This is a genomic window from Paraburkholderia sp. NPDC080076 (assembly GCF_050281145.1).
Taxonomy (GTDB): domain Bacteria; phylum Pseudomonadota; class Gammaproteobacteria; order Burkholderiales; family Burkholderiaceae; genus Paraburkholderia.
Genome location: NZ_JBNNWQ010000005.1, coordinates 57,348 through 114,672 on the forward strand (window position 1 = coordinate 57,348; position 57,325 = coordinate 114,672).

The following is a 57,325-nucleotide window of genomic DNA, read 5'->3' on the forward strand; positions in this document are numbered from 1 at the left end:
GCCGCGCGCGCATGCTATCCGGCGGCAATCAGCAGAAGCTCGCGCTCGCCAAATTCCTGCAACCCGACCCGAACGTAATCGTGCTCGACGAGCCGACGCGCGGCGTCGATGTCGGCGCGAAACGCGACATCTATTTTCTGATTCATCGTCTCGCCGCGCAGGGCCGCGCGGTGATCGTCATTTCATCCGAACTGATCGAGCTGATCGGCCTGTGCCACCGCGTCGCCGTGATGCGCGCGGGACGCCTGCAAGCCACGCTCACGCTCGAACATCTGACCGAAGAGGAGTTGATCGCCCATGCGACCGGCACCCACTGAAGCCGTGCAATCCGGCCGCGCGTTGCGCTTCGCGCATCGACTGTATGCGCTCGGGCCGCTCGTTGGACTCGTCGCGCTGTGCGTGATCGGCACGCTGCTCAACCGCGATTTCGCCACTGTCGACAACATGATGAACGTGCTCACGCGTACGTCGTTCATCGGGATCATCGCAGTCGGCATGACCTTCGTGATCATTTCGGGCGGCATCGATCTGTCGGTCGGCTCGATGGCGGCGCTGATCGCGGGCAGCATGATCTGGCTGATGAACGGACTCGCGGCGGGCGTCGGCGGACACTCGTTTCCGCCGCTGATGATTCTCACGCTCGGCATCGTGGGTGCGCTGGTGCTCGGCGGCCTGTTCGGCTGTGCGCACGGCTTGCTGATCACCAAAGGGCGCATCGAGCCATTCATCGTCACGCTCGGCACGCTGGGCATCTTTCGCGCGGTGCTCACCTGGCTCGCCGACGGCGGCGCGCTGACGCTCGATAACTCGTTATCCGATCTGTACGGCCCGGTGTATTACGCGAGCCTGTTCGGCGTGCCGGTGCCGATCTGGGTGTTCCTCGTGATGGCGGCGGGCGGCGCGCTGATTCTCAACCGCACCGCGTTCGGCCGTCACGTGCAGGCGATTGGTTCGAATGAACAGGTCGCGCGTTATGCGGCGATTCGCGTCGATACCGTGAAGATCGTCACGTACGTGCTGCTCGGCATCTGCGTGGGCGTCGCCACCGTGTTGTACGTGCCGCGGCTCGGCTCTGCCACGCCGACGACCGGTTTGCTGTGGGAACTCGAGGCGATCGCCTCGGTGGTGGTCGGCGGCACCGCGCTCAAGGGCGGCGAAGGCCGCGTGATCGGCACGGTGATCGGCGCGATTCTGCTTTCGGTGATCGCGAACATTCTGAATCTGACCAGCATCATCAGCGTGTATCTGAACGCGGCGGTGCAGGGTGTGGTGATTATCTTCGTCGCGTTCGTACAACGTGGACGGCGGTAGCGGTGGCGCTTCAAATTGCGCTTCAAATTTGCAATCACGGTGAGTTGAAAATCGGGGCGCATGAACGCCTCACAAAAGGAGACACAACCATGAAGCAGGTCATTCGAGCGGTCGGCGCCGGCATGCTGGCGTTGGGGATACTGGGCACGGCGAATATTGCGCGTGCCGATGAAAAGGTCATATTGGGCGTTGCGATTCCGACAGCCGATCACGGCTTCACGGGCGGCATCGTCTGGTGGGCGAACAAGGCCAAGACTGATCTGGAGAAGGCGCATCCCGATCTGAAAGTGATCGTCAAGACCGCGGCCGGCGCGCCCGAACAGGCGAACCAGTTGCAGGATCTCGTGACGGTCAACAAGATCAATGCGCTCGTGATCTTCCCGTTCGAATCGGCCTCGCTCACTCAGCCGGTTGCGCAGGTGAAAAAGAAGGGCGTGTACGTGACGGTGGTGGATCGCGGCCTGACCGACACCAGCGCGCAGGATGCGTACGTGGCCGGTGACAACACCGCGTTCGGCAAGATTCCCGCCGAGTATCTGGCGAAAGCGCTCGACGGCAAGGGCGACATCGTTGCACTGCGAGGCATTCCGACGACGCTCGACAACGAACGCTGGACCGCGTTTACCGGCGTGCTGAAGGCGTATCCGAACATCAAGATCCTCGACGCCAAGTACGCGAACTGGAATCGTGACGACGCCTTCAAGGTCATGCAGGATTACCTGACGCGCTTCAAGCATATCGACGCCGTCTGGGCCGCGGACGACGACATGGCCGTCGGCGTGATCAAGGCGATCGAGCAGGCCAAGCGCACCGACATCAAGATCGTGTTCGGCGGCGCGGGGTCGAAGGGCATGGTGAAGAATGTGATGGACGGCGCACCGATGATCAAGGCCGACGTGTCGTACTCGCCTAAGTTCATCTACGACGCCATCAAGCTCACCGCCGAAGCGCGTCTGAAGGGCGAGAAGCTGCCGGCCACCACGATCATTCCGTCGGTGCTGATCACGAAGGAAAACGCGCAGCAGTTCTATTTCCCGGACTCGCCGTTCTGACCTGAGCATCCGGGGCGCGCCATCCGGCCTGAGCCGGACTTTCTGCGGCAGCGGCACGGCGAGCGCGCTCTCGTTCGAGGAACCGTACGATGAAAACCATCAAAGGGCCGGCGATCTTTCTCGCCCAGTTCATGGGCGACGAGGTGCCGTTCGACAACCTCGCGCATCTTGCCGAGTGGGCTGCGGGTCTTGGCTTCAAGGGGATTCAGGTGCCGTGCGACAGCCGCCTGATCGATCTCGAACAGGCGGCTGCGAGTCAGACGTATTGCGACGAGTTGCGCGAGGTCGCGGACGACGCGGGCGTGACGATCACCGAACTCTCGACGCATCTGCAAGGGCAACTCGTCGCCGTGCATCCGGCCTATGACACCTTGTTCGACGGCTTTGCCGCGCCGCATGTGCGAGGCGATCCGGCCGCGCGCACGCAGTGGGCGATCGACCAGATGAAGCTGGCGGCGAAGGCCTCGCAGCGTCTGGGGTTGAGCACGCACGTGTCGTTTTCCGGCGCGTTGGCGTGGCCGTATCTCTATCCGTGGCCGCAGCGTCCGGCAGGTTTGGTCGAGGCTGCGTTCGATGAACTCGCGCGCCGCTGGACGCCCATTCTCGATGCGTTCGACGCCGCCGGCGTCGACGTGTGCTATGAACTGCATCCCGGTGAAGACCTGCACGACGGCGTGACCTTCGAGCGTTTTCTCGACGCGGTGAAGCAGCATGCGCGCGCCAACATCCTGTACGACCCGAGTCATTTCGTTTTGCAGCAGCTCGACTACCTTGCGTTCATCGACATCTATCACGAGCGCATCAAGGCGTTCCATGTGAAGGACGCGGAGTTTCGTCCGACCGGCAAGCAAGGCGTGTACGGCGGCTACAGCGGCTGGGTCGAACGCGCGGGGCGCTTCAGATCGCTCGGCGATGGGCAGATCGATTTCGGCGCGATCTTCTCGAAGATGGCGCAGTACGATTTCCCCGGCTGGGCGGTGCTCGAATGGGAGTGCGCGCTGAAGCATCCACACGATGGCGCACGCGAAGGCGCGGAGTTCATTCGCCGGCACATCATCCGTGTGGCCGAGCATGCATTCGATGATTTCGCCGGCAGCGGCGTCGACGCCGCGCAGTTAAAGCGCGTGCTCGGCATCTGACGGCGAGCAATCGCAAAGGAGGGAGGGTGATGCCACAACGAAGGCTCAGGCTGGGCATGGTCGGCGGCGGACAGGGCGCGTTCATCGGCGCGGTGCATCGGATGGCGGCACGACTCGACGACCGTTTCGAACTGGTTGCGGGCGCATTGTCGTCCGATCCGCAGCGCGCGCAAGCGAGTGCCGATGAGGCCGGGATTGCGCGCAGATATTCGGACTGGCGCGAGATGGCGCGCGCGGAGGCCGCGCGCGACGACGGCATCGACGCGGTGGCGATCGTCACGCCGAATCATCTGCACGCGCCGGTCGCGACGGCGTTTCTCGAAGCCGGTATTCACATTGTGTGCGACAAGCCGCTGGCGATCTCGCTGGCGGAAGGCGAGGCGCTGGCGAAGCTGGCTCGCGAGAAGAACAGGTTGTTTGCATTGACGCATACGTACTCCGGCTATCCGCTGGTGCGTCATGCCCGCGAGTTGATCGAAAGCGGCGAGTTGGGCGAGATACGCGTCGTGCAGGTCGAATACGCGCAGGACTGGCTGGCGGAGCCGATCGAAACGAGCGGCACGAACAAGCAGGCAGGCTGGCGCACGGATCCCGCGTTAGCGGGTCCGGCAGGATGTCTCGGGGATATCGGCACGCATGCCTATCATCTTGCCGCGTTCGTCACAGGTATGACGCCGCATGCGCTTTCGGCGGAAGTGCATACGTTCGTACCCGGGCGGCGCATCGACGATCATGTGCAGGCGATGCTGCGTTATCCGAATGGCGCGCGCGGCATGCTATGGGCGAGCCAGGTGGCGAGCGGCGCGGAAAACGCCTTGCGTTTGCGGGTGTATGGGACGAAAGCCAGTCTGACCTTCGATCAGGAGCATCCCAATGAATTGTGGTTCACACCATTGGGTGGTTCGGCTGTGCGCCTGACACGAGGGCGCGTGACGAGCGCGATTGCGGCCCATGCGACGCGCGTGCCGTCGGGACATCCTGAAGGCTATCTGGAAGCGTTTGCCCAGTTATACAAAGACGCGGCGTTGCAGATCGAAGCATTGAATGAAGGTCGCGCGTTGCCCGCCGAAAGCCTGTTGCTCACGACGGTGGAGGACGGTGTGGCGGGGCTGCGGTTTATCGACGCCATGCTCGCGAGCAGCGCGGCGGATGGGCAGTGGCGCGAGATAGCGCGTAGCGCTTGAGGCGGCTGTATGTCGTGGCGGGAAGAGTGGGATTCGCCGCGTCGCTCAACCGCCCTTGCTCTTCTTGAGTTGCTCTTCGAACGCGATATCGAGCTTGCTCGCTTTGCGTGGCTTCGGCGGCCCGAAAGCGTCGACGAATTTGACGAAGTCGTCGAGCGGCAGCGGATCGGAGACCTTCTTGTCCGTGCCGCTCGATTTGTCGACCAGGTAGAACAGGCCGCCGGACAGGCTGATCGCGGCGAACTGCGGATTGCCGCTGCGGGTTTTCAACCGCTCGACAGCGTGGATGGCTCGGGTGGTGCGCATGATGGGAGAAACGGCTAATTGAAGCTATCCACTTTAACAGTAATACTCCGCGCCGCCGGTCTGTCGGCGATTGCGGAGCCGTGCCGCCTGATTCAGGCCTGCAACTGTTGCGCCGCTTGAACCGATTCCGGCGAGGGATGTCCCCTGTGCGGAATCGAGAGCTTGTACGATTTTTCGTGCATTCATGGAAGACCCGGGTGACGCATACAGCCTTCACACTCGTGTCCCAGACCACCCAGAAAAGCCAGGCCCCACTTCCATCTCGCGTGATGGTGCGGGGCCCAAGTTGAGTGCATTGCCCCGCACAGCGGCTTTCCTGGCACAAACCCTGATTCCTGGGAAACCCTATGAAACAAGGTGCTCCGTCCAATCCCCGTTGCCCCAATGGGTAGCACGGCGCGCCCTAAGTTTTATGGGTGAATCGCGGAGAGTCAGACCATGACCAAACGCCAGGACTCATCGAGGAGCGCCGGCAACTTTTCCCAGATGCTTCTCGACTAGTCACGGCCAGATCTCTTTCTCCACCCGCTCCTTGACTTCGCCCAGGGTGCTGAGTTCTCGCACTGCATCTGTCCCGAGCAAACCCGTGTCCGCAAGCAGCCGAAGTCTTGCGGAGCGCCATTCGGCCGTGCACCGGATGCGCTCCTGATGCGCATCCGCGAGCGCCGTCTGCGCATTGAGCAGCTCGACGATGTCGGCCACGCCGTGCTCATAGCGATTGCGCGACGATGACAGCGCAGCTTCCGCCGTACGAACGAGCCCGGCAGATGAATCAAGATTAGCCAGCGAAGACAGCGCGTCGGCGTGCGCCTTCACAACCTCTCGAAGCACCTGTTGTTCCGTCTCCTGTATTTTCACCTCGCTCTGGTCAGCTTCCGCTTGAGCCTGCCGGATCTTGTATGTGCGCGTGAATCCTTCAAACAGCGGGATCGTCACTGTTATGCCGATGGTGGTCGTATTCGAGCGTACCGGCTGCAGCCCCTGGTTCGGATAGCCGTTCTGATACCAGTTGACACCGAAGTCGACCGTTGGCAGACCCTGCGCTCTGACGCCGGAGACTTTTTCCTCCGCGGCGTTCCATTCGTTGTGGGCCGCAGCAATGGCCGGATGATGCCACTTTGCAAATTGCAGCCAATGACTCAGGTCCTGAATTGCTTCATCCGGTAGCGGCGTGCTGTCGGGTGGAAGAACGACCGTCGTTCCAGGTGTCACACCCATCGCGTACACCAGTGCAGCCTGCGCTTTCCGGACATCGCCCGTTGCCCGATGTTCGGCGAGTTCAGCCCTGGCTAGCGCCGTACTTGCCTGCAGCGTATCGTTTCGTCCTGTCGCACCTGTACGCTCGCGCCGCTGCGCCGTTACGAGGGTCATCCCGGCGTATTGCCGGTCGAAGCCGCGCGCTGCGAGTGCCGCCTGGGCGGTCTGTACGTCAAACCAGGCCCCGATGATGTCCGCCAGTGCCGTCTGCGTCGCGGCGTCGTAGCTCGACAGCGCGGCAGCAAGAAGGTCATTTGCAGCAACACGATTTGCTGCCCGCTCCCCAAAGTCGAACAGGCGCAAGTTGAACGCCGCATACGTGGTATGACCATGGTTTGCGGAGTCCGAAGACGGCAGCCCGGGGTAGCCGGTACGATTGCGCAACTGACTGACTGAGCCGGTAAGCGTTGGCAGGTACGCCGAGCGTGCCTCACCAAGCGCTGCTGCGCGCTGCCTGATGCCGGCCCACGCGCCCTGGACCTGCGGGTTGTGACACAGGCCGACGCCTACTGCCGTTGTCAATGACAGGGGCTGGGCGAAGTCAGCCTCGACCGGGCAAGCAACGGGCGATGCGTCACCGCGAAGCGTGGTTCCAGCGTCCAGCGCCGGAGGTCGCGTCAGTAGCGGATCGTTCAGCAAATCGGGTACGCCGAGCGCCATACTCCATTGAGACATAATGAGGAAGTTGATGATCACCCAGGCCTTTACGACGGCGCGAATGGCTGCGTGCACTTTAACGTTCATGCAGACTCTCCTGTGTCGTCTGCAGCAGGGGAGCGAGAACGTATTCGATCACGCGACGCGTACCGGTGCGGATGTCAACCGTGGTGGACATGCCCGGGGTCAGCCGCACCGGTTGACCGTCGACCATCAGCGAAGGCCGCTCAAGCCTGACCTTCACCGAGTAGAGCAGGCCTTTCTTTTGATCCTCGATCGCGTCACGCGACACGTGACTGACGACGGCGGGGACAGTGCCGTACTTCGTGTACTCGAACGCGTCGATCTTCACGGCGGCGGACTGTCCTTCACGCACGAAACCCACATCGCGGTTGGCAATGAATGCCTCGATCTCGACTGTCGGTAGTTGCGGCACGATCTGCATCAAGGGCTGCGCGGCGGGCACCGCGGCACCGACCGTGTGTACGGCCAGTTGTTGCACGGTGCCGTCGACCGGTGCCGTCAGTTTCAGCAGCGCACCATGGGCGCTCGCCTTGCGGGCATCCTCCGCCGCCCCGATCATCACCCGGCTGGCTTCCTCCAGTTGCTCCTCTGCTTTTGCACGCGAACTCGCCGTGAGTGCTGCACGCTGGTTTCTGGCGTCAGTCAGTTGACCCTGGATTTCAATGCGTGCCTGCTGTTTTTCCAGATACGCGTTGCGCGCCACGTCCTGCGTTTGCGCAAGGGTGGCGTAGCTCGCCTCGATGCGTTCTGCAACTGGCAGACTCGTCGCGTAGTGTGCAACCTCTCCGTCCAGGCGTGTTCGCTGCGCCAGGTAGTCGCGCCACTGGTCCTGCAACTGGCTGTCCGCGTCGATCCAACGCGCGCGACTAACGTCCGTCAGCGCCTCCATCACGGGGCGGCGGTTTGTATCGAGTGCACGAAGGAGCGCACGGCAGCGTGTCGCTCTGGCAAACGCTGCCTGCCGTTCATCTTCGGCCTTGTCGTAGTCGCTGTCGGTCTGGCGCGTATCGAGTTCGATCAGGGTTTCGCCGGCCCTGACCGGCTGGCCTTCCTCTACGTGCAATGCGCGTACGCGGCCAACCTCAACCGACGAAATCGTCTTCGTATAGCCAGTCGCGATAATCTTGCCCTGACCGTTGACGATGATGTCGATATGTCCGAAAAACGCCCACAGCACTAGCACACCGACGAGCCCCATCAGGATGCGCGCGACCCAGCGCCCAGCAGGCGAGACTGGTTTAGCCTGCAGCGATAGCGCGGCGGGCAGGAACGCTGCCTCGTCTGCCTTGAAAGCGGGAATCGAGAGTTCCTTGCGGTGCCGCCAGTAGTGACGCCATGTCCCAATGTAGCGCCTTGCCAGTTCCCGCCAGGCCTCCCAGCGATGCCGGGCGCTCATGCCGCCCTCCCGGCAAAGCCTTGCTGCAGCGCGTGCAGATGCGCATAGATGCCATCGTGCTTTCGCACAAGTTCGTCGTGCGTGCCCGCTTCGGCGATCTGGCCGCGCTCCATCACGACGATGCGGTTCGCTTCCCGCACGGCTGAGAGACGGTGCGCAATGATGAGCACCGTACGGCCGCGACAGATTGCGCGCATGTTCTCCTGGATGATCTTCTCGGACTCGTAGTCCAGCGCGCTGGTCGCTTCGTCGAAGATCAGGATGCGCGGATTGCTGATGAGCGCGCGCGCGATCGCGATACGCTGGCGCTGACCACCGGAGAGTCCCGCACCATGTTCGCCGACCATCGTGTCATAGCCTTCGGGCAGTTCACAGATGAAGTCGTGTGCGCCCGCAAGACGCGCCGCTTCGATGATCGCCTCGATCGGCAGCGTCGGATTCACGAGCGCGATATTCTCCCGCACGGAACGGTTGAAGAGCACATTCTCCTGCAGCACGACGCCGGTCTGCTGCCGAAGTGAAGTCGTGTCGATGATGGCGATGTCCTGTCCGTCGACCAGCACACGGCCCCGGTCCGGCACGTATAGCCGCTGCACCAGCTTTGTGAGGGTGCTTTTGCCCGAACCGGAGCGCCCAACGATACCGATGACTTCTCCAGCCGTCACGGTGAGTGATACACCACGCAATACATCTGACGCGTCGGGGCGATAGCGGAAAGACACCTGATCGAAGGTGATGGATCCCGCGAGCCTTGGCAACCGCGTTTTCTGGCCCGCCACTTCGACGCGGGCGTTGAGGATGTCGCCGAGTCGTCCCATCGAAATACCGACCTGCTGGAAGTCATTCCACAACTGCGCGAGCCGCAGGATCGGGTTAGACACCTGGCCCGCCAGCATGTTGAACGCCACGAGCTGACCCACACTCAATTTGCCGTCGATGACGAGCTTCGCGCCCAGCCACATGATCACCGCCGTGACGAGCTTGCTGATCAGTGTGACGCCGCCACTGGCAATCGTCGAGGCGTTGGTCACCGAAAGACCGGCACTGACGTATGCGGCCAGTTGCTGGTCCCATTTGCGCGTCCAGTTCGGCTCGACGGCCAGAGCCTTGACTGTGTCGATGCCGCTGATCGTTTCCACCAGAAACGACTGGTTTTCCGCGCCCCGGTTGAACTTCTCGTCAAGGCGCGCCCGAATCACTGGCGTGAAAATGAGAGACAGCAGCACATAGAGCGGTATCGAGGCAACAACGATCAGCGTGAGCCACGTGCTGTAGTACAGCATGACGGCCAGAAAGACGAACGAGAACAGCAGGTCCAGTACCAGCGTCATCGCATTGCCGGTCAGAAAGGAGCGGATGTTCTCCAGTTCACGCACGCGTGCGACTGAGTCGCCCACGCGTCGTGCGCCAAAATAGGCTAGCGGCAGTCCGAGCAAGTGACGGAACAGGCGGGCCCCAAGTTCCACATCGATTTTGCTGCTGGTGTGCGCGAAGACCCAGGTACGGATACCGTTCAGCACCACTTCAAAAAGCGTCGCGCAGACGAGGCCCACGGCAATCACGTTCAGGGTTTTCATCGCGTGATTGACGAGGACCTTGTCCATTACCACCTGGAAGAACATCGGCGTAACGAGCCCAATGATCTGCAGCACGAGCGAGACGATCAGGATTTCGCCAAGCAGTGCGCGATACTTGACGATGGCGGGAATGAACCACGAGAAGTCGAATTTCGCGAGCCCACCGGCAAAGCTTGCCTTGCTGGTGAAGAAGATCAGTTCGCCTGTCCATGTCGCGAGCAAATCCGCCAGCGACAATACGGCGGGTGGCCTGTCCGCATGCTGGATTAACACCTGGCCCGCTTCGTCCCTCTGTTTGCCGTACTGGCCAACGATGAAATAGCGGCCGCTTTCCCGCTCCTGCGCGATCGCAGGAAGGGGCGCTTTTGCCAGTCGCTGCGGATCCTGTCGCGACGCACCGGCGGTTAGCCCCAGTGAGCGTGCGGCTAACAGTATTCGAGAGGTATCAAAAGCGTCGTGCCCAAAGGCATGACGCAACTGCAATTCGTCGATCGACACACCATGCAGTGCCGAAATCGTTTTCAAAGCCCAAAGTCCGGAATCCGGATTTACATTCATACCTGTTCTTCTGTTCCACCTGAACTCTTGAAAAGGACTCCCGGCGACGTTGTGCCAGGAATCTCCCATACTGGACCGAAGCTTTAACTTCCAGCAGGTCGTGCGGGATTGCCGGTATCACTTACATGAGTGATAGACCTTGTTATATTTCCTCACCCATGGCGGTACCTTGCCGTCCCGATGGAAGAAGTGAATGTCTGAGTTGAACGACCCGACCACGAGATCATGCGACTTAGCCAGAACGGCCAACGCACGCGTCGAAAAGAACGAGATATGTCCGTTGCGTGGCACGCAATACCACCAGTCCGAGATGTTTTCTGAAGTCTTCGTGCCGATCGTTGCAGTGCTCAGCAGGATCGCGCCATCGTCACGGATGAACTTCAACAGTTCTGCCATTAGTGCCTGCGGTTGCGGGTGGTGCTCGAACACCTCGAAGGCCACCACTGTCTGGTATTTCTGCACGAGGTCAGGGACCTTGCGTGCGTCGCATGCATACGGGTCGTATGAATCAATCTGCGTAAAGCCCCGGGATCGCAACTCTTTCTCAAGCAACCCAAGACCGGAACCAAAATCCAGCATGGGGACTTGCGCGATCTCGGGGAAATTTTCGCCGATCAGTTGCGCATGTTCCTTCGGGCGCTCCCCCAGATACGCAGGATCATGACGCGCGTAGTCCTCGTTGTAGATATGGTTGGCAAAGTCCCGCGTACTCCACTGGTCCATGGCCCGGGTAAAAATGAATCCGCATTCATCGCAACGGTAGTAGTAAATCGGCACACCGACATACGGGTCAATTTTCTTGTCAGCAGCCTGATCGGCACCGCAGCGCGAAAAATCGACGAGCCCGCACAAGCGGCTCATCCCGTTGCAACATTTACATGTCGTCTCGGGAGAAACAACGCGCATACTTTCCATCATTGTCCTTCAAGGCAGTCGGCCAGGTTGCGGATCGTACCCAGCAGGGCATGAGCCAGAACACGATGCTGGCACCCGTTGCCGCATACGGTCTGTATCCCTGAAGAGGCCTTGTCAATCCACTCACTGGCCTTTTTTATCGCGTGAATTTGTGTCTGTTGATGAAGTCGCCCGAGCCGCTCTCGCGGCCGGGCGACCTGCGTGGTCAATGCCAGTTCGCGGCGAGAATGGGTTGCAGCGCCGTCTGCTCGGCCGGCGTATAGCTCGTGGACCCGGCCGCCGGCGGCGAGAAGCTGGCCATTGCCTGGACCAGAGACTCGACGCTGCCGGCTGCCAGTTTCTTGCCATCCCCTGCCACAATCGTCCCGGGCCGGTCTGGTATCGCGGCATACCAGTTCTTCAGACTCACGGTCTCGCTGCTACCGACGACAGAGATTTGCAGATCCTGGCCGGTGTGCTGGAACCAGAAGTGATCAGAGGCCACGTCAGCGCCGAACTTGAGGGTATCGGACGACGAGTCGATCTCGATGGTGTAATTGCCATGTCCAACCGTGACGGTTGAAGACCCGCCGGACACAGTCACCGTATCGGCGCCATCACCAAGCTGGAGAGTCGAATAGCTGCCGGCGACGGTAATCTGGTTGATGCCCTTGCCGACGGAGATGTTGTCGTACATTCCGCTCGTGCTGATCACATTGTTGCCATTGCCAACTCCCAGCGTGTCATAACCCGCGTTGTCCGCAACGTTGTTGGCGCCATTGCCAATCGTGATCCCATTGTGCCCCCCTCCATTTGAGATCACAGTATTGTTGCCATCCCCAAGGGTGAGACTACCTTGGGCGCCCGGCACAGCAACCCAGTTGGCGCCGTCACCCAGTTTTGCGGAATTGTGCAAGCCGGCCTGTATCAGGACGTGATCTTCGTTTGCCCCCGTCACCGAGGAAGACATGCCAGGTTCGAATATCGCAATCTGACCAGCAGGCGCAGTGATGCCTTTATTTGAACTGGGCGTTAAAACGCTTTGCTGCAGATGGACATTCATCGTCGTGCTCGACGAAAGCCCACCCATGTCCGTGGCAATAATGCTGATGTTTATCGCCGTCGGGGTCTGGCCGGGTGGCGTCCCGCTGAAAGTCTGCGACACCGGATCAAACGTCAGCCATGCCGGCAGCGCACTGCCATCGGCCATCTTCGCGGAATAGGTCAGGGTGTCGCCCGGAACGGACTCGGAAAACAGCCCCTGCGGCAGCGCGTACTGCCACGGCTGCCCGAGCGCCGCCATCTGGTACTGCGTTGGAGGCGCGACCGGGACAGCATACGTCGGGGTAACGGTGACGTTCAGCGGCGCGCTGGCGCAAAGCCCTCCCTGTTCGGTGGCGGTGATCCGCAACTGCAGGTTGCCCGTGGTCTGGTCGGTTGGCGTGCCGCTGAAGGTACGCTTGACGGGATCGAAGTGCAGCCACGACGGCAGCGGACTGCCGTCGGCTTGCGATGCGCTGTAGCTGAGCGTATCGCCGGCCGCGGTTTCGGTGAAGAGCGCCGTCGGAACCGTCCACGACCATGCTGAACCGGCTGCGATGTTGGGCGATGCGAGGGTCTGGGCCACGGCAGGGATATTCGCTGCGACACCCGTGCCAATGCTCATCATGGCGCTCGCGCTCACGCCACCCATGTCGGTCGCCGTGATTTTCACGCTCAGGGCACCTGCCGCACCGGCCGGTGGCGTGCCGTTGAACTTCCCGGTTGACGTGTCGAACGTCAGCCACGCTGGCAGCGCGCTGCCGTCCGCGAGCGTTGCATTCAGAGTGATGACGTCGCCTGTGACCGACTCACTGAACAGGTTCGCCGGCAGCGTGTAGTTGAACGGCATGCCGTCAATGGCATTCTGGCTTGACAGCGTCTGCATCACGGAGATAGTGGATGCTTCCGAGGCGATCGTCGAAACGGTACTGGCCGTCATCACCTCATCGGCCATCTGGATCTTGCCCACGCCCATCCCGTTGAACTGGTCCTGCACGATCACCTGTGTGGCGTTGGCTTGCCCGGCATACAGCGTCACCAGCAGATCCTTGCCTTGTTGTGAGAACGAGACCGCGCTCGACGGCACGCCCTGTAGCAGCAGCGTATCGTGCTGTCCAGCGCTTGTCACAATGGTGTCGACTGCGCCAGTGGCCTGGACCACGTAGGTGTTGTTGCCACCGCCGCCAATCAGCGTGTCGTTGCCCGTGCCAGCGTTCAGCGTATCGTTACCGGCACCACCGATGAGCGTGTCGTTGCCCGTGTTGCCCGTCAACGTATCGCCGTTATTGTTCGCGACGGCGATCAGGTCGGCGTTGCCGGTCAGCGTCAGGATATTGATGTCATCGGGCAGTGCCTCGTCAATCGAAGCCTGCATGCTCTTCACGCCCTTACCGTCGATCGTGACCGTCAGTCCCTGATTCGAGCCGACAATCGTCGTTGGATCGACCCCTGCTGGATTGACCACGAGCGGCGCGGATGTCGAGGGCGTCGTCGGAGCAACCGGCGTATTGATCGTACCCGCTGACGCGGGCGCAAAGATGAAGTCCGAAGCACTCAGCTGCGAAGGGTCCAGCGCATCGAGATACAATAACTGCGCACCGAGAGACTTGCTGCCCAGGTTCGTGCCATGCACCAACGACACGCCATTAATCGTGACGCTGTTGTACTGCGTGGTGTTCAGATCGGCGAAGCTCGTGATACCCAGCTGGCTTACATCGATCTTGTCGACGCCATGACGGAAGCCCTGCAGTGCATTCTTGTAGTCGGTGGCGCCGGCCTGTTTCGAGATCACAAAGATATCCGAGCTGGCGGCATCGTGCTTGTAGACCGTGCCATTCAAAGACGCGGTCTGGCCGTTGTAGATCGCGCCGCCGTAGCCGCCGCTCATCGTGATGACATCGGTGCCGACCGGCGCGAGTGTGCCTGACTGACCGCTCGTGACATATGCGGACGGCGCGACGATCGTATTCTGGAAGACGAACTGTGCCGCCGTCAGGCTCGCGACCGTCTGGTTCTGCAGCACAACCGTCTGACCGTTGCCGAACCCAACCACAACGTTGCTGCCCTGCTGGGTGAATGTCAGGTCCGTGAACTGCTTGCCCGTAAAGCCGACGAGATCAATCTGCTCACCGCGCGCGGCGTTGAAGTTGACGAGGGTATCGAGCCCGTTATCGCGTCGGTGTACGACAAAGAGATCCTTGCCGGTGCCACCGACCAGCGTGTTGTTGCCTCGCCCGCCATCGAGCATCGCATCGGCATTGCTGGCCGTCAGTGTGTCATCGCCATCCCCACCGATGAGGTTCTGGATCTGGTTCGGATTGCGGACCGTCAGTGCTGTGCCACCGATGCTCGCCACGCCTGTGAGCAGATTGATCGATGTGTCGCCTGATACGGCCGCCGCATCGATGGTGTTGCGCCCGCCCGTGCCGTTGATCGTCGGATCGAGGATGGCCGCATTCGCATTCGCGACAACCGCCGCCTTGTATTCGTCGGTGTAAAAGTACGTATGATCCACCGTCGTCGGGCTGCCGTAGAGCCGCAGCGACCAGTTGTTGAGCGTCACGGGCAGACCCGTCGCGGCATCGGTCACCTGAAGCGTCCAGTTGCCCGCCGAGGTTTCGCCCCAGTCATGGGTGGACATGAACGTGTACTGGAATTCGCCCGACATCGTGCTGCCAACGTCGGATGTGCCCGCTCCCGGTGAGCCGGCTGGAATCTTGCCTTCGCGGTTGAGCAGCACGCTTTGCGTGCCGCCGGGCGCGATCAGCGTCACCACGAAGTCGCCAAGGCGCCCGACCAGCGCATCCAGATCGATCTCGACATGCTCGATGTTCAGGCCGGACTGCATCGCGATCGTGCTGGTAATCGTGCCGCCGCCCTGGGCGGTTTTGCCAACGTTACCGCTCGCGGCCGAAAACACTTTCTCGTTCGCGCCCGTGCCCTGCGTCATCCAGCTTTCCGCGAGACGCACCGCGGCACGCGCATCCACCTCGCCGAATCCGTAGTCGTTGCTGATGTGCATGCCGCCGCCGTTCCAGTTGTTCGCGCCGTTGGTGCTCCACTGGGTGTTGGGGTCATTCACCTTGCGTGCGGTTAGTGCCAGAATTTCCTGCACGTCGCGGTAGCCGAGATTCGGATTCGCCTGCAGCATCAGTGCGACGATCCCCGAGACGATCGGCGTCGCGAAACTCGTGCCCTGCATATTGCTGTACGCGCTGCCGAAGGTCGAGCCCTGGTCGGTCATGACCATCTGGCTGGTGCTTTCGATGTTGCTGCCGGGCGCGGAGACCAGCAGACTGGCGCCCGGATTCGAAAACGGGGCCGAGCCGATCTGCAGCGTCGACAGGTCGCTCTGCGCGTTGATCGCGCCCACCTCGATCGAAAAGCGGTTGCTGTTGGTCAGTGACCCTTCGGCGTTACCACCGGCGGCCCGCTGGTTGCCGCCCGCCTCGACGAGGATGGTGCCCAGTCCGCCGCGGCCGTTGTCCGCCGCATACTGGGCATTGGTCATGAGCGCGCTGCCAGTGTCGACCCCACCCTTCTGGAAATTGATGTTCGTGACAGCGAAGTCATTACTGAAGCCCCAGCTGTTGTTGGCGATGTCGTAGCTCGCCATGTGGCCAAGGCCACTCAGATCGCTACCGTTGTTGGCCAGGTAGTAGCCGGCGAGCGTCGCATCGTAGGCTACGCCGACACCACCGATGCCATTGCTGGCGCCGACCATCACCCCCGCGACCATCGTCGCGTGGTCCGAGCTTTGCGTGGGCAGCGTGCCGTTGACGAGTTGCGTGGCGAGCCACGCCTGATCGACGTTGGGCGCGAGATCAGGATGCGTGTAGTCGAAAATCTCCGGTCCCACCGCGAACTGTCCGCCCGGCTCGAACTGTCCGATGCGGACTCCCTTGCCGGTGTAGTCCTTCCAGACAGGCAAAATGTCGGCGTCGCTCAGGTACCACTCCTGTGACAACAACGGGTCCTTCGGCAGGTCCGGCGTCATCAGCGACACGACCGCCTGCATGATCGCCGTCGCGCCCGTGTTCAGGTCCTGCACGGTTGCACTGGTGTTGCCGGCTGCGTCGGCGACCGTGTATTTGAATGTCATGACGCCGGTATAGCCGGGCGTTGGTGTGAACAGCACGTCGCCCGAGGTGGTCAGGCTGACCGTGCCGCCCTGTGCACCGCTTACCGAAACGATGTGGAGCGCGCCGATACTATTGAGGCGTTGGTCGTTGGCAAGAATCTGCGTGGCAGAAATCAGGTGCGCCTGCGTGTGATCGAACGCCTTGCCGCTGCTGTCCAGATAGAGACTGTCGGCGACGGGCATCGGATTGGCCTGCGAGAGGATAACGCCTGTGATGTCCGAGAAGTTCAGTTTCTGGATGTTTGTCAGGAAGACTGTGCCATCACGATTGGGCACTTTGTCAGCGACGTAGTAGCCGCCGTTGGCTGCGACGATGCGGTATTCGGCATAGCTTCCATGGAACTGCGCGATGTTGGTTCCAGCGCCGCCATCGATCACGGCATTGCCGCCGCCCACCTTGATGACGTCATTGCCCGCGCCACCAAAAATATGGTCGGCGCCGCCGCCAGCGCTGACGATCGAGCCAGCCGCCGATGCATAGATTGTGTCGCCGTTGGGGCCGGCGGTGATTTCGGCCATGCCGCTGCCACCGATGATCAGGTTGTAGCCCGAGCCTCCAACGATCACGTCAGTGCCGCCGCCGCCAATCAGGGTGTCATTGCCCGTGCCGCCCTTGATGTAGACGCCCGTGCGTCCACCGCTCATGATCACGTCGTCCCCGCCACCGCCTTCGGCGATGGTCACACCGGCCTGGGCCATGTTGATCGTCATGCCCTGACTGCCGGTAACGATAACGGTATCGACGCCGCCATTGCCATGGATGTTCGCGGGATTATCGCTCGCCGACACAACGAAGACGTCGTTTCCGGCGCCGCCGACGTACGTATTGCTGCCCGAGCCTCCCACGAGCCAGCTGCCGCCTGCCGCAGCCACCAGCGTATCGTTGCCTGAACCTGCGTAGACGTTGTTGACACCCAGCTTGCCGGCGTCGAGGGTCAGGTTCTGGTTGCTCGTATCGGCGTACGTTTTGACCTGCGTTCCGCTGGACGTGGTCGTTGCAGTCATGCCATTTGCCGAATTCGTGAAGGTGCTGCCCGCAGGATTGGACACGAAGTTGACGTCCTCCATCGCCTGCGTCTGGCCGTTCCTCACGAAGCTGCCCACGGCCGTGACGATGTTGCCGTTGTTGACCTGGCGGGTACCGGTCGCGTTCAGGTTGAGGCTGGTGATGCCTAGCTGTGCCAGCGTGAGCATCTGGCCGGTGCCGGACCCGGTGCTGTTGACCCAGACACGCAGCTGGCTGAAGATCGGGTCTTTCGTATCAATGACGCCGTCGTGATTGCTGTCGAAGGACGCGAGCGCAGCGATGCCGGTCGCAAATGGCGCCGTACCGGGGCCGCCGTTCTTGCCCGCCGTACCACCAAAGTACGGGCTGAAGATCTGGCTCATGCTCGTGACCTGGCCATTTGCGTCCGGTACGACAAGCATGCCCGTGCCTGCAGCCGCCCAGCCGGTCTGGTGCAGTGTGCCCGAATTATCGACGTTGAACAGCACGCCGGAGTTCTGGTATGAACTGGTTGCGATGCCCTGGCCAAGGTCGAGCAGCAACGGGTCGATGTAGACGTTGCTTGCTTGCGCTGTCGACGCCGAGCCGATGGCGGCGATCGCGTTCACGCCGCTGAGCGTGGACGAACCGAGATTCGCCAGAATCTGGTTGGCTGCTGTGTTCGGATTAGCCTGGACTTCGCCCGGTCGCACGCCACCACTGGCCAGACCCGCCTCGGTCACCGAGATGAAGTCCGTTTTGTTGAGCGTGCCGTTGTTGAACGCGATCGACGAGGTTGGGCTGTTGGTGATGTAGCCGGAGTTGGTGTTGTTGGTCGCGGTGTTTTCGCCCTGGGTCTGGGTCTGCGGCTGAGGGTTCGGGTTGATCGTGATGGTTGGCGACTGGCTGTTGTTGGCAGCAGGCAGATTAATTAGCGTACCAATAGCAAGCGTGCCGGTAGAGGGCAGCGTCGGATTCAGGCCTATCAGCGTCGACATGCTAACGCCGGTGGCCGCCGCAACGATGCTCAGATTGTCGTAAACGCTGTCAATCCTGAACGAATTGGGCCCCTGCATATTCGCCGTTAGCCAGTCTCCCGCTGTGGTGATTCCAGCGGTTATGGTCGTCGAAAAAACTGATGAGACATTCCCCTTGGTCACGCTAACTTGTAGGGTGATCAAGGCTCCTTGACTACCAAGCAAAGTCAGTTTGCCTTGGCCATCGAAGTATGCAGAGAATGTTTGCCCTGAGGACGAAGCATCTGCTTGAATTACCGCGGCCAGAGAATTGCGCTGACCCTGATACGGGTCACCACCGGGGCCAGCAAGCGTAGGAAAGGGGTAGACCACAGACGCGAGATCCTGTGCACCCAGGAATGTGGACGGGTCATACGTCGATTCAGACATCGATGACGTGAATGATCCTACAGTTACATTAAATCGGCGAGCATAATTAGCCCCGCCGGCGATCGAGTTCATGTTTCGAGAGTTATTATCCCATACCCCCAAAGAGCTCAACGGGCTGCGGATCTGCGCAGTGATCTCGTACACGCTTCCGAAAAACTGCGCCGGCAGTTCACCCTGCCCCGAGATTTCAGCAACAAGGCCCAAATGAAATGAAGCGGCATCTTGGAACATAGGAACAGACGAGCCGGCGTAAGTAATGCTCCCATCTGCGTTTACGTATGTTCGTTGTAAGTTCTGTGACCCAGCTCCGACAAACGCCGCAGCCATCATGGCAGCTGGCGCCAATACATCGCTTTCAGCAGCATTCAGATCTTTGCAAAAATCGACGGCGGAACCGATGGAATAGTTAATCGGAACGACGAGATAATTGTTTGGATTGGCGTTCGGGATCTCGTTTCCCTGGGCGTCATAATAGTGATTGTCGCGAGAGTTGACAGAGTTCGGTGTGGCATTGGGATTTATTACATAATTCCTGTCGACACCGGTTAAAAATTTAGCCGGGACCAACGTATTATCGCTAGCTTTGACGTAGAAGATATTTGTATTCGACGGCATTTTTCTTATTTACTCGAATTAAGGGTGAACATATACAATTGTTTAAAAAATAATATTCAGCGTGCCGCACGATGAGAGGTGTTCAACTAGCAATCCTTGTTGAGGGCTAGATAAACTCCTTCGGTGACTCTAGCTACCCGTCGAAATACACATTCATCCACCGCGCCGTCGGCATTGAACAACTTCCTGATCTCAACCGGCCACTCTTTCAAGGGTAACGTCATTTCATTGTCTCGATCAAAAATTATCAAATCATGCTGACTAAATCCAGACAGAACAGAATACTGATAGCAAACAAATGGACGGTCTAATGAAATCCATTTGTGCGGACAGAAGGAGGGATGCTCACCGAAAAATTCGGCCTTTGAACGCATTCCCACTTCATGAATTTCGCCTCTGAAAACAATTAAGCAGGCCATCAGAACAAACCACAATGCATATAACCATATCGAGATAAAGTCAGCTTGACGGATGCAGATGAATATGCCGCAAACACTTGCGCATATGCATATAATCACAAAAAATCCGTAAGGAATTGCGTAGAAGTCGTCGATTGACAAGCCATTAAACGCCAGCAACTCTGACCACGCCTCGAACGCAAGCTGAATCGCAACCCACACCATAAAAAGGCGGAAACCCGTGTTAGACGTTGTCGCATATCTTTTCATCTGCCGGAAACGCTTTTGATGGGTAAATTGAATCGAGGAAAATCTTGATGACATGTTTTATTACAAAAATCAATTTCAGCATCACATCAATTCTAGTAATTTTTTACTAGCCACCCGCATCACCATAGGCAGATATTGGATTTCGGTAACGTCAAAGATTTTGACCCTTCTGTCTTTGGTGATTGTGATGTTGTTTCCTTGATGATAAGAGAATCACGCAATAAACATTATAAGCGAACGAACTTCCGCAATTCCTCTTTAAACAGTAGAGGAATCACGTCATCGTTTGCACGCGATCACCGAAGAAATCAAACCTGTCGTCAATAAGAGTATTGAGATTGCTACTGTTATTGCGAGCGCTTGGCTTCTGCCGATTACCACCCATCCACTTTCTCGCTTTCCAAAAATTCTAAAGAAAAGGTTGATGGCATAAATTATAGAGAAAGCAGATAGGGTCGCTGGAAGAAGTGCAATCAAAACCGCCTCTATCGCTGATGAATTATGAAAAATCTCCAGCACTCTATCGCAGCCGGAAAGAGAGCTGGCAATGCGAATCGCAATTGCAACAAAAACTAATAAAGTAAATAAAATCCGGTCGCGCATCTTTAACTTAATCAATGTGAAAATAACAAATTGTGATCGGCCTCAGACAGCCGGTTTTACGCATTGATCATCATAGTTACGGGAAGCATATAAATAGGAAATTTAGATTTTTAAAAATATTTGCGTGGGGCTAGGCGATTTTTGTAAATATTTTTCATATCGCTGAATATTCTGTGTTCGATCGTATCAAATTAGGATGACTATATGTGCAAAAATATGTCAAGAAGCATCACTTCAAGCATCACTTCATTGAATCGCATTGATCTGGAAAGACCGAAAGGATTTTTTGAATTTCTATAATTGACTTCTTTCGAAGATGTGGCTAACATCCGCCGCTCCGATCACTCTCTCGGTGAATAGACGGACATTTGAATGGTCAGCGTTCCTACGGGACGACGAGGTTCGTCCCGTCGAGGCCAAGCGCCCGGCATTGCTTATCAAGGTCCTGCCACTCTGCCGCAAGGCGTTCATCCTTTTTGATCAAGGGATAGAAATGTCCTGTCGCGTCAATACCGTTGCGACCATCGCGATAGGTCGGCCATATCCATGCGGCGCCGGAAACGTATCGCAAATAGGCACGATTGCTGTACGCGTCCACCACTGGCTCGACATACGTGCAACGCACCTTCATTCCTTCACGTATGAGTTGCTCGCCAAGTTTTCCATCCATGGCTTCATCAGGGAGCCAAATCGCCTTGGACCTTAAATCTTGTCCGGGCACCACGCCGGTTAAATAGAACGTGCCCAAGATGATCTTCGCGTCGCTCGACCCTTCCGCGATTGCTCTTTCGAACAGATCGCGTATCTGAAGCGGGTCACTCGTATCGGTGATCCACCCCTGCGCGTTTCCGAGCGCATAGAGGTAGTCGCCCATGGGATCGCCGCGAGACTGCATATCGCGCATCCCGGCCACTTGCTGGTCCCACAATTTCTTTCCACGATTGCCGACAGCATGCTGGTCTGCGACGTTCGCAACATGCATCGCCGTTACGACAGGGATGGCCGCCAGTTGGCATCCCGAAATTGGCATGAGCAGTAGCGATGAAATGGCAACGCAGACCGGGTTCCAAAAACGTCCCATCTTTACTATCATTTTCTCTTCATATACCAGTAACTGGACGCAGGCGCGCACGATAGCGACTATCGCCTGTTCAAGTCGCGCATGGATATCGGCCGCTCTCGCGGCTACGAAATCTATTGGCCAATAGACAAACGACTCCTGCCGAATGAGTTGGGTTGAATACGTCCAGAGGTTGACAGATCCGCGCACATTGATCCCGATAAGAAACGAATGAGTGCAGATGCCTATCAGATAGGCTTGTCGAATTGTTAAGCGCTTTCCGGTTTGCATTGGCCGAGCTCTGCGCGCGACATCACTGCTGCCAAGTGTATCCACGCTTCAGGGCAAGGCGTTACTCATTCTTGGAGATTGCGGTTTCTTGCGAACGCGGAATTTACTCTAATCGCACACTGGCGTGTGCAAAGATCAGTCAAGGTTTGACCTTCGAACAGACTCAGAGTGTATTCGGACTTTTCTCATTGAAATATGTGGCATTCTTAAATTCCCGTTAAGAGTTGTAGTCGCGAGTAACGGAAATGCTGATACCCGTGATCGTGCCTTGCACCGGCGTATCGATCCCGTCGAACGATCCGTACCGGCTGGCCGATCCTCACCCGGCCGATCTCACCGACCGGCACTGGCGCTGCCAGTTCGAGCGTGCGCAGATCGACCGCGTCGAGATTCCCGCGGGCGATCTCTTAATAAAATGAAGCCCTTTTTCGACCGGTACGCGATTGTCGTCGAGCGTCTGTTTGGCGATGTCGAGCAGGCCGGCCGTCGCCGCAAGCTAACTGCGGCTTTGCTCGGCGCTGGCCATATTGTCGCGCGCGTCGATGGCCGGTCTTGATCGGATCGCCTTCGCGCACGATCACGTCGAGCGCCGAACTGGCCACTTTCGATTTGACCGCGGCTTGCGTTCCGGCGCGTAGCGCCCCGGTCAGCTGCAGCGTTTCAAAGAGGCTGCGCGGGCTGACGGTGGCGAGATCGTCGGGAGCGAATTCGACGACGGAAGAGAGACGGTGTTCGTGACCAAAGCAGTCGCGCTGCGTTTCCTCATCGCCTGGGCAATCGCGACGGCGAGGATCACGACGACAACTTCAGCAGCGATGATGCATTCTCTGGTTTTTTGGCATGCGCGGTCTTACGGACTTCACGGACTGGCGAGACGCGGTGGCTGCTTTGAAAAATCCAGGCACCGCGTGCTCGCACTAAATCGGCAAATCATTTTCAGCTAGCGTTCACTGCAAGCCGCCGTCAACACGGGATGCGGAGTTGGAACGTGATGCACCGCCCAAGCGACGTGACCGCATAGCGGAGCATGCGGGTCGCCTTACTGGCTCAAATAAACGAACTTGCCGTTCTTGATAGTGCCCATCACGCTCGCGCGCTGATCCAGCCCCACGTGATCCTTCGGGCTCGTGTTGACCACGCCGTTCGGCACGACCAACTCATGCGCATGCTCCAGTTCGTCACGCAGCGCGACGCGGAAGGCCGGCGTGCCCGGCTGCGCCGTCTTCAGCGCGCGCGCCACGGCGTCCTGCAAGCGCGGGTACACGCCGGCTGCATCGCCCGCGAACTGCGTCACGCTGCCCGCGCCGTACTTCGCTTCATATTCGTTCGTAAAGGCGAGCGCCGCCTTCTTCGCCGGATGATCGGCCGGCAGCGTGCGCGCCACCACGACCGGCTGGGTCGGGAACAGCGTGCCTTCCACGTCCTTGCCGCCCAGCTTGATGAACTCCGGCGTGGCGATACCGTGCGTCTGGTAGATCGGGCCTTTGAAGCCGCGCTCGATCAGCGTGCGCTGCGGCAGCACGGTCGGCGTGCCGGCGCCGGCGATCAGGATCGCGTCGGGCTTGGCGGCCATCAGCTTCAGAATCTGGCCGGTGACGCTCGCGTCGGTGCGGTTATACCGCTCGGTGGCGACCAGTTGAATATGGCGCAGCGCCGCGAACTTGCTGAATTCGTTGAGCCAGCTTTCGCCGTAGCCGTCCGCGAAACCGATGAAGCCCACCGTCTTCACGTTGTGGTTCGACATGTAGCGCGTCATCACGTCGGCCATTGCGCTGTCGGTCTGCGCCATTTTGTAGGCCCACACCTTCTTGCCTTCCTGCGGCTCGACCACGCTGGCCGAGCCAATCAGCGTGATCATCGGCGTCTGGCTCTCGGCGACCGGATCGAGCGCGGCCATTGCGGCCGGCGTGATGTTCGGGCCGACGATCACGTCCACGTGGTCTTCGTTGATCAGCTTGCGGATGTTGCGCACGGCGGCGCCGGGGTCGGAGGCGTCGTCGAGGAAGATGTAGTCGGCTTTCTGGCCGGCGATCGTGGCGGGCCACATCAGCATCGCGTTCTTGCTGGTGATGCCGATCACGGCCGCGGGGCCGGTGCTCGACAGATCGATGCCGACCTTGATATCGGCTTGTGCAGCGGTGGCGAGCAGGAGCGCGCCAAAACCAAAAGCGGCGAGGCCGCTGAATTTTTTCTTATACGACGTCATCGAGAGGTCTCCGTAGCAAGAAGCGATGGTGATATCAAAGTTCGTAGGTTTCGTGTTCGCCCTTGAGCGCCTGTTCGATCAGCTTGCGGTTCATGCTCGGCGACAGCAGTTCGACGAGCGTATACACATAGCTGCGCAAATAGGCGCCCTGTTTCAGCGCGACCCGTGTCACGTTGCTGCCGAACAGGTGGCCGACCGGCATGGCGCGCAAATGGCGGTCGCGCTCGGCGTTGAACGCGATATCCGCCATGATGCCGACGCCCAGGCCCAATTCCACATAGGTCTTGATCACGTCGGCGTCGATCGCCTCCAGCACGATGTCCGGATGCAGCCCGCGCAGGCGGAACGCCTCGTTGATCTTGGTGCGGCCGGCGAACGCGTTGTCGTAAGTGATCAGCGGATACTGGGTCAGATCATCCAGCGACAAAAGTTTGCGGTCGAGCAGCGGATGATCCGGTTGCATCACCGCGACGTGGTGCCACTGGAAGCACGGCAGCGAAACCAGTTCCTTATAGTTGGAGATCGCCTCGGTGGCGATGCAGAGGTCGGCCTGATCGTGCAGCACCATTTCGGCGACCTGGGTCGGGCTGCCTTGCAGAATCGAAAGGTGAACCTTCGGAAAGCGCTTTTTGAATTCGGCGATGGCCGCCGGCAGCGAGTAGCGCGCCTGCGTGTGGGTGGCGGCGATCACCAGATTGCCCTGATCCTGCGCCGCGTAATCTTTACCGACCCGCTTCAGGCTCTCCACCTCCTGCAGAATCTTCTCGACCGACTGCAGAATGATGCGTCCCGGCTCGGTCAGCGAGCGCACGCGCTTGCCATGTCGTGTGAAGATTTCCACGCCCAGCTCGTCTTCCAGCTCGATGATCGCCTTGGAAACGCCCGGCTGGCTTGTAAACAGGGCTTTGGCCGCTTCCGTCAGGTTGAAGTTCTGCCGCACAGCCTCGCGGACGAAGCGGAATTGGTGCAGGTTCATATATAACCTCTCCGCATATCAAAAGAATTTTTTAGTCGTTTGAAATATAAGGCGAGTTTATTACGATCTGTCCATCTTTTTCAATATGGATATCTGTATTTGTCATAAGCAAATGAGCGATGGGTCTAAACGTTCATAAGCGGATGGTGACAAAGGGAGGTATCCAAGGCGCGGCGAAACCGGGTGGCCGGCCCCCGGATCGCCGTGTATCACTGCAAAAAAATTGGGGTCCCCGAATGTACCAATACGATCAGTACGACCAGACCATCGTCGATGAACGGGTCGCGCAGTATGCCGATCAGGTTCGCCGCCGCTTGTCGGGCGAATTGAGCGAAGAGGAGTTTCGTCCGCTGCGCCTGCAGAACGGCCTGTACTACCAGCGCCACGCGTACATGCACCGCATTGCGATTCCGTACGGCAACCTGCGTAGCGACCAGATGCGCGTGCTCGCACAGATCGCGCGTGAACACGACCGCGGCTACGGCCATTTCTCGACGCGCTCGAACATCCAGTACAACTGGATCAAGCTCGAAGAAACGCCGGAAATTCTGCGCAAGCTCGCGGCAGTGCAGATGCACGGCATTCAGACCTCGGGCAACTGTATCCGCAACATCACGGCCGACCAGTTCGCCGGCGTGGCGCCGGATGAAGTGGTCGATCCGCGTCCGTGGGCTGAAATCCTGCGTCAATGGTCGACGTTCCACCCGGAATTCGCGTGGCTGCCGCGCAAGTTCAAGATCGCTGTGTCGGGTTCGAAGGAAGACCGCGCGGCGGTGCAGATTCACGACATGGGCGTGTATCTGAGGAAGAACGAGCAGGGCGAGCTGGTGGCCGACATTCTGGCCGGCGGCGGCATGGGCCGTACGCCGATCATCGGTGCGATCATCCGCAAAGATTTGCCTTGGCAACATCTGCTGACGTACTGCGAAGCCGTGCTGCGCGTGTACAACCGCTACGGCCGCCGCGACAACATGTACAAGGCGCGCATCAAGATTCTCGTGAAGGCGTTGAGCCCGGAGAAATTCTCGGCGCAAGTCGAAGAAGAATGGCAACACTTGAAGGACGGTCCTTCGACGCTCACGCAAGCCGAAGTTGATCGCGTGTCGCAGTACTTCCAGCCGCCGGTGTACGAAAAGCTCGCCGACACGGACGCTTCGTTCGAAAAGCATCTGCTGGAAAACCGTGCGTTCGCCCGTTGGGTCGAGCGCAACGTGCGTCCGCATAAGGTGTCGGGCTATTCGTCGGTCACCTTGTCTTTGAAGCCGACCACGATCGCTCCCGGCGACGCGACGGATGCGCAGATGGAAGCGGTCGCCGATTGGGCCGACGAGTACTCGCTCGGCGAAATCCGCGTATCGCACGAACAGAACCTGATCCTCGCGAACGTGAAGAAGCGCGACCTGTTCGCGCTGTGGGAAAAGGCCAAGGCGCAAGGTTTCGCGACGCCGAATATCGGCTTGCTGACCGACATCATCGCGTGCCCGGGCGGCGACTTCTGCTCGCTCGCGAATGCGAAGTCGATTCCGATCGCGCTGGCCATTCAGGAACGCTTCAACGATCTGGACTACGTGTACGACCTCGGCGACGTATCGCTGAACATCTCGGGCTGTATCAACGCGTGCGGTCACCACCACGTCGGCAACATCGGCATTCTGGGCGTCGATAAGGACGGCTCGGAGTGGTATCAGGTGACGCTCGGCGGCGAGCAGGGCACGGGTGCCACCGGCGCGCATCTCGGCCGCGTGATCGGCCCGTCGTTCTCGGCGGAAGAAATGCCGGACGTGATGAGCAAGGTGATCGATACGTTCGTGGAAAACCGCCACGAAGGCGAGCGTTTCATCGAAACGTACAACCGCATCGGCATCACCCCGTTCAAGGAACGTGTGTACGCCTCGCGTCAACCGGCTCACGCGTAACCGCGAAAAGGATACTGAACAGATGGCTTCTATCATCAAGAATCGCGCGATCGTCAACGATGACTGGACGGTCGTGCGCCCGGCGGAAGATGGCTCGCTGCCCGCGGTGAACGAATTGCCCGCAGGCAAGGTGCTGGTGCCGCTCGCGTTGTGGCAGGCTTCCCGCGACGCATTGATCGCTTCGCGCGGTGCCGCTGAAATCGGCGTGTGGCTCGCGGCGGATAGCGAACCCGCGGATATCGTCGCCGACTTCGACAAGATCGCGCTGATCGGCGTGGACTTCCCGGTGTTCCGCGACGGCCGCGGCTATAGCATCGGCCGCCTGCTGCGCGAGCGTTATGGCTACAAGGGCGAACTGCGCGCGATCGGCGACGTGCTGCGCGATCAACTCGCGTTCATGTTCCGTTGCGGTTTCGACGCATACGCGTTGCGCGCCGACAAAGACTTCGACGACGCGCTCAAAGCCTTCGACGAATTCAGCTTCAACTATCAGGGCGCGGTGAACTCGTCGCCGCTGTTCCGCCGCCGTGAAGCGGGCGAACTGGCCAAGGCATCGGCATGAGCGAAGTTCAAGCCCTCACGCCGGAACTTGCTGCGAAGGTCGAGCGCCTCGATGCGCTGCTCGATTCGATCGCCGCGCGCCACGAGAATGTGAAGCTCGCCAGCAGCCTCGCGGCGGAAGACATGCTGCTCACGCATGCGATCCTCTCACGTGGCGTGAAGATCGGCATCTTCTCGCTGAACACCGGCCGTTTGCATGCGGAAACGCTGGGCATGCTCGATCGCGTGAAAGAACGTTACGGCTATGACATCGAACAGTTTCATCCGCAAGCTGCCGCGGTCGACGAATACATCGGCTCGCATGGTCTGAACGCGTTCTATGAAAGCGTCGATCTGCGCAAGCGCTGCTGCGAAATCCGCAAGGTCGAACCGTTGAACCGCGCGCTGTCGGATGTCAGCGCATGGGTCACGGGCCAGCGTCGCGAGCAGTCGGTGACGCGTGCCGAATTGCATGCGGAAGAGCATGACGCCGCGCGCAATATCGCCAAGTTCAATCCGCTGACCGACTGGACCGAGGCCGAAGTGTGGGCTTACCTGAAAGCGTTCGACGTGCCGGTCAATCCGCTGCATGCGCGCGGCTATCCGAGCATCGGCTGCGAGCCTTGTACGCGCGCCGTGCGTCCCGGTGAAGATAGCCGGGCAGGGCGCTGGTGGTGGGAGTCGCGCGATACGAAGGAATGCGGACTGCACATCACGACGATTACGCCGATCGCGGTGGACCGCGGCGCAAACGCCCAGGCCTGAAGGTTGAGTGAGCGGGCCTTGGTTTTTAGCCCGAACGCCGCACATACCGATTTGAATACCTCCGCGACGCGAGCAATCGCTTGCGACGCGAACCAACGAAGGACCCAAACATGAGCACCACGCTCGATTCCACTGTGAACGCACCGCTCGCCAACACGGCAAACCGTATGGATCACCTCGACTGGCTCGAAGCCGAGTCGATTCACATCCTGCGCGAACTGGTCGCCGAATGCAGCAAGCCCGCGCTGCTGTTTTCGGGCGGCAAGGATTCGGTCGTGGTGCTGCACCTCGCGCTGAAGGCCTTCGGTATCGGCGCGAATCGCAAGACCGTGCTGCCGTTCCCGCTCGTGCATATCGACACGGGCCACAACTACGAAGAAGTGATCGACTTCCGCGATCGTCGTGCGGAAGAGATCGGTGCTGAACTGGTGGTCGGTCATGTGGAAGATTCGATCAAGCGCGGCACGGTGCGTCTGCGTCGTGAAACGGATTCGCGCAACGCCGCGCAAGCCGTGACGCTGCTCGAAACCATCGAACAGTATGGCTATACCGCGCTGATCGGCGGCGCGCGCCGCGATGAAGAAAAGGCCCGTGCAAAGGAACGGATCTTCTCGTTCCGCGACGAGTTCGGCCAATGGGATCCGAAGGCACAGCGCCCGGAACTGTGGAGCCTGTATAACGCGCGTCTGCATAACGGCGAACACCTGCGCGTGTTCCCGATCTCGAACTGGACCGAACTCGACGTGTGGCAGTACATCGCTCGCGAACAGCTCGAACTGCCGTCGATCTATTACGCGCATCAACGCGAGATCGTGCGCCGCAATGGCTTGCTCGTGCCGGTTACGCCGATCACGCCGATGCGTGAAGGCGAAACCAGCGAAACGGCGCTGGTGCGTTTCCGTACCGTGGGCGATATCAGCTGCACGTGCCCGGTGGAAAGCGATGCGGATGATCTGGAGAAGATCATCGCCGAAACGGCCGTGACCGAAATCACGGAACGCGGCGCGACGCGGATGGACGATCAGGTTTCCGAAGCCGCGATGGAACAGCGTAAGAAGCAAGGTTATTTCTAAGCACACGGACGAGGGTAAGACAATCATGAGCGGTATTCACCAACCAGAAGACCTCGGCGTGCTGCGTTTCATCACTGCGGGCAGCGTCGACGATGGCAAGAGCACGTTGATCGGCCGCCTGCTGTACGACAGCAAGGCTGTCTTGAGCGATCAGCTCTCGGCACTGTCGCGCGCGAAGAATAAGCGTACCGTCGGCGACGAAATCGATCTGTCGCTGCTGACGGACGGCCTCGAAGCCGAACGCGAGCAAGGCATCACGATCGACGTCGCGTACCGTTACTTCGCGACCGCGAAGCGCAAGTTCATCATCGCCGACACGCCGGGCCACGAGCAGTACACGCGCAACATGGTGACGGGCGCGTCGACCGCGCACGCGGCGATTATTCTGGTCGACGCAACGCGTGTGACGTTTGTGGATGGCGTCGCGCAACTGCTGCCGCAAACCAAGCGTCATAGCGCGATCGTCAAGCTGCTGGGTTTGCAGCACGCGATCGTCGCGATCAACAAGATGGACCTGGTCGATTACAGCGAGCAGCGTTTCAATGAGATTCGTGACGCGTATGTCGAACTTGCGCGTCAACTGGGCTTGAGCGACGTGCGCTTCGTACCGGTGTCGGCACTCAAGGGCGACAACATCGTGACGGCGAGCGAAAGCATGCCGTGGTACGCGGGCGAGCCGCTGCTCGACCTGCTCGAAGCGTTGCCGGTCGAAGTGCCGACGGGCCAGGCGCTGCGTTTCCCGGTGCAGTGGGTGGCGCGTCAGGACGGCAGCCAGGCTGATGACTTCCGCGGCTACATGGGCCGTGTCGAAGCCGGCGAAGTGAAGCTCGGCGATACGATCGTTGTGTTGCCGGCCAATCGCGAAGCGACGGTCGCCGAAATCATCGCGCCGGTGCCCGGCGGCACGGCTGCGGTGGATCGCGCATTTGCTGGTCAAACGGTGACGATCCGTTTGGCGGAAGACGTCGACGTGTCGCGCGGCGATACGTTCGTGCTGCGTGAAGCGGCGCCGGAGCCGGCGAAGAAGCTGGAAGCCGACCTGTGCTGGTTCGACGACACGCCGCTGTCGACGCAACGCAAGTATCTGTTGAAGCAGACCACCAACACGGTGTTCGCGCGCATCGGTGCGATCAAGGAAGTGCTCGACGTGCATACGTTGTCGCAAGCGACCGATCGCAAGGACCTGACGATGAACGATATCGGCCGCGTGGCGCTGACGTTGCAGAAGCCGCTGGTGTGCGATGTGTATGACTCGCATCAGGGTACGGGTGCGTTCGTGCTGATCGATGAAGCGACGCATCACACTGTCGCGGCGGGGATGATTCGGGCGTTTTCGGCTTAAATGTTCGGCACGTGACTGCGTCGTGCTGGCGACCTAACGGACAGGTTTAGGCAAATGGGTAAGGTTTATCTGATCGGCGCAGGGCCGGGTGCTGCGGACCTGATTACGGTGCGTGGCGCGCGGCTGCTCGGTTTGGCCGATGTCGTGCTGCATGATGCGCTGGTGGAGCCGGCTATGTTGGACTATGCGCCTTCGCATGCGCGGCGGATTGCTGTTGGCAAACGCTGCGGGCAGCTGTCGACGGCGCAGCAGTTCATCAATAAGCAGATTGTGGATGCTGCTTTGGAGCATGAGGTTGTCGTGCGGCTCAAGGGTGGGGATCCGATGTTGTTCGGCCGCGCTGATGAGGAAATGCGGGCCTTAGAGGCTGCTGGCGTCGAGTATGAGGTCGTGCCTGGGATTACTGCTGCGCTGGCCAGTGCTGCCTCTCTGAAACGGTCTTTGACGCTTCGCGGTGTGTCGCGCAGTGTGGCGTTGGCTACTTTTAGTCGGGCGCCTGGATCTGATGAGATTCGCGAGCAGGTTAATGCGGATTCTCTTGTGTTCTATATGGGCCGGGATAGTGGGGTTGAGATTGCGCAGCAATTGATCGATGCTGGGCGGTCGGTTGCCACGCCCGTGGCAATTGTTGAGGCTTGTTCTACTGCTCGTGAGCGCATGCTTTCTCTCACTCTCGAAGAGTTGGCCGCTGGCGGCGCGCAGAGGTGGGTTGATGCTTCGCAGCCTAGTTTGCTTATGATTGGGGAGGCTTTCGCTGCACGGCCCGTTAGCGTGGTTCGATCCGCGGATGGGATGTTGGTCGCGGCTTGAGGTTCTTGGTTTTTTGCTCTGCGCTTGTTGGTTGTTGGTCTTAAGGTATTGGCCTTTCCTTGATTTGTTTGTGGTCTATTAGCGTTGCCCCTGTGCGGGGCGGCACTTACTTCTCTTTGCCGCCGCAAAGAGAAGTAAGCAAGAGAAAGCGGCTCAAACCGCTAGCTTATAAGTGGGTCCCCCGCGCAGTCGCGGTAGTGGTACATCTGGAATCTGTGCTCTCGCACATTCCGCTTTCGTGACAAGGCAGTCATTCTTCCGGCAGCGCTGCGCGCGCCGTCGCGGTCGTTCTGCAAACAATTGCTTCTTTTTTTTCTTCGCCGACATTTCCGCGGCGTTCTAATTTTGCGTGTCACGGACCCGCTAAAGCAATCAAACCTGCCGCAGACAATACTCCGCGACAGCGTCCAACACAGCGTCATCCTCACCCACAGCACCAGCACACTTAATAAGAGCGGAGGGATGCAATGCCTGGCATTGCTCGATAATTAAAGGCAAATCCTTCCTCACATGCCCCCCTTGCCCAAAAAACACAGGCACAACGGTAACCACATCACAGCCTTGAGCGACAAGGTCTCCCACAGCTGTAGGCAAATCCGGCTCCATCAATTCAAGAAACGCCAACGCCACAGGCCGAGCGCCGAAAGAAGCGTCCCGCAACTTGATAGCCAGCCTCTCAAATGGCTCCCGCCACCGCACATCCCTCGCGCCATGCCCAAACAAAACAATCCCATGCATAGCCATGACGCACGCCCCTAGTGACGATCAACCCACTTCAACCCAACTAACCCAAGCACAAGATAAACCAACCCTGGCGTAGCCGCGGTCAAAGGAGCGGGCCAGGTATTCAACGTCCCGATATGCGAGAACAAGGTGTTGAACAACTGAAAACTCATCCCCAGCATGATCCCGCCGAAAACCTTCATCCCAACAACACCCGCCCGCGTATGCAAATAGGCAAACGGCAACGACAAAACCAGCATCACAAACACCGCAAACGGATAAAGCAGCTTGCGCCACAACGCAATTTCATACCGCTGCGTATCCTGATGATTCTCGGTCAAATGCTGGATATACCGGAACAGATTGAACATCGACATCCGATCCGGCGACACCAGCAGCACCGACAGAATCTGCGGCGTCAATTCAGAGCGCAGCGAATACTCCGGCACAGTGACTTCCTTCGCCCGATACACCGGATCCAGCGCATCGGCGGGCGTACCCGGAGGAGGGGGCACATCGATCAATTGCGTATCGGTCACGCCGGTCAACTGCCAATGACCGGGCGGCTGATACTTGCCGCTCTTCGCTGTCCGCACATTCGAGAGCCGGAACTTCGAATCGAATTCGTAGATGCGCACGTTGCTGATCGTCGCATCCGGCTTCAACTCGCCGACGTTCACAAAGCGCGTCACCTGCTCGCCGTCCGCACGCGCCGTCAGCGTATCTTTCACCCACACACCGGACTCGAAATTGCTCGACACAGAAGACCCCAGCGCCTCGAGCCGCACGCGCTCCGACAATTGATCCGTGTACGGCCCAACCACTTCGCCGATCAAATAAGTCAGCAAAACAAGCGGAATGCCGATCTTCAACAGTGAACGCAACGCCTGATTCGTAGCGAGCCCGGATACACGGAAGATCGTGTACTCGGAATTCGCCGCCATTTGTGCGAACACATAGATCGCGCTGATCAGCGCCGCGACCGGAATGATCTCGTAGAAGCGCGAAGGCGTTTGCAACGCAACCCGCAACACGGCGTACTGGAACTTGTAATTACCGTGCCCAACTGAGTTCAGTTCATTGATCAGGTCGAAGAAGAAGAACAGACCCGAAAACGCAAACAGAATAAAGATGAACGTGAGGTAGACCTGACGCGCGAAATACTTTTCATAGATGCGCATCGGTCAGGCTCCCTGCGAACGGCTGAACATCGCGCGCGTGATGAGCGGCCGGTTGCGCACGCGCAGCCAGAAAATAAACGCGACGATCGCCGCGACGATCACGTGCAGACCCACCAGTCCGACCGGGAACGACATCTTGCCCTGCTCGATCCACGACTGCACCACGTTCAACAGATTCGAATACGTCAGATAGATGAGCACCGCCATCACCAGATTGATGGTGCGACTGCGCCGCGGGTTCTGATGCGCGAGCGGAATGGCCAGCAGCATCAGATTGATCGCGATGAGCGGCAGCCCGGCACGCCAGGCGAATTCGGCGAGATTGTCGTTGGTCGGATTGCGCAGCAGCGTGAGCGTGGGTGTGCCGGTGGTGGTCGGCGTATTGACGACCGGCTGACTCTGGATTTTCACGCCGTAGCGCTCGAACTCCATGATGCGGAAATCCGGCTGGCCCGGCTGCCCGTCGTAACGGCGACCGTTTTCCAGCACGACGAAACGATCACCATTCTTACGCGTCTCGGTATGGCCGGTTTTCGACACGACCACGTTGACCTTGCCGTTTTCCGTGCTGGTCACGAACACGTTTTCCACGCGCGCCTGGTCGGGCGACATCTTCTCGATGAAGAACACACGGTGGCTGGTGGCCGATTCGCGGAATTGACCCGGCGCGAGCAGCGAGACCTCGTCGCGCTGCTGGAAGCGCGCGCGGATCAGCTTGCTCTGCTGATTCGACCACGGCCAGCCAACAAACACGAAGAACATGATGAGGATGATGATCGGCGTGGCAAAAATGCCGATCGGCTTGATGAATTGGGTCAGACTGACACCCGAGGACAGCCACACGACCATCTCGGAGTCTTTGTACCAACGGGTCAGGACGAACAGGATCGACACGAACAGGGTCGCGACGAGCATGATCGCCAGGTAGCCGATCACGGTCAGGCCGATCAGGACCAGCACGTCGCGCGGGTCGATCTCGCCCGAGGCTGCGAAGCCGACGATGCGGATCATCATCGTCGTCAGCACGAGCGTGAGGAGAACCATGAACACGGCACCAGCCGTATACGCGAGTTCGCGCTGGAGGGAGCGTTCGAAGATCATTATTGATGATGAGAGGGGGCGCTCTCAGTGGCGCACGGGTTGCTTCCCGTCACACCTCCGGTGCAGCCGCCGCAGGAAAAATAGCGGATAATTGCGGCTTTCATCCTAAGCCCAGATTTTATCCGAGGACAAGCGCGATGGACTTTAGCATAAAAGCCTGTGATTGGACCAAAGGCTCGTCAAACGGTTTCCTGACTGGGAAATCCGATTGCATCGTAATCGGCGTGTTCGAGTCGCAAACCCTGTCGGGCGCGGCTCTCGAGATCGACGAGGCCACCCGCGGCCTGCTGAACCGCATCATCAAGGCCGGCGACATGGACGGCAAGGCCGGCACCACGCTGTTCCTGCACGAAGTGTCGGGCATCGGCGCCTCCCGCGTGCTGCTGGTCGGCCTCGGCAAGCAGGACGTTTTCAACCAGAAAGCCTACGGCGAAGCCGTGCGGGCCGCCTGGCGCGCGCTGCTCTCCACCAAGATCGTCCAGGTCACCTTCACGCTGGCGCAGCTGCCGATCCTCGAACGAACGGCCGATTGGGGCGTGCGCGCCGCAATCCTCGCGCTGCGCGAACTGACCTACAAGTTCACGCAGATGAAGAGCAAGCCGGACAATTCGGCGCGCGCCTTGAAGCGCATCGTCTTCAGCGTCAACACGGGCGACGAGAAGACCGCCAAGCTGGCCGCGAAGCAGGGCGCCGCGCTCGCCAACGGCATGGACCTGACGCGCGACCTCGGCAATCTGCCGAGCAATGTCTGCACGCCCACCTACCTCGCCACCACCGCCAAGAAGCTCGCCAAAGACTGGAAGCTGAAGGTCGAAGTGCTGGGCGAAAAGCAGTGCGAAGCGCTCAAGATGGGCTCGTTCCTGTCGGTCACGGCCGGCTCGGTCGAACCGGCGCAGTTCATCGTGCTGCAGTACCAGGGCGGTGCCGCGAAAGCCGCGCCGGTGGTGCTGGTCGGCAAGGGCGTGACCTTCGACACGGGCGGCATTTCGCTGAAGCCGGGCGAAGGCATGGACGAGATGAAGTACGACATGTGCGGCGCCGGTTCGGTGCTGGGCACATTGCGCGCCGTCGCCGAAATGGGCTTGAAAATCAATGTGGTCGGCATCATTCCGGCGGTCGAGAACATGCCGTCGGCCACGGCCACCAAGCCGGGCGATATCGTCACCAGCATGAAGGGCCTGACGATCGAAGTGCTCAACACAGACGCCGAAGGCCGCCTGATCCTGTGCGACGCGCTGACCTACGCCGAGCGCTTCAAGCCGGCGGCGGTGATCGACATCGCCACGCTCACGGGCGCTTGCATCATCGCGCTGGGCCACCATAACAGCGGCCTGTTCTCGAAAGACGACGCGCTGGCGGGCGAGCTGCTCGACGCATCGCGTGAAGCGTCCGACCCGGCCTGGCGCCTGCCGCTCGACGACGAGTATCAGGACCAGCTCAAGTCGAACTTCGCGGATATGGCCAACATCGGCGGCCGTCCGGCGGGCAGCGTGACGGCGGCGTGCTTCCTGTCGCGCTTCACCGACGCCTATCCGTGGGCGCACTTGGACATCGCGGGTACGGCATGGAAGAGCGGTGCGGCGAAGGGCGCCACCGGCCGTCCGGTGCCGTTGCTCGCACAGTTCCTCATCGACAGGGCCGCGGACGGTCGCGCCGCACAATGACGCAATGCAGTAAGGACGCAGGCGCGGCTGCAATCGCAGACGCAAAGCGGAGCCGCCGATGACGAGAATCGACTTTCACTCGAACGTCGGCGATTCGCTGCTGTATGCGTGCCGCCTGATCCGCAAGGCGTATCAGGCGGGCCAGCCGACCATCGTGCTGGCCGAGCCCGCGCGCCTGAAGGCCTTCGACGAACAGTTGTGGACCTTCTCGCCGCTCGACTTCGTGCCGCACTGCATGGCGGGCACGCCGCTCGCCGCGCAAACGCCGATCGTGCTGGCTTCCAGCCTCGACGATGTGCCGCATCATCAGGTGCTGCTCAATCTGGGCGCCACGGTGCCGGCGCAATTCGCGCGCTTCGAGAGATTGCTGGAAGTGGTCGGTAACGCACACGAGGAACTCGCCGCGGGCCGCGAACGCTATCGCTTCTATCGCGATCGCGGCTATGCTTTGAACAACTACAAGCAAGGCAGCTAGGTCCCATTCGGTCCGCGTCGCCTGTGTCTGATCTCAGGCATCCGGCGTGCACGCGGGCTGCTTCAGCTTCGACTCAAACACGGAGAGCGCACGTGTCCGATCCCAATGACGATTCCATCCCGGTTCTGCACGAGGTTCTCGTGCAGGGTCATTCTGTGCCGGCGCGGCATGCTTCGAGCGATGCGGCCGAACTCGATGGCCCGCGCGAACCCAGTTTCAAGGCAGAGCCCGTCCTTGCTCCGCAGCCGGTGCTGACGCCCGAGCAGGTGAGGTCGGCCGAGCCGGTGCTCGCGGCGGAGCCGTTGCGGGCACAGGAACCGACTCTCGCACCGCAGCCGCGTATGCCGCAAGATGCCGCACACGCGCCGCAGCCGGCGCATCCGGCCGACCATCATCATCATTCGAAAAAGCGCTCCCGGGCGCACCACGTCGTAGAGCCGCGGCATGCGCATGACGACGCGCACGCGCCGTCGGCGGGCGTATTCGATCGGGCGGAGCCGATCACGCCGCTCGAGGCGGGCTCGACCGTACCGCCGGATATCGCGCGCGATGGCGCCGTCGAGCCGCCACTGGATCTGGATGTCGACGTCATCGCCGAACGTCTGCGCAGACGCGTCGCCGGTTTCCTGGCGGGCGACGGGCGCAGCGTGATCGAGGCACGCTGCCGCGAGACCTTGCAGGCGCACACGGGCTGGCTCATCGACCAGATCACGCGCGAAGTGGCGCTGACGCTGGAGAATGAGATGACAAGCTGGGTGCGGGAAGCGGTGCTGGAAGAGATCGCGCGGCGCGCCTCGGGCGGCGCGTGATCGTGTGAGGTGAGGCGCGGGCGCGTTGAGTGGCGCACCTGCTGCGTGCCGTTCAGCTTAAGCCCTGGCGCCGTGATTCGACCATCTACCGGGGGCTGAGTGCGCTGGGAGCGTAGCCGGCGCGCGGCGCCTTTCGCGAGGTGCTCGCTATCATTTGAGCGTCAACACCCAACTTGCCAGCGTAGCCGCTTGGTCAGGCGTGAGCTGCGTGTTCGCAGGCATCGGCACCGGACCCCACACGCCCGTGCTGCCGTCCAGAATCTTGTGCTGCAGATAAGTGGCGGCGTCTTCACGGCCGGCATATTTCGCCGCGACATCATGCAGCGCCGGTCCCATGAAGGAACGCGTGACCGAGTGGCAACTCATGCAGTTCTGCTGCTGGGCGAGCGCGAGGCCAGCGGCCTCGGCATTCGCCGCCGGACTGCCGGCACTCAACGCGGCGCCCAGCGCGACGGCGGCTGCAAGCGCTGTGTGCGACTTTGATCTCATTCTGGTCTCCGTCGGTGCAAGTGCCCGACTCGTGGTGCCAGCATTATAAAAGGAAAGGGGCGCACGGTTTTCCGTGTACCCCTTTCGCTTTTACGTAGCTTTTACGTAGCTTTACGCGTGCTTGCACGGCTGTCGTCGCGCCTCCGGATCACGGACGTTCACGGCCAGCCGTAGCCGTCGCTTAGCCCGTTATCGCGCCCTTGTTGGCCGGCTGCGCCAGTGCGAAGTACTTTGCCATCACGCCGCGCGTGTAACGCGGCTTCGGCTGTTGCCATGCGGCGCGGCGGCGCTCCAGCTCGGCGTCGTCGATGTTCAGTTGCAACAGCAGCTTGTGCGCGTCGATGGTGATCGAGTCGCCTTCCTGCACGAACGCGATCGTGCCCCCCACGAAGGCTTCCGGCGCGACGTGGCCGACCACCATGCCCCACGTGCCGCCCGAGAAGCGCCCGTCGGTGATCAGGCCGACGCTCTCGCCGAGGCCCTTGCCGATGATCGCCGAGGTCGGCGCGAGCATCTCCGGCATGCCGGGGCCGCCTTTCGGGCCGAGGTAGCGCAGCACGACGACGTCGCCGGCCACGATCTTGTCGGCCAGAATCGCTTCCAGCGCGCTTTGCTCGTCGTCGAACACGCGGGCCGGGCCGGTGATGACCGGGTTCTTCAGGCCGGTGATCTTGGCGACCGCGCCATCGACGGCCAGATTGCCTTTCAGGATCGCGAGGTGGCCTTCCTTGTAGAGCGCCTTGTCGATCGGGAAAATCACCTGCTGATCGGCGCGCGGCTTGCCCGGCACGTCCTTCAGCTCTTCCGCGATGGTCTTGCCGGTGATCGTGATGCAATCGCCGTGCAGCAGGCCCGCGTCGAGCAGGATCTTCATGACCTGGGGGATGCCGCCGGCCTTGTGCAGATCGGTCGCCACGAACTGACCCGACGGCTTCAGGTTACAGATCACCGGCACCTTCTTGCGCATGCGCTCGAAGTCCTCGATGCTCCATTCCACTTCAGCCGCGTGCGCGATCGCGAGGAAGTGCAGCACGGCGTTGGTGGACCCACCGGTGGCCATGATCACGGCCACGGCGTTTTCGATCGACTTCTTCGTGACGATGTCGCGCGGCTTCAGATCCTTCCTGACCGCTTCGACCAGCACACGCGCCGACTCAGCCGCCGAGTCGACCTTTTCCTGGTCCGGATTGGCCATCGTCGACGAGTACATCAGCGACATGCCGAGTGCCTCGAACGACGAGCTCATGGTGTTGGCGGTGTACATGCCGCCGCACGAACCCGTGGACGGGCACGCGTTCTGTTCGATCCCTTCGAAATCTTCCTGCGACATCCGCCCCGCCGTGAATTCGCCGACGGCTTCGAACGACGACACGATGGTCAGGTCGGTGCCTTTCCAGTTACCGGGACGGATCGTGCCGCCGTACACGTAGATGCTCGGCACGTTGGTGCGCAGCATGCCGATCATGCCGCCCGGCATGTTCTTGTCGCAGCCGCCGATCACGACCACGCCGTCCATCCACTGCCCTTGCACGCAGGTCTCGATGCAGTCGGAGATGACTTCGCGCGACACCAGCGAGTACTTCATGCCTTCGGTGCCCATCGACATGCCGTCCGAGATCGTCGGCGTGCCGAAGATCTGCGGATTCGCGTCGGAGCCCTTGATCGCGGCGACGGCGGCGTCGGCGAGACGCTGCAGGCCGGCGTTACACGGCGTGATGGTCGAGTGGCCGTTGGCGATGCCGATCATCGGTTTGTCGAAGTCGGCCTTCTCGTAGCCGAGCGCGTAGTACATCGAGCGATTCGGCGAACGCGCCACGCCTTGCGTGATGTTCTTCGAACGACGGTTGTATGCCATGGGAACTCCAGTCTGTTTTGTTTTGATCCGCGCTGCGGGTTCTTGCCTCGCCGGCGTGGGCTGCCGGCGGCATCCGTCCAGTGTAGTCCGACGCGTCGCGCAAGGATGCAGTTTTGCGATGCACGTGTCCAATGTATTATTCGAGCTTCATTAGGTCGTAAAATGTATCAATCATGCTGCCTGCCATTCCCGATCTGCGCCAGTTGCGCTATTTCGCTACCGTCGCCGAAGAAAAGCATTTCGGACGCGCGGCCGTGCGCCTGTCCATGACGCAGCCGCCGTTGTCGCAAGCCATCCGGGCGCTGGAAGAGACGCTCGGCGTCGAATTGTTCGCGCGCACCAAGCGTTCGGTCGAACTCACGTCGGTGGGCGCCGATCTGTTGCCCGAGGTGCAGCGCCTGTTGGCGAGCGCCGAGAGCCTGCGGCCGCTCGCGCAGAGCCTCGCGCGCGGCGAGGCGGGCGTGTTGTCGCTGGCTTTCGTTTCCACCGCGGACTACGGCCTGCTGCCGCTGTTGCTGCGCGATTTCGGCGCGCGCCATCCGCGTGTGCGGCTGGAATTGACGGAAGCCACCAGCGACGTGCAGGTGGACGAACTGGTGGCCGGGCGCATCGACGCGGGTCTCGTGATCGCGCCGCTGCCGCCCCGCCACGCCACCCAGCTCTCGTGGCTGCCGATCGCGCGCGAGCCGCTGGTGATCGCCATGTCGACGGACATGGCGGCGCGCGTGGCCAGCGTCAGCGGGGAAGATGCCGACCCGCGCGCCGAATGGCTGGACACACCGATCAGCCTGCGCGACGTCGCCGACGCACCGCTCGTGGTCTTCCCAAGACGTCTGGCGCCAGGCTTTTATGACATCATTATGGATTGCTACGGCGTCGCGGGCCTCGCGCCCCGGGTCGGCCAGGAAGCGATCCAGATGCAAACGATCGTAAGCCTCGTGTCGGCCGGCATGGGTGTCGCACTGGTGCCGCAATCGTTGCGTAATCTGCGCCGCACCGGCGTCGTGTACCGGCCGCTTTCCGAGTCGGTGCCCGCGATCGAGACGGGCCTCGTCTGGCGGACCGCGGAGGTGAGCCCGGTGCTGGCGGGCTTCATCGACATCGTGCGGGCGCATGCGTCGACCGTCGAGGCGCAGCCATCCGCCGCGCCGCGCATTTAGACGCGTCCTCGCGAACGCATTGCCGGCCGGACCGTCCAATGCATGCACCGCAAGGTGCGGGCAGCGCCGCCCACCCAGATAAAACCTGCTTCTGAACCTGAACTGCCCATAACAACACGATGCTCATTCACCCCAATTTCGACCCCGTTGCCATTCATCTGGGGCCGCTCGCAGTGCGCTGGTATGGACTGATGTACCTCGTCGCGTTCATCGCGGCGATCGTCGTCGGCCGGCTGCGGCTGCGTTTGCCGTACGTCGCCGCGCAAGGCTGGACCGCCAAAGATATCGACGACATGCTGTTTTACGGCGTGCTGGGCACGATTCTCGGCGGCCGGCTCGGCTACGTGCTGTTCTACAAGGCGAGCTTTTATTTCGCGCATCCGCTCGACATCTTCAAGGTGTGGGAAGGTGGCATGTCGTTTCACGGCGGCTTTCTCGGCGTGACGTTTGCCATGGTGCTGTTCGCGTACCAGCGCAAACGCTCGTGGCTGCAAGTCACCGACTTCGTCGCGCCGATGGTGCCCACCGGCCTCGCGGCAGGGCGCCTCGGCAACTTCATCAATGGCGAGTTGTGGGGCCGCGTGACCGATCCGTCGGCGCCGTGGGCCATGCTGTTTCCGGGCGCCGCGCCCGACGACGCCGCCTGGCTCACCGCGCATCCGCAATTGGCCGCGCAATGGCATCTGAACGAAGTGTTCGCGCAATATCACATGCTGCCGCGCCATCCGTCGGAGCTGTATGAAATCGCGCTGGAAGGCGTCGCGCTGTTCTTCGTGCTGTTCTTCTTCTCGCGCAAACCGAAGCCGATGGGCGCGATTTCCGCCGTGTTTCTGATCGGCTACGGCCTCGCGCGCTTCACGGTCGAATTCGCGCGTGAGCCGGACGATTTCCTCGGTCTGCTGGCCATGGGGCTTTCCATGGGCCAATGGCTGTCGCTGCCGATGATCCTCGCCGGTATCGCCATGCTGGTGTGGTCTTATCGCCGCGCACGCCGTGAACCGGCGCAGGCGATCAGTGCGAGTTGATCTGACTGACCGCTACGTTTTTTTATCGTAGCCAATGAGAAAAAGCCACGGCATGCCGTGGCTTTTTCTCTTGCTGCGTCAAAGCACCGCTGCGAGCAGTAAAAAAACGCGTTACTTCATCTGCACCGAGCCCGACACATTCACAGTGACCGTCGACGTGCCGCCTTCGATCGGCACCGGCGCCGAAGCCTTCGCGTCGGCGCCCATGGCGCGTGCGCTCATCATCATCATCGGACGCGGCATCACCCCGTTGTGGCCGACGTTGACCTCGCGAATCGAATAACCGCTGTAGCCGAACGCCTGCGCGGATGAAGCGGCCTGCTCGCGGAACGACTTGATCGCTTCGCCGGTGAGCTTCTGCTCGGCCGCGCGCTGCGCTTCAGGCGAGAGCGAGAACTGCACGTTGCCGACCTGCATGATCGATGCCATTTGACCCGCGAGTTTCGACACCGCGGCGAAGTCGTGCGATTCGAGCACGATCTCCGTGCGGCCGCGCCATGCGGAAATGCGCCCGTCACGGTCGGTGGACGGATAGATCGAGAACGAACCCGTGCGTGCCGTGACGCCGTTCACACCCTTGGCCTTTTGCAGCGCCGAATCGGCGCGCTGGTTCAGCGTTGCCGTGAGCGCCGACGGATCGCTCGCTTCCTGCTCGTAGAACAGCGTGATATCGACGACGTCTTGCGGCACTTCCGCGCTGGCCTGCGCGTTCAGCGACAGCACGCCGGCCGGCTGATACTGCATGACGCCTTGCGCGCGTGCGCCGGCCGGCGTCAGTGCGAGCGCGGCAGGCGCGGCGCAGACGAGAGCGAAAGCGAGTGCACGTGCGGTGTTTTTTGTCATTGTTGGACTCCTTGCTTGAACAGGTTGTGCACGATCGGGGCAAGCGCCGCGCAATGGCACGGCGTTTGCGCGTCCCGTTTTTGAGTCCGTTAGGCGCTTGTAACCTGAGCTTGGTTCCCCGGTTTGACGTTGCTTTAACGTTTGCGTGTGCATGAATACGCGTCGCGCATCCATCAGGCATGCAAGCTCAAGCGAGCCGCTTGGTGATGAAGCGCCATTCGGCTTCGGTCACTGGCGTGATCGACAGGCGGTTGCCTTTGGCGAGCACGCGCATGTCCTTGAGTTCGTCATGCTCGCGCAGCGCGGCGAGCGGAATCAGCGGGATCTTCTTCTTGAACACCACATCGACGAGCACCCAGCGCGGCGTTTCCTGCGACGACTTCGCGTCGTAGTAGGGACTCTTCTTATCGAACTGCGTGGGGTCCGGATACGCGGTGGACGATACCTCGGCGATTCCCGCGATGCCGGGCTCGGGACAGCTCGAGTGATAGAACAGCACACCGTCGCCGACCTGCATCATGTCGCGCATGAAGTTGCGCGCCTGATAGTTGCGCACGCCGGTCCACGGCAACGTGCGATGCGGTGCGTTGGCGAGATGATCGATGCTTGCTTCGTCCGGTTCGGACTTCATTAGCCAGTAGCGCATGAATCGAATTGAACGTTAAGGGGTTGAAGATGCGGAAGAAACCGGCGTACAAAAAACAGCGCCCAAAGAAAAACGGCACCGAACCGAAGTCCGATGCCGTTCTAAATAAGGTCCCCGCCTTAGCCGCTAGGCCGGCATCCTGAACCGGGGGTTCAGAATTGGTCGCAGTTAGCAACACTTCGGGTACATCAGACAGAGTGACGCGCACACCCGTGCTACAAATTTCCGCAACCGTGCACATGGCATTGGTTCAAGGAATATATGACCTTGGCGAACCAGGCAGGGAAGCTAAACCGATGAAGCTGAACTACCGATTGAACTCAAACGTTTGCTGAATCTTGCACGCCTTGTGCTCACGCACTCCGTTTGAATCCACCGCCGATCTCAGGACCGGCAGCACGATAACACACGACCCTTACTGCATGCTGTACTGCTCAATCACAGTACCCAGCTGTTCGTTCATTTGATGCATTGTACGCCGGATTTCTTCAGCGGGAAATGCTTCTCCGTGCCTCACGCTCGATTGCAGTCTAAGCAGTTCCGATGCCAGCGACAGCGCAGCCATGACAGCAATGCGATCCGTGCCGCGCACGTTGCTGTTATTGCGGATCTTCGACATTTCGGCGTCGACGCGTGCGACCGCTTCGAGCAGCGCCGCTTCCGTTTCCGGCGAGCAGGCGAGGCGATAGGGCACGCCGAGAATCGATACTTCGATCTGCTTGGTGGTCATGCATTTTCTCCGTGGCGGGTCACGTCGCTCTCAGCTTCGACTTCGTGCTGAGCCGGCTCGAGCAGATCGAGCTGGTTGTCCGGCTCGCTGTTCGCGCGGGCACGCGGCAGCTTCTCGAGAATCGCATTCAGGCGTACCTGTGCGTCGTCGATCTTCGCCGATAGCGCGTCGCGTTCCGCCTGCAGCGCGTTACGTTCCTCGCGCAGCATTGCAAGTTCCGTGCGCGTGGCTTCGACTTCGGCGCGCGAGTGGGCGAGCTGCTCTTCGAGCGCGAGTCGCGCTTCATTGTGGCGTTGGCTGATCGCAATCAGCTTGCCGATATTCTGTGAAAGTGTTTCGAGTTCGGTGAGCATGTGCTGCGTCCTCTAAAGACATCGCATTTTAGCGCGGAATGTCGCAGGTTCCGACAATTGTCTCGTTTCGAGACGTAACAACATCGCTTTGTGCAGGCTTTTATCGACCATATGATGAAAAAGTACTCACGCGTCGGACAATAGCCTGCACTTAACAGAACAGATGGCCCACGGTCCCGGCATTATTGACGGACCCCGAGGCCGCTCCTAAACTTGCCGCACTCTGGTGCCCGCGTGCGCTTTTCAACGGCGCACGCAGTTAAACGGGAAGCAGGGCGCGCCGTTCACGTGAACGCGCCAACCTGCGCTGCCCCCGCAACGGTAAGCAACCGCATTCGTCATGCAAGTCGATTCTGATCGCGTGTTGGAAGTTCAACTCGCGAGTGTGCCACTGCGCGTCACGCGTGGGAAGGCGGAATCGATGTGTCGCCAGCCCGGATACCGGCCAGAGGGAGAGGCACGTCACGCGCGAAAATGTTAAATACGCGGGCGCCTCGTTACGCATCGGCCTGCGGGGAAGCGGGCCGCGCACGCTATCCACAGGACTTTCATCCCATGCTGTCCCCCTTCGCCCGCGCGGCGTTGCTCGCCTTCGCGGGCCTGCCGATCGTCGTGCCTGCGCAAGCTGCTCCTTTATCTTCTTCTTCGTCCTCGGCGGCGGATTCATCGGCCGCCGTGCCGTCTTCGGCGGTGCTGTCGCCCGTGGTGGTGACCGCGGAGCGCGGGCCGCAAGCACTCGCCGATGCGATCCCGCAGACGTCGCTGTTCGATCAGCAGGATATCGCCGACACCACCGCGACCGATTTGCCCGGCCTCCTGCAACTCGCGCCCGGCGCGCAAATCTCGCGTACAGGTGGCCCTGGTTCGACGACCAGCCTCTATTTGCGCGGCGCGTCGTCGACGCAATCGCTGCTGCTGATCGACGGCGTGCGGGTCGATTCGGTGAGCCTGGGTGCGCCGCAACTCGCGCAGATTCCGCTCGACCAGATCGATCACGTCGAGGTGGTGAACGGCAACGTGTCGGCGTTGTACGGCTCGGGCGCGATTGGCGGCGTGGTGCAGGTATTCACGAAAGAGGGCGGTGACCACCCGCCGCGTTTCAATTTTTCGCTGGGCTACGGCAGCTATCACACGCAGACGCAGCAGGCCGGCGTGAACGGCGCATTGGATAAAGACGGCAACACGACCTTCAGCATCTCGCTCGCGCGGTCGAAGGACGACGGCTTCTCGTCGCTCAATCCACGCGAGGCGCCCAACGCCAATCCGAATGCGAACGGCTATCTGAACGAGAGCATCTCGGCTTCGCTGCGCCACAAGTTCAACGACAAATGGGATGCCGGCGCCAGCTACTTCCAGTCGAACGGCAACAACAGCTACGACAATGCGTACGGCGTGCCGACCGATCTGAACAACCTGTACAGCAAAGTGCGCCAGGTCTCGGTGTTCGCGAACGGCAGGCTGACCGACTGGTGGACGACGCACTTCATCGTCGCCGAAGGTGACGACCGCAGCGTGTCGAATACCAACGGCGTGTACAACGGCCGCTTCGATACCGACAATCGCCAGTACACATGGGAGAACGATTTCGCGCTGGCCGCGCAGCAGAAGTTGCAGGTCGGCTATGAGCATCTCGATCAGAGCCTCGATTCGGATACGTTCGCGGCGCCCGACCGGCATGTGGATTCGGGTTTCGTCGGCTATACGGGGCGCTTCGGGCGCAATCAGATTCAGGCCAACGTGCGGCGCGACCAGTATTCCGATTTCGGCGGAGCGAACAGTTACTATCTCGGCTATGGCTTCGACATCACCGGCCATTGGAAGGTGACCGCAAGCTATTCGGATTCGTTTCGCGCGCCCAGCTTCGACGATCTGTACTATCCGTTCAGCGGCAATCCGTCGATCCAGCCGGAGCGCAGCCATTCGATCGAAGCCGCGCTGCAGTACGCATCGAATGCGCTCGGCGTGATGCGCCTGACCGCATTCCAGACGCGCTACGCGAATCTGATTAACTATGAGCAGGTGACGCCCGGTATCTATCTGGCACAGAACGTCGGCCATGCAAAAGTGCAGGGGCTCGAAGGATCGTGGAGCGGCCATGTCGGCAAGACGGATGTGCGCGCGTCGGTGACGCTGCAAAATCCCGTCGACCTCGACAACGATGCCGACCTCGTGCGGCGTGCGCGGCGCTTCGGTGCGCTGACGGTGAACCGCAGCATCGCCGCGTGGCGCGTCGGCGGCGAGTGGATCGTGAGCGGCCCGAGCAATGACAGCAGCGGCAAGCTGGGCGGCTATGGCGTGGTGAATCTGGCGGCGCGCTACAACATCACGAAAGCATGGTACGTGGCCGCGCAAATCCAGAATCTGTTGGACAAGGACTATGAAACGGCCTACTCGTATAACTCGCCGCGGCGCGGTGCGTATCTCACGGTTGGTTGGCAGCAGCAGTGAGCGAGTCGCTTCGCTAAGGTCGTGCGGATGAGCCGACACATGAGCCGACACGCGAGTTCGATGCCCGCGACACTGCGCGTGATGAGCGCGAAGCGCGCGGCCGCGATCTGGCTTGCGCTCGCCGTGATCGCGCTGGCGGTGTTGATGGCGTCGCTTGCGTTGGGCAGCGTGTCGCTTGCGCCGATGCGCGTGCTGGCGGCGCTGATGCCGTCGCATGCGTCGTCTGTCGGTTCTTCTGACTTAGCCGCCGAGATCGTCCGCACGCTGCGCTTGCCGCGCGCAGTGGCCGGTTTCGCCTGCGGCGCGTTGCTCGCGCTGGCCGGCGCGTTGCTGCAAGTGCTGTTGCGCAATCCACTCGCCGAGCCCTACGTGTTGGGCGTATCGGGCGGCGCGGCGACCTTTGCGCTGGTCGCGATGATCGCCGGTTGCGCATGGTGGATCGTCGACGCGAGCGCGTTCGCCGGCGCCTTCGTGTCGATCCTGCTGGTGCTCGGCCTCGCGCGCCGCGAGTTGTGGCGCGGCGAGCCGCAGGACACGTCGCCGCGCTTGCTGTTGACTGGCGCGGTGATCGCGGCCGGCTGGGGCGCGCTCATTACCTTGCTGCTCAACCTCGCACCCGACAATCGCTTGCGCGGCATGCTGTTCTGGCTGACCGGCGACCTCAACGGCGGCACGATGCCCTGGACGGCGCTCGCCGCCCTCGCTATCGTGCTGGTTGCGATCGTGCCTGTCGCGCCGCGTCTGAACGTGCTGCTGCGTGGCGACGCCGCCGCGCAGGCGTTGGGCGTCGCGGTGATGCCGTTGCGTTTGCGGGTGTATCTGGTGGCTTCGCTGGCGGCGGCCGCGGCGGTGACGACGGCGGGCACCATCGGCTTTGTCGGACTGGTCGTGCCGCACATGCTGCGGCTCGCGTTCGGCAACGATCAGCGCATGCTGCTGCCGGCCGCGGCGCTCGGCGGCGGCGTCGCGGTGATGGGCGCGGACCTGATCGCGCGTACCGTGATCGCGCCGGCGCAGTTGCCGGTCGGCGTGATCACGTCGGTGATCGGCGTGCCGGTGTTTCTGTGGATGCTCCTGCACAGGCGCCGATGATGCAAGCTCACTCCATTTCCGAATCCGTCCTCAGCGCGCAACGTTTGACCTTGCGTGTGGGCGCGCGCACGTTGCTCGACGCCTTCACGCATACCTTCTACGCAGGCGAGATCTGGTGCGTCGCCGGCCCGAACGGCGCGGGCAAGACAACCTTGCTCTCCACGCTCGCGGGCTTGTTGCAACCGTCGGCGGGACATGTCGAACTCGACGGCGTGCGCCTCGCCGACTGGCCGCCGCTGCCGCTCGCGCAACGCCGCGCGCTGATGCCGCAAAACGCGCCCGACGCATTCAGCGCGAGCGTGCTCGATATCGTGATGCTCAACCGCTTCCCGCATCTCACCGGCTGGGGCTGGGAGCGCGAAGCTGATCGCGAAGCGGCGCACGCGGCGTTGGACTTGTTGGGCCTCGCCGCGTTCGCCGCGCGTGATGTGCTGTCACTCTCCGGCGGCGAGCGGCAACGCGTGGCGCTGGCGGCGGTGCTATGCCAGGAAGCGCCGTTGCTGCTGCTCGACGAGCCGTTGTCGCATCTCGATCTGCATCATCAGATCGACTGCCTCGAGGCGTTGGCCACGTGGACGCGCGAGCCTCGGCGTACAGTGATGTTTTCATGTCACGACCTGAACCTCGCGCGCCGCTTCGCCACGCATGCGCTGCTGCTCGACGGCGCGGGCGCCGCGTATGCCGGACCGGTGCACGACGTGTTGACGCCCACATTGGCGAGCCGCGCATTCGGCTATCCGTTGATTCTGATTCGCGACGGCGAACACGAGGCGCTGATTCCCGCGCCGCGCGCGCGTCACGAATCGCCTGCCGGACATGACACGCCGGCAAGCTGATCGCTTCATTCCCACATTCTCTTTCAGACACACGCTCATGACTTCTTTGCCACGCTTGCCCGGATTGCCCGAAGTCGAACCGCTCGATCAAACGCTGCGTGACGAGCTGCAGCACATCATCGATACCAAGACGAAGCCGCCCGGCAGTCTCGGCCGGCTCGAAACGCTCGCGCGTCAGATGGGCCTGATTCAGCGCACGACGCGTCCCACCGTGACGCGCCCGGCGATGATCGTCTTCGCCGGCGACCACGGTGTCGCCGAAGAGGGCGTGAGCCCTTATCCGCAGGCGGTGACCGCGCAGATGGTCGCCAACTTCCTCGCGGGCGGCGCGGCGATCAATGCGTTGAGCCGCGTCTCGGGCATCGAGCTCGAAGTCGTCAACGCGGGCATTGCGACGCCGTTGCAGTCGACGGCGGGTCTCGTCGACATTCCCGTCGCGGCCGGCACGCGCAATTTCGCGCGCGAACCGGCCATGAGCCGCGACCAGGCACTCTCCGCGATGCAGGCGGGCGCGGCGCGCGTGCGGCATCACGCGGCGCTCGGCACCAATGTGATCGGCTTCGGCGAGATGGGGATTGCGAACACCTCGGCGGCCGCGTGTCTGATGAGCCGGTTGTGCGGCGTGCCGATCGACGAATGCGTCGGCCGCGGCACGGGTCTCGACAACGCGGGGCTCGCGAGAAAGCGCAACGTGCTGGCCTCGGCGCTCGCGCGTCACCCCGTGTCCACCGATCCGCTCGACGTGCTTGCCACCTTCGGCGGCTTCGAGATCGCGATGATGGCGGGCGCCTATCTCGCGGCCGCCGAGGCACGTATGACGATTCTGGTCGATGGCTTCATCGCGACCTCGGCCTTGTTGATCGCCGACGCGCTCGCGCCGAGCATTCGCGAGTACTGCGTGTTCGCGCATGCGTCGAACGAAGCGGGGCATCGGCGCATGCTCGATCATTTCGGCGCGCTGCCGATGCTGTCGCTCGACATGCGTCTTGGCGAAGGCACTGGCGCGGCGCTCGCGGTGCCGCTGTTGCGCGCGGCAACGGCGTTCATCAACGAGATGGCGAGCTTCGAATCGGCCGGTGTTGCGAATCGCGATGCGTGACCCGCTTGATCCTTCAGACAGAAACGCTCGACCGGCACACACATGAATCCGCTCGCGGAACTGCGCTATTTCTTTACTGCGCTCGGCTATTTCACGCGCGTGCCTGTGCCGCGCTGGGTCGGCTATGAGCCGCACTACCTGAACGCGGCGGCGCGTTATTTTCCGCTCGTCGGCGTATTGATCGGCGGATTGAGCGCGGTGGTCTATCTCGCCGCGCTGCGCGTATTTCCCGCGGGCGTGGCGGTGCTGCTGTCGATGGCGGCGTCGCTGCTCGTGACCGGCGCGTTTCACGAGGACGGTCTGGCTGATTGCGTCGATGCGTTCGGTGGCGCCTATACGCGCGAAGATGTATTGCGAATCATGCATGACTCGCGCATCGGCGCTTTCGGCGCTATCGCGCTCGTCATCGCGCTTGCATTGAAGTGGCAGACGCTCGTTGCATTGCCGCCGATGCGTGCCGCAGGTCTGATGATTGCCGCGCACGCGGCGAGCCGTACCTGTGCGATCAGCTACCTGGCTACGCTCGATTACGTGCGTGCCGAAGGCAAGGCCAAACCGGTGGCGCAGCGCCTGAGCGCGGGTGCGTTCATGTGCGCCGCGATATTCGGCTTGCCGTGGCTGCTGTGGCCGAACGGGCTCGCTGCGCCGGACTGGCGCTTCGCGGGCTCGGTGGTCGTGGTTCTGCTCGTACTTCGCGTGGCAATGGGCCGTTATTTCGTCAGACGCATTGGCGGTTATACCGGCGACTGCCTCGGCCTCGCGCAGCAAGTTTTTGAATTGAGCATCTACCTGGTGGGGCTCGCATGGATATCGTCCTGATTCGTCATCCCGCGGTCGCGCTCGATGCGGGCGTGTGTTACGGCCATAGCGACGTGGCGCTCGCCGAAGATGCCGAGGTGTCGTCCACCGCGCTCGCCCTGAAGCTCGCGACTTTGCAGGTGCCCGCGCCACGCGTGCTGATGTCGAGTCCGTTGAAGCGCTGCTCGGCGCTCGCCGCCGAGTTGGCGAACGACTTCGGCTCCGTGATCAGTCACGACGATCGTCTGATGGAAATGAACTTCGGCGCTTGGGAAGCGCAACGCTGGGACGCCATCGATCGCGAATTGCTCGACGACTGGGCGGCCAACTTCGAGCACGCGCGCGCGCATGGTGGCGAGAGCGTCGCGCAGTTCGTCGCGCGGGTACGTGCATGGCTCGACGCATTCGCGCTCACGCGCGAGTTGTCGCCGGCCTATGTGGTCACGCACGCGGGTGTAATGCGGGCGATCGCGTCGATCGTGCTGGACGTGCCGCTGGAACGCTGTCTGCGATGGTCGCTCGATATGAGCGGGATCGTCTGGTTGCGCAGAAACGATGCAACGCAGCTGTGGTCGTTGGTGCGCTGGAATGCGTGAGGCGGGTCGCGGCTGATCACCCGCGCGTTACTGCGCGCCAGGCTTTCTGCGTGAGCGCGCCACTTCGAGGTCTTCGCACATTTGCTTCGCGCCCTGCGCGATGCGCGGCGCCGGGCGGTTGATCAGATCGCCGTCGATAGCGAACAGATTGTTGTTTGCCACCGCTGTCAGGCTCGGCCATGCGCGCCATGTGCCGAGTTGCGGCAAGGTGGTGTCCGGTTTGGTCGCGCCGGGTGCCGCCGTGACGATCGCTTCCGGATTCGCCGCGAGCACTGCTTCGGTCGAGACGGTCGGCACCAGCGGTTCAAGTTTGGCGAACACGTTGCGGCCGCCGCACAGCGCAATCACGTCGCTGACCATGTGCTCGCCGTTGAGCGTCATCAACGGTTGGTCCCACACCTGATAGAACACGCTGACGGGCGGACGGCTCGCATACTGGTTGCGCAGTTTCGCGATGTCCTGACGGTAGGCGGCCGCCGCCGCATCCGCCGCCGCCGACGTGCCTAATAGTTGTCCAAGCTTCGTCAACGACACGGCCACGTCGTCGAGATGATGCGGCTCGCTGAAGAACAGCGGAATGTGCATCTCGCGCAGTCGATCGAGCTGACGCTGCGCATTGCCATGCCGCCACACCACGATCAGATCGGGCTTGAGCGCGACGATGCGCTCAAGATCGAGCGCCTTGTTATCGCCGACGCGCGGCAACTGTTTCGCCTCGGGCGGATAGTCGCTGTACGACACGGCGCCGACCACTTTCGCGCCGCCGCCCGCGGCATACAGCAACTCGGTGACGTGCGGCGCGAGGCTGATGACGCGTTGCGCGGGAGCGGGCAGGGTGACGGTTGCGCCGGTATCGTCGATGACGGAGATGGCGGCATGCGCGTCCAGTGCGTTGACGAAGAGCGCGGCGGCGAAGGTGAAGCGGGCGAGTCGGTTCATCGGGCGAGGCCGCGGGGCGCGTAGTTATTGTGGGGGCGAGGGCTTCGTCTTCTTTGGATCAGCACGCTCGCGTAGCATCGATCTCTCGTACGCCTTCGCGCAAGCTCTCTTCGAAGCGTGTCCATTCGGCCTCGCTCGCAGGCAAGCCGAATCGGACGCTGCCCGACGAAGTGAACAGACGCGTCCATACGCCGCGTCGTGCGAGGGCTTCATGCAAAGCGGCGGCGTGCGCGTCGTCGGTCCACGCGAAGAGGGGTGTGCCGCGTGTGTCGAAGCCTTGTGTATGCAGCAGGTCGACCAGTCGCGCGCTTTCGGCATCGAGCCGAATGCGCATATCCCGTTGCCAGGCTTCATCGGCGAATGCGGCTTTGACGGCGTGACGGGCCGGGCCACTGACCGTCCACGCGCCGAGCGTGAGGCGCAAACTTTGGAGCAAAGCGGGCACGCCGAGTACGAACCCCGCGCGGACGCCGGCGAGGCCGAAGAATTTCCCCGGCGAGCGCAACACGATCAAGCCTTCGCGATGCGTGCTCGCCGCGAGCGACGCCGACGGCATCGTATCGGCGAAGGCTTCATCGACCAGCAGCGTGCCGCCGCGCGCGCTCAACTGCTCATGCCAGTGCAACAACCTTGCGGCGCTCAGATGCGCGGCGGTCGGATTGTTCGGATTCACGACGACTACATGCATGAGCGCTTCGGGCAATGTTTCCCAGCCGACATCGAGCGGCATCACTTCATGGCCGCTGCGTTTGAACGCAGGCGCGTATTCGCCATACGTAAGCGGCGCGATGCCGACGCACGCGCGCGGCAGCAGCGCGGGCAGCGCGCGAATCGCCGCCTGGCTGCCTGCGACGGGCAGCACATGCGCCGCATCGGGCGCGCCGTAGTAGCGGGCGGCGCAGGCGGCGAAATCGTCGCCGTCGTCGGGCAGGCGGCGCCAGGCATTGGCGGGAATCGGCGGGACTGGATAGCCGTGCGGATTGATGCCCGTCGACAGGTCGAGCCATTGCTCGTATGGAATGCCATAGCGGCTGGCCGCTTCGTGCAGATTGCCACCGTGCACGACCGCGTCGATTGCGGCACCCGTTTCGTTCGCGCGACTGGTCATTCGCTCAACCATGAAAAGGCACGCTCAACAGCGCCAGCACGATCAGCACCGCGAGCCACAGAATGACCGTGCGCTCGACCAGAGCCAACGCGGCGGTCACGTGGCTGGCTTTCGCGGAATGCCCGAAGCCGAGCGTCGGCCGGTGTTCGAGCGCGCCGTGATACACCGCCGGGCCACCGATCAACACGTTCAGACTGCCTGCGCCGGCGGCCATCACCGGTCCGGCGTTCGGGCTGTCCCAGCGCGGCGCCTGCTCGCGCCAGCAGCGCCACGCGGTGCGCGTGTCGCCGAGCAGCGCATAGCTGGCGGCGGTCAGACGCGCGGGAATCCAGTTGAGCACGTCGTCGATGCGCGCGGCCGCCCAACCGTAGCGCAAATAGCGCGGCGTGCGATAACCCCACATCGCGTCGAGCGTGTTGGCGAGACGAAACGCGAGCGCGCCCGGACCGCCTGCAATGGCGAACCAGAACAGCGCGCCGAAGATCGCGTCGTTGCCGTTTTCGAGCGCCGATTCGACGGCGGCGCGCGACAACGCGCCTTCGTCGGCATCCGCGGTTTCGCGTGAGACGATGCGCGCGGTCAGCAAACGCGCTTGTGGGAGATCGCGCCGCGCCAACGCCTGAGCGATCGGCGCGATGTGATCGTGCAGACTGCGCGCGCCGAGCGCGAACCACAGCAACAGCACATGCACCACGCAGGCCGCAAAAAACGGCAGCACGGCGATGAGACACCATGCGATCAGAACTGGCGGCATCACCGCCAGCGACCACGCCAGCAGACCTTTGAGCCTTAAACGCCGGCCGGTGTTGTAGCGCGTTTCGAGACGCGTCGCCCATTTGCCGAAGCCCACCAGCGGATGCGCCGCGCGCGGCTCGCCGAACCAGCGGTCGACGGCGACGCCGGCGGTGGCCAGCGTCACGAGAAGCGGGAGCGAGAGCATCACGCGGGGCTCGCGGTTTTCAGCGCGAGCGGCAAACCGGCGACCATCATCGTGGCCTGGGTGCTCAACGCGGCGATGCGCTGGTTGAGCCGGCCGAGTTCATCGACGTAAAGACGCGTGGCCGCGCCGAGCGGCACCACGCCGAGGCCGATTTCGTTGCTGACCACGATGAGCTTGCCTTTGGCATTGACGAGCGCCGCTTCGAACGCGGCGACCTGCGCGTGATATTGATCGAGCGGCACGCCTTCGCCTTCGGGCGGGCAGAGCAGATTGGCGAGCCACAGCGTCAGGCAATCGATCAGGATGCAGTGGCCGGGCGCGTCGCTTTGCGTCACGGCGCCGGCGAGATCGACGCCCGCTTCGAACAACCGCCAATGCGCCGGACGCCGCTCGCGATGGTGGGCAATGCGCGCGCGGAATTCGGCGTCGTCCGTTACGCGCGCGGTGGCGATGTAGGTAACGGGCAGGGCGCTGTCGCTGGCAAGCTGTTCGGCATGCACGCTCTTGCCTGAGCGGGCGCCGCCGAGAACGAAGGTGAGGTCGCGGGGAGTCATCGCGTGATTGTACCGGCGTGCAGCGCGGGCCGGCGCGATGGGATAATGCCGCGTTCGACGCGGTCCACGCGCTGCGCTGCTGCATGTAGGATGCGTTGCCGCTTGCCGCAACGATTGTCCGATTTTGCGTGCCCGACTGACCGGCACGGAGTGCCTGACTGCCCGATCCATTGCCTGAATTGATGCCTGTTCTCCGAGCCCGAGGATCCGTGACCACCACTTCGACCCTGCCTGACGCCGTACCCGTGCCGCGCGGCACGCTGATGATCCAAGGCACCACGTCCGATGCGGGCAAGAGCACGCTGGTCGCCGGTCTGTGCCGGCTCGCGCGCCGCGCCGGGGTGCGGGTCGCGCCGTTCAAGCCGCAGAACATGGCGCTCAACAGCGCGGTGACGGTGGACGGCGGCGAGATCGGCCGCGCCCAGGCTTTGCAGGCGGTTGCCGCGGGCATTGCCGCGCACACCGATCTGAACCCGGTGCTGCTGAAACCGACGAGCGATCGCGGCGCGCAGGTGATCATTCACGGCAAGGCGCGCATGAATCTCGACGCGCGGGCGTATCACGACTACAAACCCGTCGCATTCGAAGCGGTGCTGCAATCGTATGCGCGTCTGCAGGCGTCGTACGAGACGATTTTTGTCGAAGGCGCGGGCAGTCCGGCCGAGATCAATTTGCGCGATCGCGACATCGCCAACATGGGTTTCGCGGAGGCGGTCGATTGCCCGGTCGTGCTGGTGGCCGATATCGACCGCGGCGGCGTCTTCGCCCATCTCACGGGCACGCTCGCGTGTCTGTCGGCGAGCGAGCAGGCGCGGGTGCGCGGCTTCATCATCAACCGCTTTCGCGGCGACGTCAGTTTGCTGAAGCCCGGTTTGGACTGGCTCGAAGCGAAGACCGGCAAACCGGTGCTCGGCGTGATTCCCTATCTGCACGGCCTGACGCTCGACGCCGAAGACATGCTGCCGCCCGAATTGCGCGCGGCGCACAGCGGCGGCGCGGCGCGCATGCTGCGAGTGGTCGTGCCCGTGCTGCCGCACATCAGCAATCACACGGATTTCGACGCCTTGCGCGCGCATCCGCAGGTCGATTTTCATTACGTGCGAAGCGGTACGCCGGTGCCGCCGGCCGATCTGATCATTTTGCCTGGCTCGAAGAACGTGCCCGGCGACCTGGCGTTTTTGCGCGCGCAAGGCTGGGACGCGGTGCTGCAAAAGCATTTGCGTTATGGCGGCCGTGTGATCGGCATTTGCGGCGGCATGCAGATGCTCGGGCGCGAGGTGGCCGATCCGCATGGTGTGGAGGGCGCGCCGGGGACGTCGGCGGGACTCGGCTGGCTCGACTACTCGACGGTGCTCACGCGTGAGAAGACGCTGAAGAACGTGACCGGACGCCTGGCGTTGCCCGGTTCGCCCGACGTCGCCGGCTACGAAATTCATATGGGCGAGACGCGCGGCCCGGCGCTCGACGCGCCCGCGCTGCGATTGGGCGACGCGCAGGCGGCGTATCCCGACGGCGCGATTTCCGCCGATGGCCAGATTCTCGCGACTTACGTGCACGGTCTGTTCGACACGCCGGCCGCGTGCGCCGCCTTGCTCGCGTGGGCGGGTTTGACCGATGCTGAGGAAATCGATTACCCGGCGTTGCGCGAGGCGTCGTTGGAACGTCTCGCGGATACGCTCGCGGAGCATCTCGATCTGCCGAAATTGTTTGCGTCGATTGGGTGATGGGGCGTTGAGCGCGCAGCGCTGATTAAATCCTACTGGGAAAGAATCAAAGCCTGTAGAGCGGTTTTTCGCCTCATATGGTTCGAATAGAGTTCTGACATCGACGGCCGCCTCGGGGCCGACTCTTTCGACAAGGATCTCGTCATGAACTCGAACCGCTCCGCCGATCTCGCCGCTTTACTCCTTCGCGTCGCCTTGGGCGTGCTGTATCTCGCTCACAGTCTGCAAAAGATTTTCGTCTTCACGCTGCCCGGCACGGCGCAGTTCTTCGTCTCGCTCGGCTTGCCGGGTTGGCTCGGCTACGTGACGGCGTTCGTCGAATTGTTCGGCGGCATTGCGCTGCT

49 protein-coding genes, 1 other RNA gene and 1 riboswitch (2 of these 51 only partly in view) are annotated in these 57,325 nt (G+C 61.5%); of the genes, 25 read left to right on the forward strand and 25 right to left on the reverse strand.

The window, feature by feature from the left end; all coding sequences use genetic code 11:
• The 5 genes from ACQKRQ_RS21835 to ACQKRQ_RS21855 form a co-directional block, all read left to right on the forward strand.
• Positions 1-317: the 3' portion of a sugar ABC transporter ATP-binding protein gene (locus tag ACQKRQ_RS21835; protein ID WP_427479345.1), read on the forward strand. 1,171 nt of this gene lie to the left of the window's left edge; the window shows 317 of its 1,488 coding nt (coding positions 1,172-1,488); its start codon lies beyond the left edge, outside the window; the stop codon is at positions 315-317.
• On the forward strand, positions 298-1,311 hold the full coding sequence (locus ACQKRQ_RS21840) for an ABC transporter permease (protein WP_427479347.1): 1,014 nt from the start codon (positions 298-300) through the stop codon (positions 1,309-1,311). The genes ACQKRQ_RS21835 and ACQKRQ_RS21840 overlap by 20 nt, the downstream gene beginning before the upstream one ends.
• Before the next feature lie 89 nt (positions 1,312-1,400).
• Positions 1,401-2,363 (forward strand): substrate-binding domain-containing protein, encoded by a 963-nt coding sequence (locus ACQKRQ_RS21845; protein ID WP_132375760.1) that lies wholly within the window; start codon positions 1,401-1,403, stop codon positions 2,361-2,363.
• Between the two features lie 89 nt (positions 2,364-2,452).
• On the forward strand, positions 2,453-3,502 hold the full coding sequence (locus ACQKRQ_RS21850; protein ID WP_408283025.1) for a sugar phosphate isomerase/epimerase family protein: 1,050 nt from the start codon (positions 2,453-2,455) through the stop codon (positions 3,500-3,502).
• A gap of 29 nt (positions 3,503-3,531) precedes the next feature.
• Positions 3,532-4,686 carry a Gfo/Idh/MocA family protein gene (locus ACQKRQ_RS21855; protein ID WP_427479350.1) on the forward strand — a complete coding sequence of 385 codons (1,155 nt, stop codon included), beginning with the start codon at positions 3,532-3,534 and terminating at the stop codon, positions 4,684-4,686.
• Positions 4,687-4,731: 45 nt separating this feature from the next.
• Here the strand turns inward: ACQKRQ_RS21855 and ACQKRQ_RS21860 are convergent, their stop codons facing one another.
• The 9 genes from ACQKRQ_RS21860 to ACQKRQ_RS21900 form a co-directional block, all read right to left on the reverse strand.
• A complete protein-coding gene (locus ACQKRQ_RS21860; protein WP_132375755.1) occupies positions 4,732-4,992 on the reverse strand; it encodes a hypothetical protein in 261 nt (86 codons plus the stop codon).
• 501 nt (positions 4,993-5,493) lie between these two features.
• Complete coding sequence (locus tag ACQKRQ_RS21865) at positions 5,494-6,993, reverse strand: TolC family protein (protein ID WP_427479353.1); 1,500 nt, start codon at positions 6,991-6,993, stop codon at positions 5,494-5,496.
• Positions 6,983-8,326, reverse strand: coding sequence for an HlyD family type I secretion periplasmic adaptor subunit (locus ACQKRQ_RS21870; RefSeq protein WP_427479355.1), 1,344 nt, complete (start codon positions 8,324-8,326; stop codon positions 6,983-6,985). Before ACQKRQ_RS21870 ends, ACQKRQ_RS21865 begins: the two co-directional genes overlap by 11 nt.
• The gene (locus ACQKRQ_RS21875) at positions 8,323-10,461 is read right to left on the reverse strand and encodes a type I secretion system permease/ATPase (protein WP_427479356.1); all 2,139 of its coding nucleotides are present in this window, start codon (positions 10,459-10,461) and stop codon (positions 8,323-8,325) included. The genes ACQKRQ_RS21870 and ACQKRQ_RS21875 overlap by 4 nt, the downstream gene beginning before the upstream one ends.
• 117 nt (positions 10,462-10,578) lie before the next feature.
• Positions 10,579-11,322 (reverse strand): class I SAM-dependent methyltransferase, encoded by a 744-nt coding sequence (locus ACQKRQ_RS21880; protein ID WP_427479358.1) that lies wholly within the window; start codon positions 11,320-11,322, stop codon positions 10,579-10,581.
• 259 nt (positions 11,323-11,581) lie between these two features.
• Entirely contained in the window at positions 11,582-19,543 is a 7,962-nt protein-coding gene (locus ACQKRQ_RS21885) for a putative Ig domain-containing protein (protein ID WP_427479360.1), read from the reverse strand.
• A gap of 86 nt (positions 19,544-19,629) precedes the next feature.
• Positions 19,630-20,265, reverse strand: a complete 636-nt coding sequence (locus ACQKRQ_RS21890; RefSeq protein ID WP_427479362.1) for a hypothetical protein — start codon at positions 20,263-20,265, stop codon at positions 19,630-19,632.
• Positions 20,266-20,490: 225 nt separating this feature from the next.
• Entirely contained in the window at positions 20,491-20,814 is a 324-nt protein-coding gene (locus ACQKRQ_RS21895) for a hypothetical protein (protein ID WP_427479364.1), read from the reverse strand.
• 385 nt (positions 20,815-21,199) lie between these two features.
• Complete coding sequence (locus ACQKRQ_RS21900; protein WP_427479366.1) at positions 21,200-22,165, reverse strand: hypothetical protein; 966 nt, start codon at positions 22,163-22,165, stop codon at positions 21,200-21,202.
• 245 nt (positions 22,166-22,410) lie between these two features.
• On the opposite strand from ACQKRQ_RS21900, the gene ACQKRQ_RS21905 reads away from it, so the two are divergent.
• The gene (locus tag ACQKRQ_RS21905) at positions 22,411-22,584 is read left to right on the forward strand and encodes a hypothetical protein (RefSeq protein ID WP_427479368.1); all 174 of its coding nucleotides are present in this window, start codon (positions 22,411-22,413) and stop codon (positions 22,582-22,584) included.
• A 620-nt stretch (positions 22,585-23,204) separates the two neighbouring features.
• On the opposite strand, the gene ACQKRQ_RS21910 is transcribed toward ACQKRQ_RS21905, so the two are convergent.
• Together ACQKRQ_RS21910 and ACQKRQ_RS21915 are read right to left on the reverse strand one after the other, a co-directional pair.
• Entirely contained in the window at positions 23,205-24,371 is a 1,167-nt protein-coding gene (locus tag ACQKRQ_RS21910; RefSeq protein WP_427479370.1) for an ABC transporter substrate-binding protein, read from the reverse strand.
• A gap of 34 nt (positions 24,372-24,405) precedes the next feature.
• Positions 24,406-25,347, reverse strand: coding sequence for a CysB family HTH-type transcriptional regulator (locus ACQKRQ_RS21915; protein WP_132375752.1), 942 nt, complete (start codon positions 25,345-25,347; stop codon positions 24,406-24,408).
• Between the two features lie 236 nt (positions 25,348-25,583).
• On the opposite strand from ACQKRQ_RS21915, the gene ACQKRQ_RS21920 reads away from it, so the two are divergent.
• The 6 genes from ACQKRQ_RS21920 to cobA all read left to right on the forward strand — a co-directional run bounded on the left by ACQKRQ_RS21920 (position 25,584) and on the right by cobA (position 31,793).
• Complete coding sequence (locus ACQKRQ_RS21920) at positions 25,584-27,263, forward strand: nitrite/sulfite reductase (protein WP_342960081.1); 1,680 nt, start codon at positions 25,584-25,586, stop codon at positions 27,261-27,263.
• 22 nt (positions 27,264-27,285) lie between these two features.
• A complete protein-coding gene (locus ACQKRQ_RS21925) occupies positions 27,286-27,825 on the forward strand; it encodes a DUF934 domain-containing protein (RefSeq protein ID WP_132375751.1) in 540 nt (179 codons plus the stop codon).
• On the forward strand, positions 27,822-28,568 hold the full coding sequence (locus ACQKRQ_RS21930; protein WP_427479373.1) for a phosphoadenylyl-sulfate reductase: 747 nt from the start codon (positions 27,822-27,824) through the stop codon (positions 28,566-28,568). The genes ACQKRQ_RS21925 and ACQKRQ_RS21930 overlap by 4 nt, the downstream gene beginning before the upstream one ends.
• Before the next feature lie 110 nt (positions 28,569-28,678).
• Positions 28,679-29,641, forward strand: a complete 963-nt coding sequence (gene cysD / locus ACQKRQ_RS21935) for a sulfate adenylyltransferase subunit CysD (RefSeq protein WP_132375747.1) — start codon at positions 28,679-28,681, stop codon at positions 29,639-29,641.
• Positions 29,642-29,666: 25 nt separating this feature from the next.
• A complete protein-coding gene (locus ACQKRQ_RS21940; RefSeq protein WP_116119209.1) occupies positions 29,667-30,983 on the forward strand; it encodes a sulfate adenylyltransferase subunit 1 in 1,317 nt (438 codons plus the stop codon).
• A gap of 54 nt (positions 30,984-31,037) precedes the next feature.
• Complete coding sequence (gene cobA / locus ACQKRQ_RS21945; protein WP_427479375.1) at positions 31,038-31,793, forward strand: uroporphyrinogen-III C-methyltransferase; 756 nt, start codon at positions 31,038-31,040, stop codon at positions 31,791-31,793.
• A 372-nt stretch (positions 31,794-32,165) separates the two neighbouring features.
• Here the strand turns inward: cobA and ACQKRQ_RS21950 are convergent, their stop codons facing one another.
• The 3 genes from ACQKRQ_RS21950 to lptF are packed head-to-tail and all read right to left on the reverse strand — an operon-like array spanning position 32,166 to position 34,798.
• A complete protein-coding gene (locus ACQKRQ_RS21950) occupies positions 32,166-32,537 on the reverse strand; it encodes a sirohydrochlorin chelatase (RefSeq protein ID WP_408180714.1) in 372 nt (123 codons plus the stop codon).
• A gap of 11 nt (positions 32,538-32,548) precedes the next feature.
• Entirely contained in the window at positions 32,549-33,697 is a 1,149-nt protein-coding gene (gene lptG / locus ACQKRQ_RS21955; protein WP_132375739.1) for an LPS export ABC transporter permease LptG, read from the reverse strand.
• A gap of 3 nt (positions 33,698-33,700) precedes the next feature.
• The gene (gene lptF / locus ACQKRQ_RS21960; RefSeq protein ID WP_132375737.1) at positions 33,701-34,798 is read right to left on the reverse strand and encodes an LPS export ABC transporter permease LptF; all 1,098 of its coding nucleotides are present in this window, start codon (positions 34,796-34,798) and stop codon (positions 33,701-33,703) included.
• 137 nt (positions 34,799-34,935) lie between these two features.
• On the opposite strand from lptF, the gene ACQKRQ_RS21965 reads away from it, so the two are divergent.
• From ACQKRQ_RS21965 to ACQKRQ_RS21975, 3 genes are all read left to right on the forward strand, one after another.
• Positions 34,936-36,462, forward strand: coding sequence for a leucyl aminopeptidase (locus ACQKRQ_RS21965; protein WP_427479378.1), 1,527 nt, complete (start codon positions 34,936-34,938; stop codon positions 36,460-36,462).
• Between the two features lie 58 nt (positions 36,463-36,520).
• Complete coding sequence (locus ACQKRQ_RS21970) at positions 36,521-36,937, forward strand: DNA polymerase III subunit chi (RefSeq protein ID WP_408180711.1); 417 nt, start codon at positions 36,521-36,523, stop codon at positions 36,935-36,937.
• A 92-nt stretch (positions 36,938-37,029) separates the two neighbouring features.
• Positions 37,030-37,746: a DUF2486 family protein gene (locus ACQKRQ_RS21975; protein WP_427479380.1), complete on the forward strand. Its 717-nt coding sequence runs from the start codon at positions 37,030-37,032 to the stop codon at positions 37,744-37,746.
• Positions 37,747-37,896: 150 nt separating this feature from the next.
• On the opposite strand, the gene ACQKRQ_RS21980 is transcribed toward ACQKRQ_RS21975, so the two are convergent.
• Together ACQKRQ_RS21980 and ilvD are read right to left on the reverse strand one after the other, a co-directional pair.
• The gene (locus tag ACQKRQ_RS21980; RefSeq protein ID WP_132375729.1) at positions 37,897-38,235 is read right to left on the reverse strand and encodes a c-type cytochrome; all 339 of its coding nucleotides are present in this window, start codon (positions 38,233-38,235) and stop codon (positions 37,897-37,899) included.
• 181 nt (positions 38,236-38,416) lie between these two features.
• Positions 38,417-40,090, reverse strand: coding sequence for a dihydroxy-acid dehydratase (gene ilvD, locus ACQKRQ_RS21985; RefSeq protein WP_132375728.1), 1,674 nt, complete (start codon positions 40,088-40,090; stop codon positions 38,417-38,419).
• A 173-nt stretch (positions 40,091-40,263) separates the two neighbouring features.
• On the opposite strand from ilvD, the gene ACQKRQ_RS21990 reads away from it, so the two are divergent.
• Positions 40,264-41,250, forward strand: a complete 987-nt coding sequence (locus ACQKRQ_RS21990; RefSeq protein ID WP_427479383.1) for a LysR family transcriptional regulator — start codon at positions 40,264-40,266, stop codon at positions 41,248-41,250.
• A gap of 119 nt (positions 41,251-41,369) precedes the next feature.
• Positions 41,370-42,275 (forward strand): prolipoprotein diacylglyceryl transferase, encoded by a 906-nt coding sequence (gene lgt / locus ACQKRQ_RS21995; protein WP_427479385.1) that lies wholly within the window; start codon positions 41,370-41,372, stop codon positions 42,273-42,275.
• A 111-nt stretch (positions 42,276-42,386) separates the two neighbouring features.
• Here the strand turns inward: lgt and ACQKRQ_RS22000 are convergent, their stop codons facing one another.
• The 5 genes from ACQKRQ_RS22000 to ACQKRQ_RS22020 form a co-directional block, all read right to left on the reverse strand.
• Positions 42,387-43,118 carry an SIMPL domain-containing protein gene (locus ACQKRQ_RS22000; RefSeq protein ID WP_132375722.1) on the reverse strand — a complete coding sequence of 244 codons (732 nt, stop codon included), beginning with the start codon at positions 43,116-43,118 and terminating at the stop codon, positions 42,387-42,389.
• Between the two features lie 187 nt (positions 43,119-43,305).
• Positions 43,306-43,764 (reverse strand): EVE domain-containing protein, encoded by a 459-nt coding sequence (locus ACQKRQ_RS22005; RefSeq protein WP_132375720.1) that lies wholly within the window; start codon positions 43,762-43,764, stop codon positions 43,306-43,308.
• Between the two features lie 107 nt (positions 43,765-43,871).
• A non-coding RNA gene (gene ssrS / locus ACQKRQ_RS22010) (6S RNA) lies at positions 43,872-44,053 on the reverse strand.
• 126 nt (positions 44,054-44,179) lie between these two features.
• Positions 44,180-44,494, reverse strand: coding sequence for a cell division protein ZapA (locus ACQKRQ_RS22015; protein ID WP_012432043.1), 315 nt, complete (start codon positions 44,492-44,494; stop codon positions 44,180-44,182).
• The gene (locus ACQKRQ_RS22020) at positions 44,491-44,847 is read right to left on the reverse strand and encodes an ATPase (RefSeq protein ID WP_408180706.1); all 357 of its coding nucleotides are present in this window, start codon (positions 44,845-44,847) and stop codon (positions 44,491-44,493) included. The genes ACQKRQ_RS22015 and ACQKRQ_RS22020 overlap by 4 nt, the downstream gene beginning before the upstream one ends.
• 207 nt (positions 44,848-45,054) lie before the next feature.
• A riboswitch (cobalamin riboswitch) is annotated at positions 45,055-45,311 on the forward strand.
• A gap of 91 nt (positions 45,312-45,402) precedes the next feature.
• Here ACQKRQ_RS22020 and ACQKRQ_RS22025 point away from each other — a divergent pair.
• The 6 genes from ACQKRQ_RS22025 to cobC are packed head-to-tail and all read left to right on the forward strand — an operon-like array spanning position 45,403 to position 51,716.
• Entirely contained in the window at positions 45,403-47,295 is a 1,893-nt protein-coding gene (locus tag ACQKRQ_RS22025; protein WP_427479389.1) for a TonB-dependent receptor domain-containing protein, read from the forward strand.
• 39 nt (positions 47,296-47,334) lie between these two features.
• Complete coding sequence (locus ACQKRQ_RS22030; protein WP_408293708.1) at positions 47,335-48,387, forward strand: FecCD family ABC transporter permease; 1,053 nt, start codon at positions 47,335-47,337, stop codon at positions 48,385-48,387.
• Entirely contained in the window at positions 48,384-49,223 is an 840-nt protein-coding gene (locus ACQKRQ_RS22035; protein ID WP_427479390.1) for an ABC transporter ATP-binding protein, read from the forward strand. The genes ACQKRQ_RS22030 and ACQKRQ_RS22035 overlap by 4 nt, the downstream gene beginning before the upstream one ends.
• Positions 49,224-49,260: 37 nt before the next feature.
• Positions 49,261-50,322 carry a nicotinate-nucleotide--dimethylbenzimidazole phosphoribosyltransferase gene (cobT, locus tag ACQKRQ_RS22040; RefSeq protein ID WP_427479392.1) on the forward strand — a complete coding sequence of 354 codons (1,062 nt, stop codon included), beginning with the start codon at positions 49,261-49,263 and terminating at the stop codon, positions 50,320-50,322.
• A 42-nt stretch (positions 50,323-50,364) separates the two neighbouring features.
• Complete coding sequence (locus ACQKRQ_RS22045) at positions 50,365-51,141, forward strand: adenosylcobinamide-GDP ribazoletransferase (protein WP_427479394.1); 777 nt, start codon at positions 50,365-50,367, stop codon at positions 51,139-51,141.
• The gene (gene cobC / locus ACQKRQ_RS22050) at positions 51,126-51,716 is read left to right on the forward strand and encodes an alpha-ribazole phosphatase (protein WP_427479395.1); all 591 of its coding nucleotides are present in this window, start codon (positions 51,126-51,128) and stop codon (positions 51,714-51,716) included. The genes ACQKRQ_RS22045 and cobC overlap by 16 nt, the downstream gene beginning before the upstream one ends.
• A 27-nt stretch (positions 51,717-51,743) precedes the next feature.
• Here the strand turns inward: cobC and ACQKRQ_RS22055 are convergent, their stop codons facing one another.
• From ACQKRQ_RS22055 to cobU, 4 genes are read right to left on the reverse strand one after another with little or no spacing between them, the layout of a single operon-like run.
• Complete coding sequence (locus ACQKRQ_RS22055) at positions 51,744-52,655, reverse strand: cobalamin-binding protein (protein WP_427479397.1); 912 nt, start codon at positions 52,653-52,655, stop codon at positions 51,744-51,746.
• Between the two features lie 58 nt (positions 52,656-52,713).
• Positions 52,714-53,775: a threonine-phosphate decarboxylase CobD gene (gene cobD, locus ACQKRQ_RS22060; RefSeq protein ID WP_427479399.1), complete on the reverse strand. Its 1,062-nt coding sequence runs from the start codon at positions 53,773-53,775 to the stop codon at positions 52,714-52,716.
• Positions 53,768-54,703: an adenosylcobinamide-phosphate synthase CbiB gene (gene cbiB / locus ACQKRQ_RS22065; protein ID WP_132376957.1), complete on the reverse strand. Its 936-nt coding sequence runs from the start codon at positions 54,701-54,703 to the stop codon at positions 53,768-53,770. Before cbiB ends, cobD begins: the two co-directional genes overlap by 8 nt.
• On the reverse strand, positions 54,703-55,257 hold the full coding sequence (gene cobU, locus ACQKRQ_RS22070; protein WP_427479401.1) for a bifunctional adenosylcobinamide kinase/adenosylcobinamide-phosphate guanylyltransferase: 555 nt from the start codon (positions 55,255-55,257) through the stop codon (positions 54,703-54,705). Before cobU ends, cbiB begins: the two co-directional genes overlap by 1 nt.
• A 263-nt stretch (positions 55,258-55,520) precedes the next feature.
• Between cobU and ACQKRQ_RS22075 the strand changes: the two genes are divergently transcribed.
• Together ACQKRQ_RS22075 and ACQKRQ_RS22080 are read left to right on the forward strand one after the other, a co-directional pair.
• A complete protein-coding gene (locus ACQKRQ_RS22075; RefSeq protein ID WP_427479798.1) occupies positions 55,521-56,981 on the forward strand; it encodes a cobyric acid synthase in 1,461 nt (486 codons plus the stop codon).
• 144 nt (positions 56,982-57,125) lie between these two features.
• Positions 57,126-57,325, forward strand: partial view of a DoxX family protein gene (locus ACQKRQ_RS22080; protein ID WP_408180696.1) — the start only. Its footprint extends 217 nt past the window's final position; only the first 200 of its 417 coding nucleotides appear in the window; the start codon lies at positions 57,126-57,128; the stop codon falls past the right edge of the window.

Bases quoted from the DNA above. Each gene is read 5' to 3' on its own strand.
- ACQKRQ_RS21840 (WP_427479347.1), top strand. From the start codon at position 298: ATGCGACCGGCACCCACTGAAGCCGTGCAATCCGGCCGCGCGTTGCGC.
- ACQKRQ_RS21845 (WP_132375760.1), top strand. From the start codon at position 1,401: ATGAAGCAGGTCATTCGAGCGGTCGGCGCCGGCATGCTGGCGTTGGGG.
- ACQKRQ_RS21850 (WP_408283025.1), top strand. From the start codon at position 2,453: ATGAAAACCATCAAAGGGCCGGCGATCTTTCTCGCCCAGTTCATGGGC.
- ACQKRQ_RS21855 (WP_427479350.1), top strand. From the start codon at position 3,532: ATGCCACAACGAAGGCTCAGGCTGGGCATGGTCGGCGGCGGACAGGGC.
- ACQKRQ_RS21860 (WP_132375755.1), bottom strand. From the start codon at position 4,992: ATGCGCACCACCCGAGCCATCCACGCTGTCGAGCGGTTGAAAACCCGC.
- ACQKRQ_RS21865 (WP_427479353.1), bottom strand. From the start codon at position 6,993: ATGAACGTTAAAGTGCACGCAGCCATTCGCGCCGTCGTAAAGGCCTGG.
- ACQKRQ_RS21870 (WP_427479355.1), bottom strand. From the start codon at position 8,326: ATGAGCGCCCGGCATCGCTGGGAGGCCTGGCGGGAACTGGCAAGGCGC.
- ACQKRQ_RS21875 (WP_427479356.1), bottom strand. From the start codon at position 10,461: ATGAATGTAAATCCGGATTCCGGACTTTGGGCTTTGAAAACGATTTCG.
- ACQKRQ_RS21880 (WP_427479358.1), bottom strand. From the start codon at position 11,322: ATGAGCCGCTTGTGCGGGCTCGTCGATTTTTCGCGCTGCGGTGCCGAT.
- ACQKRQ_RS21885 (WP_427479360.1), bottom strand. From the start codon at position 19,543: ATGCCGTCGAATACAAATATCTTCTACGTCAAAGCTAGCGATAATACG.
- ACQKRQ_RS21890 (WP_427479362.1), bottom strand. From the start codon at position 20,265: ATGTCATCAAGATTTTCCTCGATTCAATTTACCCATCAAAAGCGTTTC.
- ACQKRQ_RS21895 (WP_427479364.1), bottom strand. From the start codon at position 20,814: ATGCGCGACCGGATTTTATTTACTTTATTAGTTTTTGTTGCAATTGCG.
- ACQKRQ_RS21900 (WP_427479366.1), bottom strand. From the start codon at position 22,165: ATGCAAACCGGAAAGCGCTTAACAATTCGACAAGCCTATCTGATAGGC.
- ACQKRQ_RS21905 (WP_427479368.1), top strand. From the start codon at position 22,411: ATGCTGATACCCGTGATCGTGCCTTGCACCGGCGTATCGATCCCGTCG.
- ACQKRQ_RS21910 (WP_427479370.1), bottom strand. From the start codon at position 24,371: ATGACGTCGTATAAGAAAAAATTCAGCGGCCTCGCCGCTTTTGGTTTT.
- ACQKRQ_RS21915 (WP_132375752.1), bottom strand. From the start codon at position 25,347: ATGAACCTGCACCAATTCCGCTTCGTCCGCGAGGCTGTGCGGCAGAAC.
- ACQKRQ_RS21920 (WP_342960081.1), top strand. From the start codon at position 25,584: ATGTACCAATACGATCAGTACGACCAGACCATCGTCGATGAACGGGTC.
- ACQKRQ_RS21925 (WP_132375751.1), top strand. From the start codon at position 27,286: ATGGCTTCTATCATCAAGAATCGCGCGATCGTCAACGATGACTGGACG.
- ACQKRQ_RS21930 (WP_427479373.1), top strand. From the start codon at position 27,822: ATGAGCGAAGTTCAAGCCCTCACGCCGGAACTTGCTGCGAAGGTCGAG.
- cysD (WP_132375747.1), top strand. From the start codon at position 28,679: ATGAGCACCACGCTCGATTCCACTGTGAACGCACCGCTCGCCAACACG.
- ACQKRQ_RS21940 (WP_116119209.1), top strand. From the start codon at position 29,667: ATGAGCGGTATTCACCAACCAGAAGACCTCGGCGTGCTGCGTTTCATC.
- cobA (WP_427479375.1), top strand. From the start codon at position 31,038: ATGGGTAAGGTTTATCTGATCGGCGCAGGGCCGGGTGCTGCGGACCTG.
- ACQKRQ_RS21950 (WP_408180714.1), bottom strand. From the start codon at position 32,537: ATGGCTATGCATGGGATTGTTTTGTTTGGGCATGGCGCGAGGGATGTG.
- lptG (WP_132375739.1), bottom strand. From the start codon at position 33,697: ATGCGCATCTATGAAAAGTATTTCGCGCGTCAGGTCTACCTCACGTTC.
- lptF (WP_132375737.1), bottom strand. From the start codon at position 34,798: ATGATCTTCGAACGCTCCCTCCAGCGCGAACTCGCGTATACGGCTGGT.
- ACQKRQ_RS21965 (WP_427479378.1), top strand. From the start codon at position 34,936: ATGGACTTTAGCATAAAAGCCTGTGATTGGACCAAAGGCTCGTCAAAC.
- ACQKRQ_RS21970 (WP_408180711.1), top strand. From the start codon at position 36,521: ATGACGAGAATCGACTTTCACTCGAACGTCGGCGATTCGCTGCTGTAT.
- ACQKRQ_RS21980 (WP_132375729.1), bottom strand. From the start codon at position 38,235: ATGAGATCAAAGTCGCACACAGCGCTTGCAGCCGCCGTCGCGCTGGGC.
- ilvD (WP_132375728.1), bottom strand. From the start codon at position 40,090: ATGGCATACAACCGTCGTTCGAAGAACATCACGCAAGGCGTGGCGCGT.
- ACQKRQ_RS21990 (WP_427479383.1), top strand. From the start codon at position 40,264: ATGCTGCCTGCCATTCCCGATCTGCGCCAGTTGCGCTATTTCGCTACC.
- lgt (WP_427479385.1), top strand. From the start codon at position 41,370: ATGCTCATTCACCCCAATTTCGACCCCGTTGCCATTCATCTGGGGCCG.
- ACQKRQ_RS22000 (WP_132375722.1), bottom strand. From the start codon at position 43,118: ATGACAAAAAACACCGCACGTGCACTCGCTTTCGCTCTCGTCTGCGCC.
- ACQKRQ_RS22005 (WP_132375720.1), bottom strand. From the start codon at position 43,764: ATGCGCTACTGGCTAATGAAGTCCGAACCGGACGAAGCAAGCATCGAT.
- ACQKRQ_RS22015 (WP_012432043.1), bottom strand. From the start codon at position 44,494: ATGACCACCAAGCAGATCGAAGTATCGATTCTCGGCGTGCCCTATCGC.
- ACQKRQ_RS22020 (WP_408180706.1), bottom strand. From the start codon at position 44,847: ATGCTCACCGAACTCGAAACACTTTCACAGAATATCGGCAAGCTGATT.
- ACQKRQ_RS22025 (WP_427479389.1), top strand. From the start codon at position 45,403: ATGCTGTCCCCCTTCGCCCGCGCGGCGTTGCTCGCCTTCGCGGGCCTG.
- ACQKRQ_RS22030 (WP_408293708.1), top strand. From the start codon at position 47,335: ATGAGCCGACACGCGAGTTCGATGCCCGCGACACTGCGCGTGATGAGC.
- ACQKRQ_RS22035 (WP_427479390.1), top strand. From the start codon at position 48,384: ATGATGCAAGCTCACTCCATTTCCGAATCCGTCCTCAGCGCGCAACGT.
- cobT (WP_427479392.1), top strand. From the start codon at position 49,261: ATGACTTCTTTGCCACGCTTGCCCGGATTGCCCGAAGTCGAACCGCTC.
- ACQKRQ_RS22045 (WP_427479394.1), top strand. From the start codon at position 50,365: ATGAATCCGCTCGCGGAACTGCGCTATTTCTTTACTGCGCTCGGCTAT.
- cobC (WP_427479395.1), top strand. From the start codon at position 51,126: ATGGATATCGTCCTGATTCGTCATCCCGCGGTCGCGCTCGATGCGGGC.
- ACQKRQ_RS22055 (WP_427479397.1), bottom strand. From the start codon at position 52,655: ATGAACCGACTCGCCCGCTTCACCTTCGCCGCCGCGCTCTTCGTCAAC.
- cobD (WP_427479399.1), bottom strand. From the start codon at position 53,775: ATGGTTGAGCGAATGACCAGTCGCGCGAACGAAACGGGTGCCGCAATC.
- cbiB (WP_132376957.1), bottom strand. From the start codon at position 54,703: ATGCTCTCGCTCCCGCTTCTCGTGACGCTGGCCACCGCCGGCGTCGCC.
- cobU (WP_427479401.1), bottom strand. From the start codon at position 55,257: ATGACTCCCCGCGACCTCACCTTCGTTCTCGGCGGCGCCCGCTCAGGC.
- ACQKRQ_RS22075 (WP_427479798.1), top strand. From the start codon at position 55,521: ATGATCCAAGGCACCACGTCCGATGCGGGCAAGAGCACGCTGGTCGCC.